This window comes from Clostridium sardiniense, assembly GCF_016907995.1.
In the GTDB taxonomy this organism is placed as follows: Bacteria; Bacillota; Clostridia; order Clostridiales; family Clostridiaceae; genus Clostridium; species Clostridium sardiniense.
On the sequence record NZ_JAFBDA010000019.1, the window covers coordinates 1 to 57,671 of the forward strand.

Below are 57,671 nucleotides of genomic sequence, written 5' to 3' on the forward strand. Positions count from 1 at the left end.
TACTAGAGAAGATATAGTAGATAAGAAACTTGTATTTATGAATTGTAGGTATTTATATAACATAAATAAAAGTTATGATCTTATTATAATAGATGATATATCATCATATTCAAAATTATCAAAAGAGACTTTTCAAAGTGTATATGATAAATTAAAAAGATATTCTAAAAAGATAATATTATATTCTTCAATAAATTATAATGAACATGCAAATACAATAAATATGTTGAATTTAGAAGATATAAATATGCTTACAGAGCCTAGAGTTATGACAACTAGGATAGACTTAAGATACGATATTCCATATTTCTTATATGAGTATATATTATGGTTTAAAAATAACAATAAAAATGTAATAACCTATGTACCTTACCTTAAGGATATAGATACAATATATGACTATTATAGAGAAAGAATTGATTTAAAAGGCGTTAAATTATTAAAGTCAACTGATGAAAAGTTAAATAATAATGTATTTAAGTTTAAAGATAAGTCAATATTTCTAATAACAAATAAAATAGGAGAGGTATTAGAGACTCCAAATGTAGATGGAATTATAGTATTATCAGCAGACGACGAAAGTATAGATTATAAGAAAATATTGTTTATGTGTAGTAAGGTTTGCAAAAGAGATAATGAATTCTCAGAAGTTATTTTAGTTTGTCATGAAGAAACGGAAAATATAGAAAAGGCAAGGGAAGTAACTAGGAGTTTTAATAAAAGGCTATGGGAAGAAGGATATTTAAGTTATTAGATTATTTAAAAGAAAGTGTACTACAAATACTTTTTTCATATCCATCCACTTGCATAATATGCCAGGAAGAAGAGGAAGAGGGAATATGTAAAAGTTGTCTAAGAAGTATAAAGCTTTGCACAGAGGATGAATATTATGGTTACTATAAAGGTGCGCTTAAAGAATTGATTCATCTATTTAAATTTAAGAAGGATTTCTTAGCTGGTGAAATACTAGTAGATATGCTTGAGACAAAGATATCTAATATCAGTAAAGAGTATATTTTAACATATATACCTATAGGCAAAAAATCAAAAAAGACAAGAGGTTTTAATCAATGCGAATACATTGCAAAGCTTCTTTCTAAGCGACTAGATCTAAATTATATGGAGACATTAATTAAATCAAAAGAAACAAAAACTCAAAAGGAATTAAGCAAAAATGAAAGAAGAGATAACATAAAAGATTCATTTTCTATAAAAGAGAAATGTGATATAAAAGGAAAAAAATTCATATTAATTGATGATGTTGTTACAACAGGGGCAACGATAGAGGAAGGAATTAAAATTTTAAAAGAAAATGGTGCAAAAAAAATAAAAATATTGACTATTGCTAAAAGTCGTATATAATATTAATGTAAAGTTAGGTCTGTGGTTGAAAGTCGATGCCAGTCGCAGGCGAAACGATCCACATAAGCTAGGCAAAGATTCTAGTGAGCATGGTGCGGTATAGAGGTAAGTCCTACCAGGTAATAAAACTTGAGAGGGTTAGTAGTGAGAGGTTAATTCTGGGTAGCGAAATCTCCAGTAGGCGAGTGTGGGGGCAAAAACCAGGTCAGCTAACTTTTCAAAAAAAGACACTAAAAATTTAGTGTCTTTTTTTGCATTTAGTTAAAATTATATACAAAAACTAAATTTTCAGTAAATTCAGAAAATAGACTTGCCTTTTATTATGAAGAGGAGTACAATATATTTAACAAATAGATAAACTAATCATTTGAAATCGTCTAAGTTAAACTTAGAATGTAGTGAGAGGAGCTGGACTTATGAAGGTAACAGTTGTAACAAAAAACATTGAATTAACTCCTGCGTTAAAAGACATGGTAGAGAAAAAGGTTTCAAAACTTGACAAGTATTTTGAGAGTAATGTGAATGCGAAAGCAACATTATCTGTACAAAAGAATAGGCATAGAGTAGAAGTGTCAATACCATTTAATGGAATTCTACTTAGAGCTGAAGAGATAACAGATGATATGTATAAATCTATAGATAAAGTAGAAGACAAATTAGAAAGACAAATTAGAAAGCAAAGAACAAAACTTTCTAGAAGAATGAATGATTCATTAAGATTTGGAGAAATCGCAACTGATAAATATGAAAATGAGCATGAAGGTGAAGTAGTAAAAACAAAAAGATTTGCTGTTAAGCCTATGAATGTTGATGAAGCAATTCTTCAAATGGAACTTATAGGACATAATTTCTTCGTCTATAAAGATGCAGATACAAATAATGTCAGCGTATTGTATAAGAGGAAAGACGGAGATTATGGGTTATTAGAACCAGATTACGTATAAAATTTAAAACTTAATAAATAGAATTTTATACTCCATAAAGTTAATGATTAATCATAAACTTTATGGAGTTTTTAAGTTATAGTACATATAAAATTAATAAAATTGTGATAAAGTTGAAATATATTAATTAAAAATGGTATAATTTATAAATGTATACTAAGTAAAGAAAGAGAAAATGCTTATCAAATTTTTTAGCGTTTGGAAGGATGAAAATATGGGAATGTTTAAAGCTTTATTTGGAACGTATAGCGAAAGAGAAGTTAAGAGAATAAAGCCATTAGTTGACAAAATCGAAAGCTTAGAATCAACTATGGAAAAACTAAGTGATGAAGAATTAAGGGGTAAAACAGAAGAATTTAAAGAAAGATATAAAAATGGTGAAACATTAGATGACTTATTAGTTGAGGCGTTTGCTGTTGTAAGAGAGGCTTCAGGAAGAGTATTGAAAATGAAGCATTATAGAGAGCAATTAATAGGTGGTATTGTTCTTCATCAAGGAAGAATAGCGGAAATGAAAACTGGTGAAGGTAAAACATTAGTTGCTACATTACCAGCATATTTAAATGCTTTATCAGGAGAAGGGGTTCACGTAATAACAGTTAATGATTACCTAGCTTCAAGAGATAGAGATTGGATGAATAATATTTATGAGTTCTTAGGACTTAAAACAGATGTTATCGTTCATGATTTAAATAATGATCAAAGAAGAGCAGCATATAACGCTGATATAACATATGGAACAAATAATGAATTTGGATTTGACTACTTAAGAGACAACATGGTTGTATATAAAGAAGAAAGAGTTCAAAGAGGACTAAACTTTGTTATAGTGGATGAGGTTGACTCAATTCTTATTGATGAAGCTAGAACACCACTTATAATTTCAGGTGCAGGAGAAAAATCAACAGAATTCTATAAAGTTGCAGACTATTTTGTAAAGACATTAGTTGCCGAAAAAGATTATACAATTGATGAAAAAGCAAATGCTGCAATGCTTACAGAAGAAGGTGTTGAAAAGGCAGAAAAGGCATTTAAAGTAGAAAACTATGCAGATGCTGAAAATATGCAATTACAACATTATGTAACTCAAGCATTAAAGGCTAACTATGTAATGAAACTTGATAAAGATTATATGGTTAAAGATGGAGAAGTTATAATAGTTGATGAATTTACAGGAAGACTTATGGAAGGTAGAAGATACTCAGATGGTCTTCACCAAGCTATTGAAGCTAAAGAAGGAGTTAAGATTGCAAGAGAATCAAAAACTTTAGCAACAATAACATTCCAAAACTATTTTAGAATGTACAACAAATTATCAGGTATGACAGGTACAGCATTAACAGAAGAAAATGAATTTAGAGAAATCTATGGATTAGATGTTATAGTTGTTCCAACACATAGACCAATCCAAAGAATAGATAATCACGATATAGTATATAAAACTGCTATGGGTAAGTATAATGCTATAGTTGATGAAATAAAAGCATCTCATGAAAAAGGTCAACCAGTTCTTGTTGGTACTGCAAGTATTGAAAAGTCAGAAATAATTTCTGCACTATTAAAGAAAAAAGGTATTAAGCACAAAGTCTTAAATGCTAAATATCATGAGCAAGAAGCAGAAATTATAGCAGATGCTGGTGAAGTTGGATCAGTAACAATTGCAACAAATATGGCTGGTAGAGGTACTGATATAAAACTTGGAGAAGGAGCACTAGAAACTGGTGGTCTTAAGATAATTGGTACAGAAAGACATGAATCAAGAAGAATAGATAATCAGCTTAGAGGACGTTCAGGTAGACAAGGTGATATTGGAGAATCAACGTTCTTCATTTCATTAGAAGATGATCTAATGAGAATCTTTATGTCAGAAAAAACTCATGCTATGGTTGATAAACTTGGACTTGAAGAAGACGATGCTATTGAAAGTAAGATAATTACAAAATCAATAGAAAGTGCTCAAAAGAAAGTTGAAGGTCATAACTTTGACATCAGAAAGAATCTTTTAGGATATGATGATGTTATGAATATGCAAAGAGAAATTATCTATAAGCAAAGAAGTCAAGTTCTTGAAGGTGAAAATTTAGAAGAACAAATAGAGGTCATGATTAAAGAAGTAATAAGTGAGGCCGTAGATGCTCATATTACTGGAATGGAAGATGATTATCAAAATGAATTTAAGAACTTAATTCTTTATTTAGATGATATTTGTCTACCAGCAAATAGAATAACTATTGAAGATCTAATGGATCTTTCAAATGATCAAATTAAAGAAAAGCTTACAGCAATAGCTTTAGAAATATATAAAGGTAAAGAAGCAGAATTTGGAGAAGAAAAGCTTAGAGAAATAGAAAGAGTAGTTCTTCTTAAGAATGTTGATATTAAGTGGATGGATCATATAGATAATATGGATCACTTAAAACAAGGTATTGGACTTAGAGCATTTAAGCAACAAGATCCAGTTCAAGCATACCAAATGGAAGGTAGTGCTATGTTCGATGAAATGATAGAGTCAATTAAGATAGATACTGTAAAATATTTATTCCACGTTCAAATGGAAAAAGCACCAGAAGAGAGAGAAAGAGTAGTTAAAGAGACAACGGCAACTCATGTAAATCATGGAGGAGATGAATCTTCTTCAAAGAAGCAACCAGCTAAGAAAGAAGTAACTACTGGTAGAAATGAACCTTGTCCATGCGGTAGCGGAAAGAAGTATAAAAACTGCTGTGGAAGAGAAGTATAGAAATTAAAATGGGCATCGTTATCTTTAAGATAACGATGCTTTATTTAAAATTAAAATAGAGGTGATTATATGAGAATAGAACTTGAAAAAGCATTAGCTAAAATGCCAAGTTTAAAATTAAATTTAGAGGAAATGAGGGCTTCACTTTGACAAAGAAGCTTTAGAGAAACAAATAATAGAACTTGACTTAAGAATGCAAGAACAAGGATTTTGGGATGATATAAAGAAAGCTGAAGAAGTAACTAAAGAAAGTAAGTTCTTAAAATCTAAATTAGAAAGATTTGAAACTTTAGAGACAAAGATTGAGGACATAGAAGTTTTAAATGAAATTATGGAAGAAAATGATGATGAATCAATAGATGAGATAATTTCAGGAGTTAAGTTCCTAGAAAAAGAAGTTGAAGATTATAAGATAGAGATGCTTTTATCAGGTGAGTATGATAAAAATAATGTAATATTCACATTACATGTTGGTGTTGGTGGAACTGACGCAAATGATTGGACAGAAATGCTTTTAAGGATGTACACAAGATGGTGCGAAAGAAAAGGGTTTTCTGTGGAAACTTTGGACCTAATTCAAGGTGAAGAAGCTGGAGTTAAGAGTGTAACTTTGAGTATAAAGGGTGAATTTGCATATGGATATCTAAAAGCAGAAAAAGGTATTCACCGATTAGTTAGAATATCACCATATAATGCAAATGGAAAAAGACAAACATCATTTGCATCTGTTGAAGTTCTGCCAGAACTTACAAAAGATCAAGATATAGATATTAAATCTGATGATTTAAAGGTTGATACTTATAGAGCAAGTGGGGCTGGTGGTCAGCACGTTAATAAGACAGAATCAGCAGTTAGAATAACACATATTCCAACTGGAATAGTTGTACAGTGTCAAAATGAGAGAAGTCAAATATCAAATAGAGAAACTGCAATGAATATGTTAAAATCTAAGCTTATAGAACTTAAGGATAGAGCTCATAAAGAAAAGATAGAAGATTTAACTGGCGAACTAAAAGATATGGGGTGGGGAAGTCAAATAAGATCTTATGTATTCCATCCATATAATATGGTAAAAGATCATAGAACAGGTGAAGAAACTTCAAATGTTCAAGCAGTTATGGATGGAGATGTTGATGCGTTTATAAATGCATATCTTTCTAGTAAATTAAATTATTAATTTTTAATATTGTAGAGAAGAGCATAAATATATTTATGCTCTTTTTTTTGAATTTATTAATGTGTTATAGTGAGTGTTATAAATTTATAATAAATGTTTGAAATCTGATTAGTAATTGTATAATTTTAAAAGTAAATTTATAGTTAGTAATTTATAGTGACTAATTTTATTGGGATAAATTTGGTTAAATTTAATAAAATAGAAAAATAAATATGAAAAATGAAGAAAAAGGGAGTAAATAGTATTAAAAAGTATGGTTTATATGGAAAAATTAAGTATAATACATAATATAGGCATAAATTAAAGGATTTTTCTGAATATTCAAATTGATTATGTAAACGTATTTATATATAATTTAATTAACAAAAACAAACAAAAACAAACAATGGGAGGGAGTTAAATATGAGTAATGAGTTTTTTAAGTTATTTGAACCAGATTTAATATTCATTGAATGTTTTAATGATGTTAATGAAGCTTTTGAAAAAATTTCAGACAAGCTATTTAGAAAAGGTTTAGTTAAATCAGATTATATTAAAGCATTAAAAAAAAGAGAAAAAGAATTTCCGACTGGTATTGATTTAAGTGTTGTAGCACCAAATCTACCTAATGTAGCAATTCCACATACGGAAAGTGAATATTGTAATGAGACTAAAGTTATAGTAGTAAAATTAAAAAATGAATTAAATTTTAAAAATATGATGAATTCATCAGAAAATCTTAATGTTAAGTATCTCTTTATGATTTTAAATGAAGCTGGCGGAGAACAGGCTAATATTCTAGCAAATATAATGAAATTTATTACCAATAAGGAGAATATAGACAAGCTTGAAGAAGCTAATTCAATAGAAGAAATATATAGCATATTAAATCAATAAAATTTAAATAATATAAAAATATATTTAGGGAGGAATTATTATGATAAAAATTTTAGCAGCTTGTGGAGCGGGAGTAAATTCAAGCCACCAAATAAAAAATGCAATTGAGGAGGAAATGAGAAATAGAGGATATGAAGTTCATGCAGATGCAGTAATGATAAAGGATATTACTGAAGATATGGTAGCTAAGTATGATATCTTTGCACCGATTTCTGCACCAAATTGTGGATTTGAAATAAGTATACCTATAGTTGAAGCTGGACCAATACTATATAGAATGCCAGTAATGAGCCAACCAGTATTTGATGAAGTTGAGAGAATAATTAAAACTTTAAATAAATAATAAGGATTTAAATAATTAATAAAACTTTACAAGAAGAAAAATGGGGAGGAAAAATAATGTCAGGAATAATAGACTTTGCTAACAGTATCTTTAAACCATTAATAGATTTAGGGGCACCGCCACTTATGCTTATTGTTTTAACATTACTTGCTATATGTATGAGGGTTAAGTTCTCAAAGGCATTAGAGGGTGGTATAAAACTTGCAATAGCACTTACTGCAATGGGATCAATAATCGGAATATTAACAGGTAACTTTGCACCAGCACTTCAGGCTTTTGTTAAGTCAACAGGCATTGAGTTATCAATAACTGATGTTGGATGGGCACCACTTGCTACAATTACATGGGGATCAGTTTATACACTTTATTTTTTAATGATTATAGTAATCGTTAACATAATAATGCTAGTAATTAATCAAACAGATACATTGGATGTTGATATATTTAACGTATGGCATTTGTCAATAATTGGTTTGATAGTAATGTATTATTCAGATAACAACTTATTATTAGCAACATTACTGGTAATTTTAATAGGTGTGTTAAAGATTAAGAATGCAGATTTAATGAAACCAACATTTAATGATTTGTTAAATATGCCTGATACAAATCCAACAACTACAACTCATTTAAATTTTATGTTAAATCCAGTAATTATGATATTTGATAAAATATTTGATAAAGTTTTTCCTTTCTTAGATAAATATGATTTTGATGCAGCACAATTGAACAGAAGGATAGGTTTCTGGGGAAGTAAATTTGCAATTGGAGTTTATTTAGGAGTATTTATTGGAATACTTGGACGCCAAACTCCACAAATTATATTCACATTAGCATTTATAGGTGGTATGTGTCTTGAATTATTTTCATTTATTGGAAGCTGGTTCATTGAAGCAGTTGAACCATTATCACAAGGTATCACAAACTTTTTAAGTAAGAAGTTTGCAGGAAGAAAATTTAATATAGGTATTGACTGGCCTTTCTTAGCATCAAGAGCGGAAATGTGGGCTGCAGCTAATGTTTTAGCACCAATAATGTTAGTTATGGCTCTATTTTTACCAGGAAATAAGATTTTGCCTCTAGGTGGAATAATTGCAATTGGTTTAACACCAGCATTACTAGTAGTTACTAGAGGAAAGATGATAAGAATGATTATTACAGGATGCTTTATGTTACCAATATTCTTGTGGTCAGGCACTGCAATTTCAGGGTTTGTAACAACTACAGCTAAGGCAGTTGGAGCATTTCCAGCAGGATTACCAGCAGGAACATTAATTACTCATGCCACACTTGAAGGACCGATTGAAAAATTTATAGCAATACTTGTTGGACAATTTGGTGGTAATATGACAGCTGGAAATACAATTGCAGTAGTAGCTGCGTTACTTGTATATGTTTTACTTTTCGTTTGGTATGCGAAACAAATGAAGAAGAGAAACAAAGCATATGCGATTGAAGCAAATGAAAAATAGACTGTAAAATTCAAAAGATACCTCTATATATGAAGATACTATAAAGTTGTTATAAAAATGAATATTAGATATGGGAATTGTTTAGTGTTATAGTATTGTGTAGATAAATTATATACAACATGGAGGTATAGAAAATGTTGAAAGCTGAAAGACACAAAAAGATAATAGAAAAATTAGAAGAAGAAAATATAATAAAAAATTCTGAATTAATAAAAGAATTTAATGTAACTGAGATGACTTTAAGGAGAGATCTTAAGGATTTAGAAAATAAAGGATATCTTATTAGAATTCATGGTGGAGCAAGAAATAAAAATATGTATCTAAATGGTGAACTTTTGCTTCATGAGAAAAGAGAAATAAATATAGAAAATAAAAGATATATAGCAAAATTAGCAGCAAGTTTTATAAAAGAGAACGATACAGTATATATAGGACCTGGTACTACAAATGAACTTTTATATGAATATATAAATGTATCATATATAAAAGTAATAACAAATTGTCTATCGGTGTTTCAAAAATTTAAAAATGATAAAAGATTTGACTTATTATTAGTAGGTGGAAAGTTTAGAGAAACAACTGATACTTTTGTTGGTAACTTTGCAAATGAAACTCTAAGTAAAATGCGAGTAAATGTGGCCATTGTAGGAGCAAATGGAATATATGAAGATGGACTTATGACATATAACGAAGAAGAAGGATTTTCTCAAAAAATTATATTAGATAATGCATATGAAAAGTATGCATTATGTGATTCCAGTAAACTAGATAAAAAAGATTTTTATAAATTTTATAAACTAGAAAACTTAACAGCTATAATCACCGATAAAGACATTAGTGAATTTGAGGAAGAACAATATAAAAAATATACTAAAATTATCTATTGATATAAGGAGGATAAAATGAAAATTTTAATTGGATCAGACAAAAATGGATTTGAATTAAAAGAATGTCTAAAGGAGTATTTGAAAGAAAAAGATTATGAGGTTATTGACAAAACGCCAGAGGATAATTTGGATTTTGTAGATTCAGCAGAGAGAGTATGTAGAGGTATATTAGGTGGTGAAGGAGATAGAGGAATACTTATAGATGAGTATGGAGCTGGATCATTTATGTCGGCTAATAAATTTAAAAATATAATTTGTGCTGAAGTTTCAGATGAGCATTCTGCCAAAATGACAAGAAATCATAACAATACATCTATAATTGCAATTGGATCTGGAATTGTAGGAAAAACATTAGCAAAAAACATTGTTAATGCATATTTAGAGTCTGAATATGCGGGGGGAAGACATCAAATAAGAATAGATATGTTAAATAAAATGCTTTAATTGGAGGAGAAAAAATGAAGATATCAATTGGATGTGACCATATAGTAACAGATATTAAAATGAAAGTATCAGATTATTTAAAATCAAAAGGCCATGAAGTAATAGATAATGGAACATATGATCATGTAAGAACTCACTATCCTATATATGGAAAGAAGACTGCGGAGAAGGTAATTAGTGGAGAAGCAGATTTAGCTATAGTTATTTGTGGAAGCGGGGTTGGTATAACGACATCAGCAGATAAAGTATTTGGAGTTAGAGCAGCTCTTGTAAGAGATGTAAGTACTGCAACTTATGCAAGAAAGTGCTTAAATGCAAATGTTATAGGAATGGGTGGAAGAATATCAGGACTAGGATTAATAGAAAACATAATAGATACATTCTTAGAGACTAAATTTGAAGATACTGAGGAAAATAGAAGATTAATAGAAAAAATAGATAGAATTGCAGAAGTTAAAGAAGGACAACAAGGGAATGAAGATTTCTTTGTTGAGTTTATAGAAAAATGGAATGATGGAGGATATCCAGCAGAATAAAAGTATAGAGGTGAGAATATGAATGAAGTATTATCAACAAGAGATATGCTCAAAAGAGCTCAAAAATGTGGATATGCAGTCCCAGCATTCAATATACATAACTTAGAAACATTACAAGTTGTTGTAGAGACTGCAAATGAAATGAGATCTCCTGTAATTTTAGCTGGTACTCCATCAACAATTGAGTATGCAGAGGGAGAAAATATAGTTTCAATGGCTAAAGTTGCAGCAAGTAAATACAATATTCCAATTGCAGTACATTTAGACCACTTTGAAAGTATTAAAGATATTAAACACTATATAGATATTGGATTTAAATCAGCTATGATAGATGCATCACATGAAAATTTTGAAGATAATATAAAAAAGGTTAAAGAGGTAGTAGACTATGCGCATAGATATGATGCAACAGTTGAAGCGGAACTTGGAAGATTAGGTGGGAAAGAAGATGACTTAGTAGTTGATGAGAAAGATGCTATGTATACTAATCCTGATTCAGCAAAAGAGTTTGTAGAAATAACAGGTGTTGATTCATTAGCAGTTGCTATTGGGACAGCTCATGGATTATACAAAGGAGAACCTAAACTTGATTTTGAAAGATTAAAAGAGATAAGCGCTAAAGTAGATGTACCTCTAGTATTACATGGAGCATCAGATGTCCCAGATGATCTTGTTAAGAAAGCTATATCACTTGGGATATGTAAGGTAAATGTAGCTACAGATTTAAAAATTCCATTTTCAGATGCTGTTAAGAAATATTTTAAAGAAAATCCAGAAGCAAATGATCCAAGAAAATATATGACACCTGGAAAAGAAGCTATGAAAAAGATAGTTCAGCATAAAATAAAAGTTTGTGGAAGTGAAAATAGATATTAAATCTAATTAGGAGGATAAGGATGATATTAGTTTTAAATCTTAATGCATCTGTAGATAAGAAGTATAAGATTAACAATATAGAAAAAGGAACTGTAATGAGAGCTTCTAATGTAGATAATACAGCTGGAGGAAAAGGATTACATGTTGCTAATGTAGCAACTATATTAGGTGAAGATGCTTTAGTAACTGGATTTCTGGGAGGGTACACAGGTAGTTTTATAAGAGACAAGCTATGTGAAATGAACATAAAAAATGATTTTGTGAGCATTAAAAACACAACAAGAGAATGTTTGGCTTTTATAACTGAGGATTTAGAACAAACAGAAATTCTAGAGCCTGGTCCAGAACTTATAGAAGGTGAATTAGAGCAATTCTTAGATAAGTATAGAAGATTAGTAAAAGATAGCTCCATAGTTGTTGCTTCAGGAAGTATCCCTAAAAATTTATCTACAGATATATATAAGAATCTTATAGAAATTGCAAGGGAAAGTAACAAGAAATTTCTATTAGATACTAGCGGAGATCTTTTAATAAATGGAATTGAAGCTAAACCTTTCTTTATAAAGCCTAATAAAGATGAAATAGAATATATAATTGGTAGAAAAATTGAAACTACTGAAGATGTATTAAAGGAAATAGATGAATTTCATAAAAAGGGAATTGAGTTTGTTGTTGTATCTTTAGGGAAAGATGGATCAATAGCAGGCTATAGAGGAGAAAAATATAGAATAAAAGTTCCGGAGGTTAAAGCTGTGAATCCAGTTGGATCAGGAGATGCCTTTGTAGGTGGTATATCAGTTGGAATTGAAAGAGGATATGATATAGAAAAAATATTGTCATTTGCTACTGCCTGTGGAACATCAAATGCACTAGAGGAGGAAACAGGTATAGTAAACATAGAAACTGTAAATCAAATTATGAAAGAAGTTGAAGTATTAAAGCTTTAGCTAAATTACGTATATGTTAATTAGATAATAGTAATAAGTAGTTTAGATATAATAATAAAGATAATAGCAAAAGAAATAATTGACCTCATTAAGTAAATTTTTATAAAAATATTAGATAGACTTAATGAGGTTAATTTTATATATAAAATAATTAGGATGGTGAATAATATAATGAAAAAAATAGTTGCTTTTATAATGTCTCTTCTAGTTATTATTTGTAGCATAAATGTACCTGTATTCGCAGCTAACAATGAAAGTAAAATGGATAAAGATGGGGAAGTGAAAATAGAACATAATATTGAAAAAGATCGAAAAATCAATTTCACGGATAATTGGAAATTTAAACTTGGAGATGAAAGTGGAGCGGAAGCTAAAGATTTTAATGATTCAAAATGGAGAAGTCTAAATCTTCCTCATGATTGGAGTATAGAGCTTGATTTTAATAAAAACTCTCCAGCAACTCATGAAGCAGCATTTCTTGATGGTGGAGTAGGATGGTATAGGAAAACGTTTAAATTACCGGAATCAATGAAAGGTAAAAAAATAAATATTGATTTTGATGGAGTTTATATGGAATCTACTGTTTACGTAAATGACCAAAAGGTTGGGGAATATCAAAATGGATATACGCCTTTTGGTTTTGATATTACAGATAATCTAAAATTTGATGGTAGTGATAATGTAATAGCTGTCAAAGTAAAGAATACTCAGCCAAGTAGTAGATGGTACTCTGGTAGTGGAATTTACAGAAATGTATATATTACAGCTACAAATAAAGTTCATGTAGCTAAGTATGGTACATTTGTTACAACTCCAAACATTAAAGAAGATTTAGCTAATGGAGGAAATGTAGGAGTAAATATTAAGACAAAGATAAGTAATGAGTCAGGAGAAAATTCAGAGGTTACAGTAAGAAATAAGATAATTTCTCCAAATGGACACGAAGTTTCAAAAGTTGAGTCGAATGAGGTATTAGATTCAAAATTAAAGGAATTTAATCAAAATTTAAAGGTTAAAAATCCTAAGCTATGGGGTATTTATAGTGGAAATATATATAAGGCAGTTACAGAAGTTATTAAAGATGGGAAAGTAATTGATACATATGAAACTTCTTTTGGTTTCAGATATTTTAAATTTGATGCTAATAAAGGATTTTCAATAAACGGAAAAAATGTAAAACTTAAAGGTGTATGTATGCATCATGATTTAGGTGCATTAGGAGCAGCTGTAAATTATAGTGCAGTTGAAAGACAAATTTTAATGTTAAAAGAAATGGGAGTAAATGCTATAAGATCTACGCATAATCCAGCATCACCAGAGTTTAGAGACATATGCGAAAAAAATGGGATATTGCTTATAGATGAAGCTTTTGATTGCTGGGAACAAGGAAAGAAAACATACGATTATCATAGGTTCTTTAAACAATATGCAGAACGTGATATAAAAACAATGGTAGATAGTGCTAAGAATAGCCCATCTATAATAATGTGGTCTATAGGAAATGAAATCTATGATACAAATACATCAAATGGAGTGAAAATAGCAAAAAATCTTGTAAAGTGGATTAAAGAAATAGATACAACTAGACCTACAACTATAGGAGAGGATAAGTATAGAGGTAGTAAAGCTGATGGTGTTGCAAACTTTCAATCATCAAGAGATGAAATATTTAATACAGTTGATGTAGTAGGATATAACTATAGTGAAAATGTTTATGATGTACATCATAAATCAAAGCCTGAATGGAAAATGTATGGTTCAGAAACCTCTTCAGCAGTAAGATCAAGAGGGGTATATTTAGATCCTAATAATCCTAATATAGTTGATAATTCAAATCTTCAATGTTCATCTTATGATAACACTGTTGTTGGATGGGGACGTAGCGCTGAAGATTCATGGATACGTGATCGTGATAGACAATTTATTGCAGGACAATTTATTTGGACAGGATTCGATTACTTAGGAGAACCAACTCCGTTTTATGGCAAATATCCAGCTAAGAGTTCATATTTTGGAGCAATTGATACAGCTGGATTTAAGAAAGATATTTTCTATTTCTATCAAAGTCAATGGTCTGATAAACCAATGGTTCATTTATTGCCACACTGGAATTGGAAAGATGGGGAGAATGTCCAAGTATGGGCTTACTCAAATGCAGATACAGTTGAATTATTCTTAAATGGAAAATCATTAGGAGAACGTAAATTTGAAAAGAAAACTACAAATTATGGAGAATCATACCTTGAAACAAAAGATGGAAAGCTTCATTTAAGATGGGATGTACCATTTAAAGCAGGTACCCTTAAGGCAGTAGCTAAGAAGAATGGTGTAGTAGTTGCAGAAGAAGAGATAAAAACAGCGGGACAAGCAGCCGGAGTAAAACTTACACCAGATAAACGTGTTATATCATCAAATGGTAAGAAGTTATCATTTATTACTGTTGATATAGTTGATAAAAATGGAGTAGTTGTACCAACGGCCGATAATCTTGTCAATTTTGAAGTAACAGGAGGCAAGTTAGTTGGTGTAGATAATGGTAATGGTGCAAGTGTTGAAAGATATAAAGCTAATAACAGAAAGGCATTTAATGGTAAGGTGCTTGCAATAATTGAACCACATAAAAATGAAGGAAGTGTTACAGTTAAAGCAACAGCTCAAGGATTAGATAGTAGTGAATCTTCTATCTATACAATAAATTCAGAAGACATGAATAAAGATAAAATTGTTGGATTTGAAAAAGTCGTAATAAATATTGATAAAGGAAATTTACCACAATTACCTAAGACAATTAAAGCAATTTATGCAAATAATACTGAAAAAGATGTTAATGTTATTTGGGATAAAATAAATCCAGAGCAGTATAACAAAGTTGGATCATTTAATGTAAATGGAACAGTTAAAGGATCTGATATAAAGGCAAAGGCTGTAATTAATATTCGTGATATTGTTTTAGTAAAGCCACACTCTACAGTTACAAAAGTAGGAGTATTACCTAAACTACCTGATGAAGCTACAGTTATTTATAGTGATGGAAAAGAAGTTCAATCAAAAGTTACATGGGAAAGTATTGATTCAGAAAAGTATAGCAAAGAAGGGAGCTTCATTGTATATGGCAAGGTAGACATTACAGATAAATTTAAAGCAGAGGCAAGGGTTAGAGTTACTAATAAGACTGAAAAAGTGAATATAGCCCTTTATAATTCAAAAGCTCAAGGAAAGGCTTTTGCATCTTTTACAAATCCAGCGGATGACGTTAATAATATAAATGATGGAGTTATATCATATGATAATAATCCACCTAACAGATGGACAAATTGGCAACGTACTCCACGTACTAATAATGAGTATATAGGTGTAGAATGGAAAGAAAATCAGAATGTAGATAATATTAATTTATATGTTTATGCTGATAATGGTTGCCAAGCACCGAAGAGTTTAATAGTTGAGTACCTTGATGGACATGAGTGGAAAAAAGTCTCTAATATGACAATAAAGCCTGAAACTATAACAAACAATATGAAGCATGAAATTAAATTTGATAAGGTAAATACTAATAAAATAAGAGTTAATATGATTCCTAAGGATAGAAAGTCTCTTGCTATAACTGAAATAGAAATAATGGATGATGTTATAGTGCCAAATAACACAGCTAAACTTTCATCTATATCAATTAATGGAAAAGAAATAGAAGGTTTTTCAAGTGATAAGACTAAGTATGATGTAGAACTTCCATATGGATCAGAGATTCCTAAAATAAAAGCTACAGCTATTGATAATGCAACTGAAGCAATTATTTTACCAACAAATATTCATGGAGAAGCAAAAATTCTTGTTACCTCAGAAGATGGAAAAGTAATAAATGTATATAAAATCAACTTTAATGTTAAAAATCCATTACTAAATAAAGTTGAATTATCTTCAGATAAAACAAATTATACTGAAGATGATATTGGGGATTTAAATGTAAATGCTACATTACAAAATGGAGAAAAAATAGATTTAAATAATGCTAAAGTTGAGTACATCACATCTAATAAAGATGTAGCAGTTATAAAAAATGGAAAGATTAATATTGTTGGAGAAGGAACAGCCGAGGTAAGTGTTAAAGTTACTTATAAAAATGTTACAAAAGAATCAAATAAGCTTGTAATAAATGCGAAGAAATCAAATAAAGAAAAATTTATTGTAGGTTTTGAACCAATTAAAGTAGTGGTGGATAAAGGTGAAGAACCAAAACTTCCAAAGGAAGTAGAAGCAAAATATAATATTGGATTATCAAGAAATAAACAGGTCACTTGGGAAAAAATTAAAGCGGAGCAATACGGAAAGCTTGGAACATTTAAGGTTTATGGTAAAGTTTATGGAACATCATTGAAAGCTGTTGCGGAAGTTGAAGTTAAAGGAGAAGTTGCGGTAGAATCAGTGTCGGCAGTTACTTTAATTAATGAAGAGCCAATACTACCAAAAACATTAATGGTATATTATAGTGATAATACGGAAAGACAACATTCAGTTAAATGGAATAAAATATCACAGGATAAATACGGAAATGTTGGAGAGTTTATTGTAGAAGGTGAAGTTAAAGATTCAAATTTAAAAGCTGTTGCAAAAGTAAGGGTATCGGATAAATTTGAAAAAGGACTTAATATTTCAAGGTTCCAAAATGGATATGATTATCCAAGAGTTCAATCATCATATTCGAATGAGCCGCCAGTAAGCCCTACTTCAAAGGATAAAGTTGAGCATATACACAACGATATAATCTCATTTAATGATGATCCACATGATCGTTGGACTAATTGGAAACTGAATCCAGATAAAACAGGGTGGGTGTCTATAGAATTTGGAAGAACAGGTCCTCAAGAATATTATGTAAATGAAATGATAGTACATTACTTTAAAGATTCAGGTATAGCACTCCCAGAATCAGCTATAGTTCAATATGAAAAAGATGATAAGTGGATAGATGTTAAAAATCAAAAAGTTGAAAATGGTAAAAATGAAAATACAAAAATTTATAAGTTTGATAAAATAAAAGCATCTAAGGTAAGAATATTTATGAATGCAAAAGCTAATAAGTCTTTAGGAATTACAGAAGTTCAAATATTTAAAGACGATGTTATTAAGAACTCAAAATCTTTTGCAAAGGAAATTAAGATAGGTACAAATAAATTAAAAGAATTTAATCCTGAAAATATGAAATATACAATAAATGTTGATAATAATATAATTCCTGAAATTTCTGCAATAGCTGAAGATAATGCTGCTGTTACAGTTGTAGAGCCAGTTACTATTCCAGGTAAAGGAAAGGTTATTGTAAAGGGAGAAGATGGATTAAAAACTAATGTGTATGAATTACTCTTTGCTAAGAATATACCTATTGAAAAATCGGATTTAAATAAAAAGATAAACGATATTAAAAATATGGATTTATCAAAATACACTGAAGGTAGCAAAGATCTTCTAAATAATGCTCTTTTATTAGCGGAAAAGGTATTAAAATCTAAAGACTCAACTCAAGATGATGTTAATAATGCAGCTTTAATGCTTGATGATGCAGTTAAAAGATTGTCAAATACAGAAGGAAACAGGCCAAATGTTTCAACATATAAAATAGAAGTAGTTCAAGGGCAAAATGGAAAAGTTTCACCAAATGGATCCTTTGAAGTTAAAAAGGGAGAAAATCAGAAATTTATCTTTACCCCTGATAAGGGTTATAAAGTTGATGAAGTTCTTTTAAATGGGAAAAAAGTTAATGTTTTGGACAATTCATACGTACTAAAAGATATAAATTCAAATAACAAACTAGAGGTAACATTTAAAGACGCAAGAGATAACAACGATGATAAGAATAATAATACAGGTTCTAGTCCTAGCAATGGTGCAGTTATAGATAATGGTGTTTCTAATAAAAATATTGATAAAAATAAAGAAAAGAATACTAAAAAGTATGAATCAAATAACAAAGGTTCAGACCAAAAAATAAATAAAGAGAATAAAGGTATTTCTAAAGAGATACTACCAAGTACAGGAAAATCTAATGGATTATTATTTGTAAATGCTGGAGGAATATTTTTTATATTAGGAATAGCTATAAAGAGATTAAGATAAATTTATGAAATAGGGTGTCAATTAAAGGCACTCTATTTTTATTTGAATATTCTAAAAATATTAAAGTTTTTTAATTCTAACCTTAGTTAATAAAAATATATCGAATAGCAATAAAAATATATTGAATATTATTGGGAAAAGATGTAATATATATAATATAAAGGCAATTTGAGGAGGGGAATATGAGATATTTAAAGGTGACCACTATTGTACTTAATTTAGCACTATTGGCTTTAGGGATTATGATAATTGGAGGAGCCATTAATTTGTTTGGTAATTTTAATAATATGAATAATGAGGGCATTTTATCTATTTTTACTAGATTTGTAATTTTAACAGGAGTGTTTATAATATTAATTAAAATAAAAATGTTAGTTAAAAATATTAATAATAAGATTATATTTGCAGATAAGAATATAAAAATTTTAATTACTATATCTAATATTTTATTTATAATGGCTATAGCAACATATTTTATAAAAAATGATAATACATCACTTCAAATATTAGAGTTTGGTGGATTTGCTATTAAGTTTGAAACTTTATTATTAGCATCAATTGGATTAATTGCTAGAATAATTGGAGATGTATTTAATGAATCTATAAAGATAAAATATAAATCTGAGGAACTAGAAGAAGAGAGCAAATATACAGTATAGGTGAATGGATGATAATAACAAATTTAGATGTAATGATGGCAAAGCGGAAAATAAGCTTAACAGAACTTGCAGAGCATGTTGGTGTTACCAAAGCAAACCTATCTATTCTTAAGAATGGAAAGGCAAAAGCTATAAGATTCTCTACTTTAGAGGCGATATGCAAAGTATTAGAATGTCAACCTGAAGATATTTTAGAATTTAGAAACGATGAATAAAGAATAATTAACAAAAGCCCTAAAATTATAAATTTATAATTTTAGGGCTTTTGTTAATTAGGTTTTTAGATAAAACTTTCATATATGCCTAATATAATAAGAAGTAGACTAGATGCAAGTGAAGCATACTTTCCAAGAAGTTTTCCGAGGAAACTATTGCCAAGCAATGATCCTAAAATGATACTTAGTGAAGTTACAATAAACGTAAAAAGTGTTGAATAAAATATGTTTATTCCTGTAATACTTGCAGAAATTCCTACACCTAAATTATTTATTGTAAGTGCAAAAGCAAGAGGAATAGTCTCTTTTAATTCAATAACCCTAGAATTATTAGAATCAGCATTTATAAAATTAGGTGTCTCCTTATTTCTAATGCTACTTATTAAAAACCAAGTCCCTATTAAGACTAATGATATTCCACCAATAAAGTTAGAAATACTATTAGGTAAAATATTTTCTAGGAAACTACCAAATAACATAGATAGGAAAGTTCCAATTGATGTTATTATAGCAATTAGTAAATTGCTTGATAAAGGTAGTTTTATTTTATGCATACCATAAGATACAGATACAGTAAAGGTATCTAAATTAGATGATATTGATAAAATAAAGGCTGATAAAAATTGTTGCATATAAACTCTCTCCATTTTATTGGTATAATATTATTATATTATATTGTACTAATATGGACATAATTGTGATAATAAAATGAATATTAAGTTAAAGTATTGCAATGTGTAATAAAATATAAAAATTATAATAAAAAAAGGAGCTTAAATGCCCCTTTTACTTTCCCAAATTATTTAAATTTAAATAGTTCAATATATCTAGATGAAATACGTTATTAGCTATCAAATATATATTATATAGTATATAAAGCGAAATTATAAATTTTAAAAATCTATTGAAGTACTTTTCTCCATTAGAGTTGGTTTTAATAAAAAATACATTAAGATTAGCCTTAAAAGGGTATAGTAATTCAATTCCTTCTTTTGTGAGCAAATCTAAAATTAAATGTGAAGCATAACCTATAAAAAATCCATAACACATACTTATAATTATAATATTATCATTACTTATAATTATAAAAAGTTTAAAAATTACATATAAAATAAGCATAGCTAATAAACTATGTGTAAAACCTCTATGTCTACAACGTTTTCCAAAAATCTTAGAGATAAAAGGATGCCTTTTACTAATAAAAGAACTTTTCATATCTATATCAGGAAATAATGATCCAATATGAGAAGCATAGAAAAAAATTACTATTGATAGTAATCTATAACTAATACTATAGTGAATCAAATATTTTGTTATAAATACATTTAATATAATTAGAGCAATTAAAAATCCTCCAGATGAGTGTGTTTGTTTTGTCATTTATTTTGCACCTTTTTTTAGATTATATTATTAAATATTAAATACATTATATATTAATATTTGCATTAATTAAATCTTATTTTGTTAACTCTTTTAAAATTTAATTATGATATAAATTTTTAGTTGTAAAAATATACTATTAAAATTTTAGCAAAAATATATTGACTGTTATTAATAGATATAATAAAATCAGATTGCAAAAGAAATTGAAAATTATTATCAGTTAAAGATATGAAATAATAAATCAAAGGAGATCAATATGAGAAAATTAAAGTCTTTATTATTAATTACAACGATGATGTTAACTTTTGGAATCTTTGCTGGATGTTCTAGTAATGATTCAGAGTCTAAAGATAAGAATGAAACTAGAACTGTAAGCTCAGTAAAAGGTGATGTTGAAATTCCGAAAAATCCTAAACGTATAGTAGATATATCAGGAAGTAGTGAGGAATTAATCATATTAGGACATACTCCTGTAGGTACAGCTAACGTAGATTCATATGATACTAAAAACGTACCATCATACATAAAAGATAAGCTTGGAAATGCAAAGGTAGTAGGTCATTCAATGATGGATACTATGGATATGGAAGCAATATTAAGTACTAATCCAGATTTAATAATAATGAGTAAAAGACAAGAAAAGATATATGATCAATTAAAAGATATTGCACCAGTTGTTATGATGAAGGATTATGCAAATGACTGGAGAGATAAATTAATAGATGTGTCAAAGATATTTGATGAAGAAGATGTAGCTAACAAGTGGCTTGCAAGCTATGATGAAAAAGCTAAAAAGGTTGGAGAAGAAATTAAGGCTAAAAATAAGAACCAAACTTACCTACCATTACTATCAACTTCAGGACAATTTATGGTATTTAGTAATGCAGGAATAGGATCAATAATGTTTGATGATATGGGACTTGCAAAACCAGCTAATATGCCAAAGCAAGATAGCATAACATTACCTACTTTAACGATGGAAGGTCTAACTAAGATAGACGCTGATCACATTGTAGTTATTGCAACAGAAGCTGATAAGAAGGATTTAGCTAAAAGTAAGGTATGGAATAGTACAAGAGCAGTAAAAGAAGGAAATGTAACTATGCTTAACTCTAGTCCTTTCTTTAGTCAAGCATACAATCCAATAGGAAGAGAAATGTTATTAGAATCAATTAAAAGTGAACTAACAAAATAGTTTGTAATTAGTAGGTGTGATATAAACATATTTTCACACCTATTATTTTATTTGTATTAGGAGGCGAAAAAGTTTTGGGCAATTCAAAGAGAAAAACTAGAATTTACTTATTTATGATTTTAGCAATAATAATATTAATACTTGGGATAGGATTGTCTATATCAATGGGAGCAAAAGAAATAAGTATACAGACTATAATAAAAAGCTTATTTACAAGTTCAAATGATGTAAATATAACTATAGTTAAAGATGTAAGGATACCTAGAGCTATTGCAGCTGCATTAGTTGGAGGTTTTTTAGGCGTTTCTGGAGCTATAATGCAAGGGGTAACTAGGAATCCAATAGCAGATCCATCAATAATGGGGATTACTCAAGGAGCTACATTTGCTATAGCAATTTCACTGGTATTACAGAAGGTTATGCCTAATATAGTCATAGGTAGTTTGGGACTTATAATATTTGCATTTTTAGGAGCTAGTATAAGTGGAGTTTTAGTATATTTTATAAGTTCTAGAGTAAATAGGAAGATAGATCCAGTAAAGCTTGCACTTGCAGGAACAGCTCTTGGAACATTACTAATATCTTTAGCAACAGGAATAGCTATGTACTTTAATCTATCTAAAGAATTAAGCTTTTGGATATCAGGAGGTTTAGTTAGTGCTAAATGGGAAGGCGTTCAATTGCTATTTATAGTTGGAATGATTGGAGTGATTGCAGCTATTATAATGGCACCTAAGATTACAATTTTAAGTTTAGGAGAAGAAGTTGCTATAGGTCTTGGTCAAAAGACTAATGTTGTTAGAGGAATAGCTATAGTTATAGTTATAGTTTTAGCTGGAGCTTCAGTATCAGTTGCAGGAAATATTGTATTTGTAGGTCTAATAGTTCCTCAAATAGTAAAAGGAATAGTAGGGGCTGATTATAAATATATAATACCTGGTTCTTTATTTTTAGGTGGTATTTTATTAGTTTACAGCGATATATTAGCAAGAATGATAAATCCACCATATGAAACTCCAATTGGATCTCTTACAGCACTTATAGGAGTTCCTATATTTATATATCTTGTTAGAAAGGGGAGTAAATAATTTATGAAGTCTTACAAAAAAAATAAAACCTTCTTTATAGCAATGATATTATTAGCATTAATAATTACAACTATTTTAGTTAGTCTAAATATTGGATCATTTAAAGTAGGTCCATTAGATGTAATTAAAACATTAATAGGACAAGGAACTAAAAGTAATGAGATTGTAATAATGAACTTGAGACTTCCAAGAATAGTTATAGCAATATTAGTTGGAACAGCACTAGCAGTAGCAGGTACAATTCTTCAATGTGTAACAAAAAATGATTTAGCAGATTCAGGTATACTTGGTATAAACTCGGGCGCAGCATTATTTGTTGTAATATACATATATTTCATGAATGGTAATGTATATGATGGAATCAGCAATCTAACTATTTTTACTATGCCCATTGTTGCACTACTCGGAGCTATATTTGGAGCAGCTTTAATTTATATTCTTTCATGGAAAAAAGGAATAGAATCATCAAGATTACTTTTAATAGGTATAGGAATAAATATTGCATTTACATCTATGCTTACTATATTCCAATTAAAGTTTACAACACAAGAGTTTAATAGAGTAATGGCATGGACGTCAGGAAGTATATGGGGAACTAGCTGGAAGTATGTAATAGCTGTATTACCGTTTATAGTGGTGTTTACAGCAATAGTAATATATAAATCAAGATATTTAGATATATTAAACTTAGGTGATGAAATATCTACAGGTCTTGGTATAACAGTTGAAAAAGAAAGAAGAAAACTTCTTATATATTCAGTAATACTAGCTGGAGTTGCAACTTCGGTAGCTGGAAGTATTTCTTTTTTAGGATTAATTGCGCCTCATATAGCAAGGAAATTAGTTGGACCTAGACATAAAAATTTAATTCCTATATCAGCATTGTTTGGTGCTTTAATTATACTTATAGCAGATACAATATCTAGAAATTTACTAGCACCTATAGAAATACCAGTGGGAATAGTAATTTCCATAATAGGAGTACCATATTTCATTTATTTAATGCTAGTTGATTAGAGTTAGGATACTGAAAGGAGAATTCACACATATGAGTTTAATAACTACAAAAGATTTAAATATTTCATATGGAAATATAGATATAGTAAAAGATTTAAACTTAGTTATACCAAAAGAAAAGATAACTACAATTATAGGAGCAAATGGATGTGGAAAATCCACTATATTAAAAACATTAGCAAGAATACTAAAACCTAAAAGTGGTGAAATATATATAGATGGTACTGAAATAAATAAGCAAAGTTCAAAAGAACTTGCTAAAAAGATGGCAGTATTACCTCAAAGTCCTAAAGCGCCAGATGGATTAACTGTAGAAGAACTTATAGCTTATGGAAGATTTCCACATCAAAAAGGATTTGGAAATTTGAATAAAGAAGATAATGATATAGTAAAATGGGCATTAGAGGCTACTGGTATAGCAGAATTTAAAGATAGAACTATGGATGCACTATCAGGAGGTCAAAGACAGAGAGCTTGGATAGCTATGGCTTTAGCCCAAGAAACAGATATATTATTGCTAGATGAACCAACAACCTATTTAGATTTAGCTCATCAATTAGAAGTACTAAAATTATTAGAAAAATTAAACAAAGAACAAGGTAGCACAATTGTTATGGTAATACATGAACTTAATAATGCTGCAAGGTTTGCAGATCATATGATAGGTGTGAAAAAGGGAAGAGTTGTATGTGAAGGATCACCTAAAGAAGTTATGACAAAGGAAAATCTTAGAGAAATATTTAATATAGATGCACAAATAATAGAGGAACCAAAGAGTGGAAAGCCTGTTTGTGTAACTTATGATACTATTAAAAGTTAAATTTTATTTGTGTAGAAATAGAAGAGACATAGTTATTAATCAATTTAAATTAGTTGATTAATAACTATGTCTCTATTTTATATATTTATATTTTACTATAAAAACTATAAGGTTAATTAATAACTATAACTATAACTATATCTTATTTAAATAAATTAAAAAAACATATTAATTATTGACACATTTTCACTATGAAGTTATTATTATAATAACAAAACCTAGTAAACATATATGAATAATATAAAAAGGGGGATTAATTATGAATAGTACATTTTTTTCAGATTTTCTTATGATTACAGATTTTAAAACAATTTTATTTATTTTATTTTTAGTAGGGGTATTTTTTATTATTAAAAAGTTTGAAAAGAATAAGTCTAGTTTTTCAAAACGTATGATACTAGCAACAATACTAGGTCTCGTTCTTGGGGGTATTATACAAGCTGCTTCTGGTTTCTCGGATACTCCAGATAAGATATCTTGGGTAAATGAAACCGTTAAGTGGTATGGATTAATTGGTTATGGATTTATGGACTTATTAAAAATGTTAGTTATTCCATTGGTTTTCATATCAATAATAAAAGTTATTACTGATATGAAAAATGGAGAAAATTTAAGTAAGCTTACTGTTAGAACAATACTTGTATTACTTTTAACAACAGCAATTGCAGCAATAATTGGAATTATTGTAGGAAACTTATTTAAACTAGGGGTGGGGCTTGAAGTTACAAATTCAACTTCAGAGATGAAGGAGGTAACTTCAATAATTGATACAATAAGAGGTTTATTACCATCAAATCCAATTAAGGCTATGGCAGAAGGAAATGTAGTTGCAGTAGTAATTTTCGCAGCATTTATTGGTATTGCCATGAAGAGATTATCGAAGAAGCATCATGATAAGATAAAGCCAATTGAGGATTTAGTTGAAGGATCATATAAGATAATTGTTAGTATTGCTATGACAGTAATAAAATTTATGCCATATGCAGTTATTCCACTATTAGCTAATACAATTGCAAGTAAAGGTCTTGCAGCAATACTTGGAGTTATTAATTTTATTGGAGCACTTTATGTAAGTATAATATTAATGTTTATAGTACATCTTATAATAGTTGCATTAAATGGACTTAATCCAATTAGATATGTAAAAAATGTTATGGAGCCATTAATACTTGCATTCACTTCACGTTCAAGTCTTGGAACATTACCAGTTACAATAGAGACATTAACAGAAAAAGTTGGTCTTGAAAATGGAATATCAAGTTTTGTTGGTAGTATTGGATCAAATGCAGGTATGAATGGATGTGCTGCTATATATCCAGCTTTAATGGCAGTTACTATAGCAAATATGTCAGGAACACCAATGAATTTTTCATTTTATATAATGCTTCTTATAATAATTGTTATAAGTTCTGTTGGGATAGCAGGAATACCAGGAACAGCAACAGTTTCAGTATCAGTTGTTATTTCAGGTATGGGAATGGGAAGCTATTTCTCTTTAGCAGGTGGAATACTTGCTATAGATCCAATCCTTGATATGGGACGTACAATGCTTAATGTAAATGGTACTATGGTTACAGCAATAACTGTAGGAAATAGTTTCAAAGCTATTGACAAAAATATTTTTTATGGAGAGAATAGTAACCATGGAAATAATTAAAGCAAATGGCTTTTAAGGAATGGTGATTATATGAAAATTTCAACAAAAGGAAGATATGGATTAAAAGCATTGATAGATATATATATGTACTCTTCTTGTGAAACAGTAACTTTAAAGTCTGTATCAAAAAGACAGGATATATCAGAAAAATATCTAGAACAAATATTTTCTTCTTTAAGAAAAGACGGAATAATAGAAGGAAAGAAAGGTCCACAAGGAGGATATTTTTTAACAAGAGATGCTAAAACTATTACTGTTGGTGAAATTTTAAGAAGTCTTGAAGGAAAGTTAGTTTTAATTGATAATGAAAAAGATAATAATCAACTTTCAGAATACCTTTATGAAAATCTTTGGGATGTTATAAATAAAAAAATTAATGAGTACTTTGACTCAATTACATTAGAAGAATTAGCTAATAATTATAAATATAGTATAGAGGATATAGCGTATTATATTTAATTTTAGCAAATTATAAAATATTAAATAATAATTTATATAAAAAGGCTGTATTATAACTAGCTTAGTAAGCTAGTTTATAACACAGCCTTTTAAAATTATATCATTATCTATTTAGCTCTTTTATGTTTATCTATCCTTTTTAGAATTGGATATCCAATAAACATTAAAAAGATAATAAATGAAGCAGCATGAACTATATCATTAAATAATATTTTTAAAATTGGATTATAATTATTATCAATAATATATTTATTGCATAAATCATAAGCTGATTTTATTGCATCTTCAGAGATAAACTCTATCTTATCATCTGGAGTATGAATTCTACTTACATCACTATGAGAGATAGTAAGAGAATCGAATCCATTATTGATAAAGCTAGCATGATCACTGGCATCTTCATATTTAATATTAGATTCTAGACCTAATTCTTTGCATATACTTTCAAGGTTATCAAGAAGATCAGATTTAACATCAAGAGATTTTTCGCCTCTCATAAATGTTATAGGATAGTCTGGGGCACCAATCATATCAAAATTTATAACCTTAGCACCTTTTAAAGTATCCTTATATTTTGATGCAAATTTATTAGAGCCTATAAGTCCAAATTCTTCTCCATTTAATCCAACAAAAATAATATCTCTATTAGGTTTTGGTAGAGTGGATATATAACGAGCAAGTTCTAATAAAAATGATGCACCAGATGCATTATCTAGAGCACCTGCATATATATTATCTAAGCAATCAGCACCCATATGATCAAAATGAGCTGTAAGTATAAGTGGAGGACTCGTACTATCTTTTCCTTCAATTTTACCAGCTACATTATAAACTTCTGTTGTCTTTAAAGTATAAGGTAGGGATATAGATATTTCAGAATTGTTTTTTACAGCAGTTACTATTTCATTATATGTATCCTTTGTAATAGCTATGGCAAAAGATACTGGTGATTCATGTACAAAAGAGCTTCTAAAATTAAAATTATCTTCTTTACTGACATAAAGCAAGAATAAGTCCCCACCCTTTTTAAAAGATATAGAAGATGGAAATATGTTTAAATTATCTTCAGAGGATAAGGTCACATCTGAAACTTTAAAATTAAGCATGTCCTCTTTAAAATCAGTACCATAATTAAATTTTTTTACAGTATTATCATCTTTCTTTATTTCAAGTATTGGAACTTCATCATTTTTAAATGGAGCTACAACTTGAAAGCCTTGAGTATAGTCTTTATCTATAGTTTTAAGGTCCAATTCCTTAAATTCTTCAGCTATATAATTTGCAACTTGTTCATTTTCATTAGTTCCACATAATCTACCGTTAAATTGTTCAGAGGATAAAAAGGCTATATCATTTTTAATATCAGTGGAACTAAAGTGATGAACAGTACATCTAAGAACTAAGAAAAAAATAAATATTATTGCAGAAATAACAGTGCAAACTTTATATATTTTAGATTTCATTAACTTCTCCCATCAATAATTGTTATACTTAAGTTTATTATATGTTTATAATTATTATGATTAAAAGAAGTTGTGTTTAAGCTAAGCTTTTTTATAAAGCATATCTACAATAGCATATGATAGAGTAAATAAAAGACATATATACACGCTTAAATTAAGCTTTGAATTAATTATTACATAAATTCCACCCAATATAGCACTAATTAGTATTATATAATTTATAAACTTATAGATACCTGATTTTTTCCCATTTATTACTGTAACTGATGAAATTATAATTAAAATTAATGTTAAGAATGAAAATGAATCTTTTAGTACTTTAGAAAATTGTATTATTTTAAAATGGTTAAATGTTAGTAATAAGATAAGTACTACTAGCAATAGAGAAATTAATTTTTCTATATATTTATTCATAACAAGACCACCTTTACTGGAAAATACTTACAATTTAAATTATACTAGAACTTAACATAATTACAATATGTAATAAAGAATTAATAAGCAAAATAACCCAAAAAAGTTTATCACGGTAGTGAAGAAGGGTATAATAAAGATATAACTAATTTTGGAGGTTTTAGGATGAATATCAATGAGAGATTAGCTAAAGAACTTGGACTTAAATTAAGTGTAATTAATAATGTTGTTGAGTTATTGGATGGAGGAAATACAGTTCCTTTCATTGCAAGATATAGAAAAGAAATGACAGGTGGACTTTCTGATGAAGTTTTAAGAAACTTAGAAGAAAGGTTAACATATTTAAGAAATTTAGAAGATAGAAAAGAAGCAGTAACTAAGATTATAGATGAGCAAGGAAATCTTACAGAAGAGATAAGTATTGCTCTTCAAAAAGCTGAGACATTAACAGAAGTGGAAGATATATATAGACCTTTCAAACCTAAAAAGAGAACAAGGGCTACTATTGCATTAGGAAAAGGATTAAAGCCACTTGGAGAACTTATATTAAGTGGAACTTTTAAAGGTAATATAAATGAAGAAGCTAAGAAGTTTATAGATAATGAAAAGGGAGTAGAAAGCGAAGCTGATGCAATTAAGGGTGCATTAGATATAATTGCAGAAACTGTTTCAGATGAAGCTAAATATAGAAAGTGGATAAGAAACTTTGTGTTTAATGAAGGATTAATTGAAACTAAAGGTGATAGCAAAGAACCAACTCCTTTTGAAATGTACTATGCTTACAGTGAAGAAGTTAAAAAGATACCTCCACATAGAATACTTGCTATAAATAGAGGAGAAAAAGAAAAGATTCTATCAGTTAAAGTGGTCTCCAATGAAGATAAAATAATAAGTTATTTAGAAAATAATTTATTAAAGGGAAATAAAGAAACTGATAAATTATTAAGAGAAGCTATAAAAGATTCTTTAAAAAGACTTATATATCCTTCAATTGAGAGAGAAATTAGAAGTGAACTTACTGATAAGGGGGAAGAAGGGGCTATAAATATATTTAAGGAAAATCTTAAAGCACTATTACTTCAAGCACCTATTAAGGGTAAAGTTGTTATGGGATTTGACCCTGGATTTAGAACAGGATGTAAGATTGCTATATTAGATAGTACAGGAAAGTTTTTAGAAAATACTGCTGTATACCCAACAGCACCTAAAAATGATATAGAAGGAACTAAAAAGACATTAAAAGGCCTTATAAATAAATATGATGTTGATGTTATATCTTTAGGAAATGGAACAGCTTCAAGAGAGTCAGAAGAAGTTATTGGTGAAATGATTAAAGAAATAAAAGAAGAGACAGGAAAAGAAATCGCATATGTAATTGTATCAGAAGCTGGAGCTTCAGTATATTCAGCATCAAAACTTGCTACAAAGGAATATCCAGATTTAGATGTTACTGTAAGAGGTGCTATATCAATAGGTAGAAGATTACAAGATCCATTAGCGGAACTTGTTAAGATAGATCCAAAAGCTATTGGTGTTGGTCAATATCAGCATGATGTAACTCAAAAGAGATTAGAGGAATCATTAAATGGAGTTGTAGAAGACTCTGTTAATAAAGTTGGAGTTGATTTAAATACAGCTACACCTAGCCTTTTAACACATATATCTGGCATAAATGCAGGTATTGCAGATAACATAGTAGCCTATAGAGAAGAAAATGGTGAGTTTAAAACAAGAAAAGAGCTTTTAAAAGTTAAAAGATTAGGTCAAAAAGCTTTTGAACAATGTGCAGGTTTCTTAAGAGTTATGGAAAGTAAGAATCCATTAGATAATACTTCAGTCCATCCAGAATCATATGATGCAGCTAAGAAGCTTATAGAAATTCTAGGATATACTATGGATGACTTGAAAAATAAAAACTTGATAGATATAGAAGATAGAGTCAAGTTAAAGGGAGTAAGCAATCTTTCTAAAGAATTAGAAGTTGGAGAGCTTACTTTAAAGGATATAATAAAAGAATTACAAAAGCCAGGTAGAGACCCAAGAGAAGATATGCCAAAACCTATACTTAAAACAGGTGTTATAGACTTAAAGGATTTAAAATCAGGTATGACACTTATGGGAACTGTTAGAAATGTTTCAGATTTTGGTGCATTTGTTGATATTGGGGTACACCAAGATGGATTAGTTCATAAGAGTCAAATGGCAAATAGATTTGTAAAGCACCCTCTTGATATAGTTAAAGTTGGTGATGTTATAAAGGTTAGAATATTAGAAGTAGATGAAAAGAGAAAAAGAATCTCTCTTTCTATGAAAGAGGTAGATTAATTAAACATATTAATAAATTAATAAACTGATATTTTTAGAAGGTATCTATAAAACTATATAGATACCTTCTATTTTTCTTATAAAAACCATATATTGTAAAGTGGTAAAAATTGGTGATATAATATTTATTAATTATACTACTATAGAAGGAGATGATTTAAATGAAGTATTTAGCAATTATTATTCTATTATTAATTATTATATTTGTATCTATATTGGTCTTTAGCTTTGGATGTAATAAAGAAAATGGGTTAAAATCCAATTTAAAGTTTACTGGAATGATGATGATGGTTACTTTACCTATAGTTTCTTTAGTTGGAGGAACTCTATTTTTAGCATTTAAGTTAGTTGAGGCATTATTACCAGTAGAGATTTCAACATTTGATATATTCACTATTTCAATTATCGGTGTATTTATTATATTCATTTGTGATTTAATAAGTAAAAAAGTAATAGGTGGAATAATACCAATTATTCTTGCAAAAAAATATGAGGGGGAAGACCTTAAAGAAAAAGAAATGATGGACATAATAAACGGATTACAAAAAAAAGTCAACTTACTTACGCTCGGAATTATGTTTTTCTCTAGTTTAATTTTATATATTGGACTTATGGTGCTTATATCAGTTGAGTTTACTGTATTATTTTTGATTATAATATCATTATTAACTTTAGTAAGTTATAAGATTTTTTTTAGAAGCAATGGCAGTGTGGAAAATCAATAAAAAGATTATAAAAAAGATGTGCTATTTTTAGCACATCTTTTTTTACTTTTAGTAATAATTAATCTGTATTAAAAATAAGTATAGTAATGTAATAGGAAAAGTAATATGAATTCTAGTGAACACTTGAATAAAGTTACAAATGAAGATTGGTAATGAAATAGAAAACATTTACAGTGAGAATAAAGTGGTAATTACCACTATTATCTAAAAATTCAATAAATTTAAAATACAAGGAGGGGTATTATGCCAAATATATTATTGACAAGAGTAGATAATCGTTTAATTCATGGACAAGTTGGAGTAACTTGGGTAAATCATTTAGGTGCTAATTTAATATTAGTTGCAAATGATGAGGTATCAAAGGATCCAGTACAACAAAATTTAATGCAGATGGTATTACCAGATGTTATTGAGACAAGATTCTTTAGTATTGATAAAACAATAAAGATAATTCATAAAGCAGCCAATAGACAAAAAATATTTTTAGTTTGTAGAACACCACAAGATGCTTTAAGACTAATTGAAGGTGGAGTTCCAATAGATAAATTAAATATTGGTAATATGCATTTTAGTGAAGGAAAAGAACAAATATCATCAACAGTATCACTAGATGAAGATGATAAGAAGACTATAAGAAAAATAATAGACAAAGGAATAAAGGTTGAAGTCAGAAGAGTTCCTGACGAGAGAATAGATATTAACATAGAAAAATTTGTTTAATTTGTTTTCATTTTATATTAATTTATATATTTAATAAAAATTATTAAAGGGGAGGACGAACTAAATGGTAGTAGAAGCGTTATTAATCGCTATCTGGGCTGGTATAGCTGGTGTTGATATGTACAATGGATTAACACATATACACAGACCGATAGTAACAGGACCCATTGTAGGACTTATACTTGGTGATATGACAACTGGACTTATTGTAGGAGCTGCTTTAGAGCTAGTATTTATGGGGATGGTACCACTTGCTGGTGCACAACCACCAAATGTTGTTATTGGAGGTATAATTGGTACAAGTGTAGCTATTTTAGCTAAACTTGATCCACAAGCTGCAATTGGTATGGCAGTACCATTTGCAGTGGCAGCACAAGCAGGAATAACTTTATTATTCACGGCATTTTCGCCCGTCATGCATAAGGCAGATAAATACGCCGAAGATACCAATACGAAAGGAATTGATAGGATCAATTACTTAGGTATGGCAATATTATTTGTATCATATTTCATATGTGCATTCTTACCAATATACTTTGGTGCAGACAAAGCAGCTGATATAGTTGCTTTGATACCAGAAACTATTATAGGTGGATTATCTGTAGCTGGTGGAATTATGCCTGCTATTGGATTTGCAATGCTACTTAAGATAATGCTTAAGAAGGAATATGTTGCTTTCTTAATAGTTGGATTTTTAGCAGTAACTTATTTCAATATCCCAATATTAGGACTTGCTTTAATTGGACTATGTATAGCACTCTATGATTATTATGCAAAGAATAATCAACAAGTAGTAACTGAAGCAAAGGAGGAATATGAAGATGGCATCTAATGTAGAGTATAAAAAAGCAAATGCAGCTATTGAATCAGATTTAGGGTATAAAAATTCTAGTACTGATAAGGTAATAACTAAAAAAGACTTAAATAAAATGGCTTGGAAGTCATTATTCCTTCAAGCATCATTTAACTATGAAAGAATGCAAGCTTGTGGATGGTTATATTCTTTATTACCAGGACTTAAAAAGATACACACAAACAAAAAAGACCTTTCAGATTCTATGAAAGATCACTTGGAATTCTTTAATAGTCATCCATTCGTAATTACATTTATTATGGGATTAGTAATAGCAATGGAAGAAAATAAAGAAGATAGAAATACAATAAGAGCTATAAAGATTGCCACAATGGGACCTTTAGGTGGAATAGGTGATGCGTTATTCTGGTTAACAGCCCTTCCTATATGTGCAGGTATAGGTGCATCTCTTGCAAGTGAAGGTAATATTGCTGGACCAATAGTGTTCTTATTATCATTTAATGTAATACATTTCTTCTTACTATTCTTCTTAATGAATTATGGTTATAATACAGGTGTTAAAGCTATAGTTAATTTAAGAGAACAAACTAAGAAGATATCACATGCTGCTTCAATAGTTGGATTAACAGTTGTCGGGGGACTTATAGCTTCAATGGTTAATTTAAAGACTACTTGGGTTATAACAGCAGGTCAAGCTGAGGTAAAAGTTCAAGAAGGTGTTTTAGATGCATTAATGCCAAATCTTTTACCTTTATTATATACTTTCTTGATGTATAAATTGCTTAAGAAAGGACATTCTCCAATAATATTAATAGTTATAACAGTTATAATTGGTATAGCTGGAAGATGGATTGGAATATTATAAAATAAAATATTTAAATGTTTAGTTAAGATAAAAGCTTAAGCAATAATTTGCTTAAGCTTTTTTAAATAAATATGTTAAAAAATGCAACTGGTAATAACAAGTTTTTAGTGTATATAAAATTTTTGTTGCATAATATGGCATGAAATGATTATAATGAAATAGAAGAAGTATTTAAATAGTATTTTTTCAATATATTTTATACTTAATTTAATAAAATAATAGGATGGTAATGACAAGTGAAGGTTATAGATAAAAATTCTAGAATCCCGTTGTACTTACAACTTATGGATATATTGATAGAAAAGATCAATAAAAGCTTAGGAGAAAATGAACAATTACTTTCAGAAAGAGAAATTTGTGAAATTTATGATGTAAGTAGAACAACAGTAAGACAAGCCTTAGATGAACTTGAGAGAGATGGATATATATATAAGGTACATGGTAAAGGAACATTTGTTGCACCAAAGAGGGTAAATCAAGATTTAGTTTCATTTTATTCTTTTACAGAAGAAATGAAGAAGATCGGCAAGGAACCTTCATCACAAATAGTTGGTTTTGAGATTATACAATCAGGTGATAAACTAGCAAGCAAATTTAAGATGAAGGAAGCGGATTTAGTCTACAAGATTATAAGAATTAGAAAAGCAGATAATGTGCCAATGATGTATGAAATAACATATTTACCATTTGAAAGATTTGAAGGACTATCAAAGGATCAATTAGAAGGAAGAGCTATGTATGATGTCTTAACTAAAGAATATAATACAAAGCTAACTTTCGCTGAGGAATACTTTGAACCAATTCTTACAAATAAACTTGAAAGTATATATTTAGAAATCCATGAAGGAGCGCCAAGCTTAAAGATAGAACGATATACGTATGAAAATAGTAAGCTTATAGAGTATACTGTTGGAATAGCTAGAGGTGACAAATTTAAATATAGAGTTCAGCTTAAAAATAATTAAGTAAAGATAATAAAATTTAAAATAAAAAATTTTTAAAACAACTGGTAATGACAACATTAACAGTTATAGGAGGGTAAAAAAATGATTTTTGGATTTACAGAAGAAAGATTAAAGGAATTAGGAGCAGAATTTACTGGAACTGAAATTAGACAACAACCAAAGTTATGGAGAGAGACATATAAAATAATAACTGATAATAAAAATAAAATAGAAGAATTTCTAAATAAGAATATAACTAGTAATACTAGAATAATATTAACTGGTGCTGGTACTTCAGATTATGTTGGAGATTCAGTTTATCTTCATCTTGCAAAGACATTAAAGTTAAGGGTTGAAGCTATAGCCACAACAGATTTAGTATCAAATCCACAAGAGTTTTTAGAAGAGGATACTAAAACAATATTAGTATCATATGCAAGATCAGGTAATAGTCCAGAAAGTGTTGGAGCTTATGATATATTCCAAGAAAACGTAAAAGATATAGCACAACTGGTAATTACGTGTAATGAAAATGGAGAACTTGCAAAGAAATCAATGAAGGATGACAATGCTCTTTGTCTGCTTATGCCAAAGGAATCTAATGATAAGAGTTTTGCTATGACAAGTTCCTTTAGTTGTATGTTACTTGCAACACTTTTAGCATTTGATATCAAGAATTTAGAAGAGAATAAAAAGTATGTAGATAGAGTATCAGATCAAGCAGATTTAATCTTAGATAATAAATGGAATGAAGTGAAAGATTTAGTAGATTTAAATTGTGAGAGAGTTGTTTATTTAGGCTCAGGTGCGTTAAAAGGGTTATGCCAAGAGATGGCTCTTAAGAATCTAGAATTAACTAGTGGAAAAACAGTAACTGTTTGTGAGTCAGTTCTTGGTTTTAGACATGGTCCAAAATCAATAATAAATGATAATACATTAGTTATATTTATGAATTCAAATAATGAGTATACAAGCCTATATGATATGGATTTAATTAGAGAGATACATGGTGACATAGGTAACCATAAATTAGCTGTTATTAGCTATAAGAAGAATGATGAATTAAGTTCACTTTGTGATAAATATTTAGAAATAGATGGACAAGAAGTTCCAGAAGTTTATACAGTATTTAATTATATGTTGTTTGGACAAATGTTTGGGTTATTTAGCTCATTACATCTTGGAATTTCACCAGATAATCCAAGACCAGATGGAACTGTTAATAGAGTAGTTAAAGGGGTAATAATACACCCATATAATAAATAGTTAGTTATGAGAGGAGACTGCTTATGGTTGGAATAATAGTAACAGGACATGGCAATTTCGCATCAGGAATATTAAGTTCACTTAAGCTTATAGCAGGAGAACAAGAAAAATTAGTAGGGGTAGACTTTACAGCTGATGATAGTACTGAAAGTTTAGAGATTAAGCTTCAAGAAGCTATACAAGGTCTTGAGTGTGATGAAGTTCTTGTACTTTCAGATTTAGCTGGAGGGTCACCGTTTAAAGTATCAGTTATGCTTAGTCAAAAGTTATTTAATAAGAATATAAGAGTTATTTCAGGAACTAATTTAGGGATGACACTTGAAACGTCCCTTTGTAGAGATGGAATTGGCGTAGATGATTTATTAGATTTTGCAATAAACTCAGGCATAAGTTCAATAAAAGCTTTTGAGCTTAAGGCTATAGAAGAAGACGAAGATGTAGAAGAATTAGATGGAATTTAAAAAATACAGGAAGAGGGTAACTAAAATGGGAAAGATTTTATCAACTAGAGAGATGTTAAAGAAAGCACAAAGAGAAGGATATGCAGTACCTGCATTTAATATTCATAATTTAGAAACGCTACAAGTTGTTATTGAAACAGCAGTAGAACTTAGATCACCAGTTATATTAGCTGGTACACCATCAACTATTTCATATGCTGGTGGAGAATATATTGTAAGCATGGCTGAAGTTGCTGCAAAGAAATATGATATACCAATTGCTATACATTTAGATCATTTTGAAGATGTGGATGCAATAAAACATTATGTTGATATTGGATTTAATTCAACAATGATTGATGCATCTCATGAGACATATGAAGATAATATAAAGATAGTAAAAGAAGTAGTGGATTATGCACATAAGTTTGATGCTACAGTTGAAGCAGAGCTTGGTAGATTAGGTGGACAAGAAGATGATCTTGTTGTAGATGAAAAGGATGCTATGTATACAAATCCAGATCAAGCAAAGGATTTTGTAGAGAAAACAGGTATAGATTCATTAGCAGTTGCTATTGGAACAGCTCATGGATTATACAAAGGTACAGCTAAGCTTGATTTCGATAGATTAAAGGAAATCAGAGAAAAGGTAGATGTACCTTTAGTCCTACACGGTGCATCAGATGTTCCAGATGAATTAGTAAAGAAAGCTATATCACTTGGTATATGCAAGGTTAATGTAGCAACTGACTTAAAGATACCTTTCTCAAATGCTGTAAAGAAATACTTTATAGATAATCCAGAAGCTAATGACCCAAGAAAATATATGACACCTGGTAAAGAGGCTATGAAAGCTATAGTTGCACACAAAATAATGGTATGTGGAAGTAATAATAGAGCTTAATTAGATTATTAAATTAATCAAGGACTAAAGCACTAGATGAATATGTCAAAGTAATAATACAGATTAATTAAAAGAGGTGAAAGAATGGGACATCCTATTTATGAAATAGTAAAAAGATATAAAAGTGGAGAAAAGGTGGGAATATTTTCAGTATGTTGCTCAAATCAGTACGTTATTGAAGCAGCAATGAGTAGATTAAAGGATACTAATATGCATCTTTTAATTGAATCAACTGCAAATCAAGTAGACCAGTTTGGTGGATATACTGGTATGAAGCCTAAAGATTATGTTGATTATATTTATAAGCTGGCAGAAGTTAATAATTTTCCAAAAGATAGAATTATTTTAGGGGGAGATCATTTAGGACCCCTTACGTGGACTAATTTAGATCCTAAAGAAGCTATGGAAAATTCAAAGAAATTAGTTAGAGAGTATGTACTTGCAGGGTTTACTAAGATTCATTTAGATACAAGTATGCCTATAAAGGGTGACTTAGAATCTGGAAACTTTGGAGATGAGATAATATCAAAAAGGGCTGCAATACTTTGTAAAGTTTGTGAAGATGCTTATAAAGAATTACTTGAAATAAATAAAGATGCTATACACCCCGTGTATGTAATTGGAAGTGAAGTTCCAATACCAGGAGGGGCACAAGCTGAGGAAGAGGAAGAAGAGGGAATAGCAGTAACTAAGGTTTCAAACTTTAAGACTACAGTAGAAACTTTTAAAGAATCATTCAAGAATGAAGGTCTAGAGGAAGCGTGGAATTATGTAGTTGGAGTTGTTGTACAACCTGGCGTTGAATTTAGTAGCGATCATGTATGGGGTTATAATAGGGATAATGCAAAAGAGCTTACAGAGGCTTTAAATGATTATGAAAATTTAGCATTTGAAGCTCATTCTACTGATTATCAAACTCCAAAGGCTTTAAAGGAAATGGTGGAAGATGGATATATAATTTTAAAAGTAGGACCAGCTTTAACTTTTGGATTTAGAGAGGGAGCATTTGCATTAAATGCTATGGAAAATGAACTGTTAAAGTATAATTCAGACCTAGAATTATCAAGATTTATGGATGTATTAGACTTTAATATGATAAAGGATCCAAAGGATTGGGAAAAGCACTATTCAGGAAGTAGTGAGAAGATTAAGTTTGATAGGAGATATAGTTTATCAGATAGATGTAGATACTATATGCCAAGAGAAGATGTTAATTTTGCATTAGACAAAATGCTTGATAATTTAAGTAAAGTAGATATTCCAATAACGTTAGTAAGCCAATTTATGCATACTCAATACAAAAAGGTAAGAGATGGAGTTTTAGAGCTTTCAGCTAAGGAATTATTAAAAGATAGAATAGGTGAATATATAGATGACTATATATTCGCTACAAAATAAATCATAGTATAAATAAAAGAACGGAAATGAAACTAAAAGGATTCATTTTCGTTCTTTTATTTTTAATTAATGATGACCGCAGTTATGGCCAGTACATGAGTTTGAAGGGCTAAATTCAAGTAACTTATTATCATTAAAAAGACTTACATTTTCTTTTAATGAAGTAGGATTTGCTTTAAATACCTTAACCCCCATAGAATTTAATTTGTTAATAGCACCAGCACCAATACCAAGTACAAGCACTACATCTATATCAGCGCCACCTATAGCTTTTATTGGTTGACATTTACCATGCTCATGGTTTAAATCTCCGTTATTTATGGCAGTAACATCATTTGTTTTAGTATCTACTACTAAGAAAAATGGAGCAGATCCAAAGTGGTTATAAGGAACACTTTCTAAGCCATTATTTTCTTTTACAGGAATACAAATTTTCATTTTAATTTCCCCTTTCACAGTTTGATTTATTGCATCTTTTATGGCAATTTTCTTTTCTTTCACATTTAAAGTCTAAAAAATTAAGATTATTTAATATAACAACCTCAGGATTTTTAAGGCTATCTGTAAAATGAATTAAATCATCTAAGATATCACTATTAACTGAGTAGTGAATAAAATAACCTTTTTTATGACCTAATATGATACCAGAATCCTTTAAAACTTTAATATGTTGAGAAACAGCGGCTTCTGATATACCAAGATGCCTAGATATACCTTTAGCACATACATTTTTTCTAGCTAGTAAAAATAAAATTTTTAATCTAGTTTCATCTCCTAGCGCTTTAAAAAGTTTAACTATATTATTCATAGGTACCTCTATATTTTTAGTTAAGTAATTACTTAATTAAATTTTACTACTTAAAGAATATAATATCAAGATGAAAAGTAAAATTATAGTATAAATTTTATTGACAATTTTATAACTACAGTGATATTATTTACTTATAAATTAATATATCTTCAGGGCGGGGCGAGATTCCCCACCGGCGGTAAAGCCCGCGAGCTAAATTTTAGCATGATTCGGTTAGATTCCGAAGCCGACAGTATAGTCTGGATGAAAGAAGGTAAAATATTAGTATTTTAATTGTAGAAGTTATACGCCCTGATATACTTATAGTATATTGGGGATTTTTTATTTCTAAATTATAATTACTAATACTTACCCACCAAAAGGAGATAATTTGGGGGAGGAATTATAAAATGACATCAAATTTAAACAAAATGGTTAAAATTTCATTATTAACGGGTATTGCATTCATACTTATGTTTATCGAGTTTCCTATAATACCAATATTTCCATGGCTTAAAATGGATATAAGTGATGTACCAGCACTTATGGGTGCATTTGCATTTGGACCACTTGCAGGAGTTTTAATAGAATTCTTAAAGGTTACTATGAATTTCTTATTAAGTGGTAGTTCAACAGGTGGAGTTGGAGAGGTTGCAAACTTTATAATTGGAGCATCATTCGTAGCGCCAGCAGCATTTATCTATTGGAAAAATAAATCAAAGAAAAGTGCTTTATTAGGAATGATATTTGGGATAATAATAATGGAAGTTGTAGCGATTATAGCAAATGTATACTTCTTATTACCAGTATATGGTATGAATATGGCTCCAGCAGAACTTATGCAATATGTAACAGTAGGATTATTACCTTTTAATGGAATAAAGGGGATTGTAATATCTGTGTTAACATATGCTATATACAAAAAGGTTTCAGTTAGTATATTTAAAGTTGAGCCAAATTTCGGAAGTAATAGTATCGGAAGTAATAGTAAAGGTAAAATAGCATAATAAAGAATAATTTAGTTATTAAAAATAGTTAATATAAAAAAATTAGAGGTATAGTTTTAAACTATACCTCTAATTTTTTATATCTAAATATTACGTAGCCACATTATATTTGCATCTTCTTTATTGTCTTCATAAAAATTCTTTCGTATACCTTCACTTATAAAGCCAAAACTTTTATAAAGATTTTTAGCAACGGTATTAGACTCTCTAACTTCTAATGTTATTGAATTACAATCTTCTTGTTTTAAAGAAGAAATTAATGATTTCATTAGTTTTTTGCCAATCCCTTTTCCTCTATATTCAGGATGAACAGCCACGTTTGTAATTTGTCCTTCAGAAGCTATAAGCCATGCCCCTGCAAATCCAACAACCTTATTTTCCTCTTTGCATACAATATATCTTGCAAATTTATTAGAGATTTCTTTTGTTATGGAATCTAAGCTCCAGCTTTCTTTAAGACTTAAAGAACTTACTTCATAAACGCCATTTAAGTCTTCTGAGTCTAAATTTTTAAGAATTAGATTCGCCATTATTCATTTGTAATCTTTTCTCTAATTCTCTAACTGCTTGAGGCTGCTTTAGATATAAAGGAGAGGAGTTATCATCATCTTTTATTCCCTTTTTTAGAAGATTCAATCCTATTTCTCCAATTTGTGAAGCTCTAACTGTATTAAGATGAATTGGAGCAAAATATGAATTATTAATGTTTTCTACTAAGTAATTCTTATGTTTAGATACACCATCACCAGTAAACATAACTTTTTCACCAAGTTCATTAAGTTTTTCTTTAAGCTCGGAAAGATCCATTGAAGTACAATCAACTATTGTCTCAAGTTTTCCATTATTGCTCTTATAAATTGCTGTATAAACATTTTCTCTAAGTGCATCCATTATAGGACATATAATTCCATCAAAGGATGATATAGAAGCAGCTAGTCCTTCTAGTGTAGATACACTAACATATGGCTTGCCACTACCAAAACTTAATCCTTTTATAGTAGCCATTCCAATACGAAGACCAGTGAATGATCCAGGTCCCTTTGAAACAACAAAACCGTCCACGTCATCTATTGAGATTCCTGAATCATCTAATAATTTTTCTATGATTCCCATAAGAAGAACAGAGTGTTCTCTTTTATTATTTAATGTATATTCTGCTAAAAGTAAATCATCTTGAAGAAGTGCAGCTGTAGCACATTTTGAAGATGAATCAACACTTAAAATTAGCATAAAGTCAGCTCCTTTACATAACTATATTTTTCACCATAAGGAGTTACTATTATCTTTCTATAGTTTTCTCCTTTAGTTAAATCTTTTTGTATGTATATATGTAGATAATCACTAGGTAGAATTTCTTCTATATAATTTGCCCATTCAATTATTGAAACGCCATCTCCAAATATATAATCATCAAAACCTATTGCATAAATTTCATCAGGGTCACTAACTCTATAAACATCAAAATGATATAATTTAAGTCTTCCTGAATCATATTCATTAACAATGGTAAATGTTGGACTTGTAATATTGTCAGTTATACCAAGACCTCTTGATATACCTTTTGTGATATGAGTTTTTCCAGTACCTAAATCACCAGTTAAACAAATAATATCACCAGAATTTAAAAGCTTGCCTAAGGCTACTCCAAGGTTTGTAGTTTCTTCAATACTATTAACTTCAAATTCCATTATATTAATTCCTCCTTTCGCTATATCTAGCTTATCTATATATTCTATCCAAAAATTAAAAAAAAGAAAAGTAAAAGTAAAGTAATTGTAATATAAAAGTAATTGCAATATAAAAATAAAAAGTGTAAAATGGAATAACACAAATATTTACAGAATATAAGTTAAATATCAGATATATATTAAAAAGAGAAGGTATATAAAGAGGTGAAACCATGAAGAAATTAACAGCTGCAATGCTAATTATAACAGCAGCGTTTTTTTTAGGGCTTGGAGGAGTTTCAAAGACGCTTATGGCGGATACATCAGAGAGTGATAAGGACAATAGAGATGTTTATTTAAATATAATGACAGTAAATAAACCACAATATGAAACAGTTAAGAAGTTAGCTGGAGATAAACACAATGTAGAATATATGTTTAATAATTTTAATGATATGAAAAATTATAAATATGATGAGAATACTTTAAATAATATATCAAATATGGATTTATTCTTTTATTCAGGAGCAGGAAATGAAAGTACATCACTTAATAATATGATAAGTGAGTTGGATAAGAGTAGTTTAGGTGTAGTAAACTTATCAAGAGGTATAAGGGAATTAAGGTATAAGGTTGATGGAAAAGATATGCAAAATCCTTATTATTATTTAGGAATACCTGAATATAAAATAATGCTTTATAATACAAAGTCAGCTCTTCAAGAGAAAGATCCTGCAAATAGAGAATACTATGAAGCAAATTATAATAAATTAGTTAAGAGTATAGATGATTTAAAAAGCACATTTGATAAAGAAACCAAGGAGTTAAAGAAAAATATGTTTATATTACAAGATGATAAGCTAGCGTATTTCTTTAAAGGACTTGGAATTGACTTTAAAGTTTTACCTGAAAAAGAAAATATAGAAGAGTATGCTAAGAAGAATAACTTAAATCTTAAAGATATAGTATTTGTGCAAGATACTGAATCAAAAGAAGATGTTAAAGATATTAAAGTGATTAAATTAGATACTTATAATGATAATAAGGACTTTCAAGAAATTATAGAGTATAACATAAAACAATTAGAAGGATTAATTGATAAAAAATAAATAAAATTATTGATTTTTTACAGTATATATATTATAATTGATAGTGTCCTAAAGGGGTATGGCTCAATTGGTAGAGTAGTGGTCTCCAAAACCATTGGTTCTGGGTTCAAGTCCTAGTGCCCCTGCCAAATATATTAAAAGCTAGAAACATTATTGTTTCTAGCTTTTTTGTTTTAGCAATTAAATTAGGGAGTAGATTTATACAAAATATTATATCTATATATTATATTTATTTTGAAGTTTTTAACATTATATTAAATAAACATATAAATTCAAATCAAAGAAGGATATAAGATGTATAATATAGAAAATAATATTATACAGTGAGAAGAGAGGGTGTTTTAAATGACAAAGAAGAAGATACTAATACCAATTGATGGAAGCGATAGAAGTTTAATATCTCTAAATTATTTAAAAAATAACTTTAAGTCTGAAGATGTTGAAGTAACACTTATGAATGTAAGAGAGATAGTTTTTATTAATGGAATGGCTGTTACAGAAGAAGTAAAAGATGCAGAAGTTATAGGAAAGAGAATATTAAGAGAAGCTAGTGAAGAAATAGAAGAATTTGATTGCAAGAGAGAATTCTCATTTGGTTATGCTGGAGATGAAATATTAAGATATGCAGAAGAAAATGATATAGATATTATTCTTATGGCAAAGAACACTAAGAAAAAATTTACAACATTAGTTGGCTCAGTAACTGCACATGTAGTTAAGAGAGCAAAATGTATAATGATAATAATTCCTGAGTTATACTAACAGTAAATCTTAAAAGGTGGTATTATAGAATGAATAAAATAAAATTTGGGATTATAGGAACAGGAAAGATAGTTGATAATTTCTTAGAGGCAGCTCTTACTCATGATAAATTTGAACTTGTAGCAGTTTACTCAAGAGATATTAAAAAGGCAGAAGAGTTTGGAAGTAAGTATGGTGCAACAAAATTTTTTGATAATTTAGATGTATTTGCAAGATGTGAAGATATTGATGCAGTATATATAGCATCTCCTAATTCTTTTCATGCATCCCAAGCAATTCTATGCTTAGAGAATAAGAAACATGTATTGTGCGAAAAACCAATGGCTTCAAATAAAATAGAAGCTAAACAAATGATAGAAAAGGCACAGGATAATGGAGTTCTCTTAATGGAAGCTATGAGAATAACTGTATTACCTAATTTCTTAAAGGTAAAGGAAAATTTACATAAAATAGGTAAGGTAAGAAGATACTTTGCATCATATTGTCAATACTCATCAAGATATGATAAGTACAAAGAAGGAATCGTTCTTAATGCATTTAAAAGAGAATTATCAAATGGAGCTCTTATGGATATAGGAGTATATTGTATTCATCCTATGATATCATTATTTGGAAAACCAAATGGAGTTGTAAGTCAGGCTGTATTTTTAGAAAGTGGTGTAGATGGGCAGGGTTCTGCAATGTTTAGTTATGAAGGCGCAAGTGGAATGATAATGTATTCTAAAATAAGTGATTCAAAACTACCACTAGAGATACAAGGTGAAGAAGGAACTATTATTATTGATAATATACTATTTAATAGTGTAAAGATTGTTTATAGAGATGGAAGAGAAGAAGTTATTTCTATAACGCAAAGAGATAATGATATGTATTATGAACTTGATGAATTCATAAATGTAATAAATAGTAATGAAAGAGAATCTATGAAGAATTCTTATAAAAATTCATTAATGGCAATTGAACTAATGGATAAAATAAGAAACCAAATAGGCTTAGAATATCCAGCGGATTTTAAATAGTATATGTCTGTTATAAGACTACATTTTATAAAAGGAGTTTAATCTAAATATTTAGATTAAACTCCTTTTAAATTTATTATGATAAAAATTTAAAGTAGATAAGCGTATATGACTTATTACTATATATTCGTTATTTATAAATTCTTCTATTGAAGGATCATTTAAAGTTTTAGAAATAGATAAGAGGCTAGATTCTATTGTATTACAATCTAAAGCAAGTTTTATTAAATTTTCTTCATTGCCTTTTCCATCTAATAAATCACAAAACTCTGATAACATATTTGATGAAAGTTCTAAATATTTATCTTTTAAATGATTAACATGAATTGAATGTGTAAATGGCAAAAAGTATTTACTAAATAAGAGTGATATTAATGATCCTAAAATTATAAAAGAAAACCTTAAAGTAGAAAGGGTTTCTAAGCTATCACCAGTTAAGTTCATACTTAAAGCGAGCATACAAGTAAATATTACTTTTACATAATAGTCTGTTGCATAAAAATAAACAAAAAATATAAAAAATAAAAACAAGGAACTTGGTATGTTAGTATGTAAAACTCCAAAAATTAAAACAAATAAACATATTCCAATGATTGTTCCTTTAATTCTTTTCTTAGTTTTAACTATTGTTTCTGAAATGAAAGGTTGCATTAAAACATATATAGTAATTAACATCCATTTACCGTTAATTAAATTAAACTTATCTATAAAAAACATAGATAATGAAATAGCTACTGAAATTTTAAAAGAAAAATTAAATTTTAAAGAGTTAATATGAATATGATGATTATTACAAAATAATTCTTTTAAATCTAATTTAATTGTATTGATAGGATGATTTAATGTATTTACATTTAAACAAAGCAGTTCAATTAAATTAGTACACTCTTCAATAACTTTAGATTCTTTATGTGAATCACTACACTTATATGAAAAATCAACATATTTATAATTAAAGTTTTTATTCTCTATAGATCCTATAATATTACAAATTATATAATTTAAATATTTTAAGTACTCTTTTCTAAATGATACATCTTCTAACATATTAATCTTATTAATAAGAGTATTTAACCTCTCTAAGATTATTGCAATATTAAAGTATGGCTTATTCAATGCATTAGAGAATATACCATTTAAGTTTTTATCATTTATAAGAAGCAGTAGATTTCTTAAGCTATTATGAATTAATAAATTGTCCTTTTTATCATAGTTATTCTCTAAAATATTTTTAATTTCTTCATTCATACAATGTAAGGCATCTAATATCATAGTTGTACAAGAATTCTTAAATTTGTTTTTATTAAATAAAAATTGACTAATTATTATTATAAAAATTCCAAATAAAAGTGATAAAAATCTTTCAGGTAAAAGATTTAAAGGTACAGGAATACCTATCATATAAATATATATAAATACAAACAGATAAGAGACCATGTTTTTAGAAGTATTTGTATATATATATGACACTATGAAGATTGTAAACATATTTATAATTAATCCTACTAGTGGATTAAAACCGGATAAAAAAGACATTACCAATAAGAAGGAACTTAATCCTGTAAGCTCTATAACTTTATATAATGGATATAAAGTAAAATCAAATTTTAAAAATGATATACAGCTTAGAGCTATCATAAGTCCAATAGAAGCATTGTAATTTCCGAAGAGAGTTTTATAGGCAATTAATATTATAACTGTAAAAATAGCTTTAAATGCACTTGTTTTCAATTGGTTAGTAGTCATATATTTTCCTCCTATTATAGTTATTCTAACTTTCAAGCTTTGAAAATAAATTATAAACTATAGTATAATACTAGAGTAAATAGATATTTTAAAGTTAGGTGGTTTAATTTGAAAAAATATTATTCAATTGGAGAAGTATCAAAAATAACAGATGTATCAATAGATCGGTTAAGAAACTATGATAAAATAGATTTATTGAAGCCCAAATATGTTGATTCTAAAACAGGATATAGATATTACATTGGTGAGCAATTTAGGCAATTACGATTTATAAAATATCTAAGAAAAATAAATGTTCCTTTAGCTGATATAAAAATGATATTAAATAAAGAAACGAGCTCTGAAAAATTTATATTATTTCTTCATGAAAAGATACATGAAATAGAAAATGAAATAGAAAACTTAAATCTAATAAAAGAAGATATAAGTGAATTAAAATCAAATATGGAATATAGTATGAAGCGTAGTAATGTAGAGCACATATATATTAAAGATATAGAAGAGAGATATGCAGTTTCTAGAAATATAAATAAAGATACTGAGTCTATATTAGAACATAGGGAAGATATATTTGGAATATTTAGAAGTGAGGAACCATCATTAATAAATAAAAGAGTAATAGAAAAAGGAATATATATTGAGGATTACAAAAATTTATATAGTAAAAGTACAAATATTTTTATTATAACTAAAAATTGCAAAGAAAAGAGTAATCTTATAATTCCTAAAGGCACATATATCTGCTTATCTTATAAAGAAGGCAGAAGAGAGGAAGCAATAAAAAGGTTAAGGGAATATATAACGGAAAATAATATAATTACAAAGGGAATATGCTTAAATGTTATTTTATATACAATGCCAAAGGAAGAGTTTCAATTTCAAGTATTAATATAAATTTAGGTTTATAATATATAATAAATTAAAAGAGAAGGAGAGATGAGGTTATGGAATTTTCTATAAATAAAGAATATGTATTAAACACTGCAAAAGAATTATTAGAATTTAATAGTCCAAGTGGATTTTGTTTTGAAATCATGGATATGATTGAGGATAAAGTTAAAAATATTGGGTATAAGTTTGAGAAAACTAATAAAGGTTGTGGAGTAATTACAATCGATGGTAGAAGTGATGAAAAAGTTATAGGTTTATCAGCTCATGTAGATACATTAGGGGCTATGGTTAGATCAATAACAAGCAAAGGTACCCTTAAGTTTACATTAATCGGAGGACCTATAGTACCAACTCTTGATAGTGAATATTGCACAATAAGAACTAGAGAGGGAAGAGAATATACTGGAACATTCTTAAGTGAAAGTGCAGCAGTGCATGTATATGAAGATGCAACTTCTAAAAAAAGAGATCCCGAAAATATGGAGATTAGAATAGACGAAGTTGTAAAGAACAAGGATGATGTGAAGAATCTTGGAATTTCAGTAGGAGACTTTATATTTATAGATCCTAAAACTACTATAACTGAAAGCGGATTTGTTAAATCAAGATTTATTGATGATAAAGGAAGTGTAGCATGTCTTTTATCTCTTTTAGAATTATTTAAAAGAGAAAGTATAGTGCCAAGTTATAAGACAAAGATCTTTATATCAACTTATGAGGAAGTAGGACATGGTTCATCTTATATACCTTCTGATATAACAGAAATGATAGCGGTAGATATGGGGTGCATAGGATTAGATTTAGAGTGTACTGAATATGATGTTTCAATATGTGCTAAGGATTCAGGTGGACCATATGATTACAATATGGTAACAGATTTAGTTAACCTTTCAGAAGATAATAACATAAGCTATGCAATAGATATATATCCAAGATACGGTTCAGATGTTGGAGCTGCTTTGAAGGGCGGGAATAACATAAGGGGGGCACTTATAGGACCTGGAGTTCATGCATCTCACGGGATGGAAAGAACTCACTATAATGCCTTAGAAAATACAATAAAATTATTATGTTTATATTTAACAAAGTAGAAAATAAAGCTAAATTTATTTAATTATTACAAAATTTTAACTTGAATATTTTTATTAGGAGTTTAAAATATAGACAAAGAATAAATTACAAATATTATACGAGGTGATGTAATGACTAACTATAAAAAAATAGTAGTATCAATAATATTACCAATAATGATAATAGTGGGTGCGCTTATTCATTATAAATATAGTGAAAATTACAACATTCCAAATTTAGAAGCAACATATGATAATAATATTCATAGATATATATCTAGTGGAAATGCAAAAGAAAGTAAAGATTTATTAAAGCTTGAGCTTAAAGTTTTAGAATCTAAAGATTTAAGTAAGGTTGATGAGCTTGAAGGGTTTGACTTTGAAAGCGCGTTAAAGGTGTTAGAATATACTATGGAAGATAGAGCTTCTAGAGATTTAGATAGCAAATTATAAATTAACTCTACAATAAATAAAATGAGGGAGACGTATGTCTCCCTCATTTTAATTTGCTTCTATTTCAGATTGAAGTTTATTCATTAAATCTTTAACTGTAGTTATTTCTTTAATTCTACTTACATTTTCGCCACAGAATATAAGTCCATTATCTAAATCACCTTTTACAGAATTAATAAGGGCTTGAGTAATACAATATGGAGTATTAGCCGGATTGCAAGGAATTAAACAATTATAACATTTCTCAACCTTAACATTACCTTCTAATGTCTTTTCTACGAAAGGGTTAAGAATTGCTCTTCCAGGCATGCCAACAGGACTTTTTACTATTCCTACGGTATTAGGAGTAGCTTTAACATAAGCTTCTTTAAAAGCCTGTGAAGCATCACATTCCTCTGTAGCAACAAATCTTGTTGCCATTTGTACTCCTGATGCACCAAGTTTTAAATATTTAGCTATATTCTCACCTGTAAATACACCACCAGCTGCGATAATTGGGATTTGCTTACTATATTTTTCTTCATATTCTTTTACGTGATCTACGATATCTTTAACAGTATCATCAAAACTTTCATTAGCTTCCTCAATTGCATCTTTTTTAAATCCAAGATGGCCTCCAGCTTTAGGTCCTTCAACTACTATCATATCAGGGGCTATATTATCATGTTTATCCCATAATTTAAGTATAACCTTAGCAGCTTTTAAAGATGATACTATAGGAGCTAATTTTACATCATATCCCTTAGCTATTTTTGGAAGCATAGTAGGCATACCAGCACCAGAAATTATAAGATCAATACCTGATTCTATAGCAGTTTTTATATATTCAGCATATCCATTTGTAGCTACCATTACATTAACTCCAATTATGCCATTATTACATTTTTCTTTTGCGATTTTTATATGTTTTTTTAGAGCTCTAAGATTTGCTTCTAATGAATTAGTTTCAAAGTCATCTTCTTTAAATCCAACTTGAGCACTAGAAATTATACCTATGCCCCCAGCATTTGTAACAGCTGAAGCAAGATTTGAAAGGGATACACCAACGCCCATTCCTCCTTGAATTATAGGTAATCTTGAAACTAAGTTTCCTATTCTTAAAGGTTTTATATCCATTCAATACACCTCATTTAATTTGATTTTTAAATATTTTGATAATCAAAATATATTTTAGTCTATTATAATCTAAAAGTTATTAATTAACAATATATATATGATAAAAAAATATAGTTGACATAATATTATATATTATGATAAAATGATATACGTCTTAGGGGTATGGCTCAATTGGTAGAGTAGTGGTCTCCAAAACCATTGGTTCTGGGTTCAAGTCCTAGTGCCCCTGCCAGAAACACTCAGTTATTATAGCTGAGTGTTTTTTTTTATTTTAAATATAAAAAATATGTCTAGTAAAATTTTATTATCTGACTAGGAGAATCTTCCTTTATGTATCATATTAATTAATAAAATATATACAATTATGAAAATAGAAGAAAATAATATATAAAATTATACATTTTATCTAATAATTTCTATAGAAATTTTTTGTATAAAACTATATTTTAATAAATAAACATATAGAATTTATTTAAAAAGACAAAATAAAATGAAGAATTTTTAGAAATAAAGACAATATAATACAAAAAATTGATAATAATCCCTTAAAAACAAAGAAAAAAATAAAAATTTTAATAAAAACATAAATTTGTTAATATTTATTTCAAAAATATGATATAATTTAACAAAAGGGATTCGATAGGAGGATAAAATGAAGAAAAAAAGTAAAGTCATTATAATTTTTATTTCGATTCTTATAGGTATTAGTTCAATTGCATTTGCAATAACTTTAAATTCAAAAGAAAAAAGAAAAGTGATAGATTCACAAATGAGGATGAAAAGTAACCAAAGTGGAGTTAGTGATGTAGTAAATACTATAATAGATGTTAATTATCAGTCAATTACATCATTAGAAAAAAATGATGATTCACATGGTTACATTATAATAGATGCAGAAGATGGTTATATAAAGAGTAATATTGATAATTTATTAAATTTAGCTGAAAAGAATAAGGTTAAACTTACATTTATAGAAAATAATGAAATTTCAAATAAGGACAATCCCTACTATGAGAAAATTGAAGAAAGTGGACATACAATCCTACCTAAACATTTAGATTTAAAACAAATTTTTAATAGCAATAATATTAAAGTAGTAGAGAATAAACAAGAGATATATAATAAAGAACATATAGATAATAAACAAGATACTGTATTTTATATTGAATTAAATGATAATGTTAAAGATATAAAAGAAATAAACTCTAATATTACAAATGGAATAGATAAATTAAAAGAAAATGGATACAGATTTAAGGCTTTCATATAGAATATAATTCCTGTGAAACCTATAATTACATTGAATTAAAATTCACTCTGAGGATAAACTATGAGTGTAAGATAAATCAAAAAGATTTAATCTTACAAATATACCGTAAGCCTTAGGAGGGATTGATTATGTCAAATAGAGTAATAGTTCCAGAAGCAAAGCAAGGTCTAAGCAACTTCAAAAATGAAGTAGCAAAAGAGTTAGGAGTTCCATTTACTGATTACAATGGAAACTTAAGCTCAAGACAATGTGGATCTGTAGGTGGCGAAATGGTTAAAAGAATGGTAGAAGAATACGAAAGTACTTTAAAGTAAGCACCTACTAAAGGGATCTACTAGATCTTCGGAAGTTACACCAACAAACAAAAGGTGTATTCTTGTACCGAGAGGATGATTTTTATAAATCATCCTCTTTCTTTTTGCGTAAAATATGTGATAAAATGAGAACAAAAGTTCGTTTAAAAGAAAGGTTGTTGTATGAGAAAAATAAAAATATTACATTGTGCAGATATACATTTTGATACTCCCTTTAAAGAGTTTAAAAATACATTAGCTAATAAGAGTAAAGAAGAACTAAAAGAAGTTTTTAATAAAATAATAGATATATGTAACGATGAAAAAGTAGAAATAATGCTTTTAGCAGGAGATATTTTTGATAATTATACATTGAGCAGAAATACATTAGTCTTTATAAGAGAATCCTTAGATAGATTAGATAAAACTAGAGTCTTTATAAGTCCAGGAAATCATGATCCATATAACTTTAAATCATTTTATAAATTAGTAGATTGGCCTAAAAATGTACATGTTTTTAAAGGTGATTTAGAAAAGGTTTTAATACCAGAGCTTGGAACATGCGTATATGGTGCAGCTTTTAATGATAATTATGTTAATAAATCAATGCTAAAAGGTATTGATGTGGATAATAACTTAATAAATTTAGTTGTAATTCATGGAGAACTTTCAAATGGATCTATAAATGAATATAATCCAATAACAGTTAAGGATATTGAAGACAGTAGAGTTGACTATGTAGCTTTAGGACATAGACATAAATTTAATGGAGTAGAAAAAGCTGGATTAACTAGTTATGCTTATAGTGGATGTCCTCAAGGAAGAGGATTCGATGAAATTGGAGAAAAGGGTGTGCTGATTGGTGAAATTAGTAAAGGTTATGTAAACTTAGCATTTAAAAAAACATGTAAAAGACAGTATATAGAAAAAGATATAAGCATAGATGGATTATTTGGATATAGAGAAGTAAAAAAGAAAATTTTAAGTGAGCTTAAAGAGTTTAACTTAAAAACTGATATATTCAAATTGAATTTAATAGGTGAAGTAGATGCTAATTTTAAAATAGACGAAAATATTTTATCAGAGAAACTTTCAGATAAATTTTATTTTGTAAAGGTAAGAGATAAGACTGATATAGCTGTAGATATAGATAATATAGAAAATGAACATTCAATAAAGGGATTATTTATAAGAAATTTAAAAGAATCTATAGATAATTCATCGGAAGAAGAAAAGGAAATTTTAGAGCTTGCATTAAAGCTTGGTCTTCAAAGTTTAAGTGAAGAGGAGGTGAACTTAGATGATTATTAAAAAGGTTAGAATTAAATCATTCGGTGGTATTAAGGATAAAGAATTTAGTTTTGAGAGAGGATTTAATTTAGTATATGGAGAAAATGAAAAGGGAAAAAGTACAATACAGAACTTTATAAGAGCCTGGCTTTATGGATTTGGTAATTCAAGAGGTGCTAAGAATAATTTAAGAAAAAGATATCTGCCATTTTCCGGAGAGAAAATGCAAGGTGAACTTGTATTAGAATACAATAAAAGAGAATATATAATTCAAAGAACTTTTGGTGCAACAAAGAAGGATGATACTTCAAATATTTATGATGGGTTAACTGGTGATGAAATAAAAGAAATTAATAAAGATGAACCAGGAACATACTTTTTAGGGGTTAATGGAAACACTTTTATAAAAACTTTATTTATACCTCAGCTTGGAGTTTTAGTTTCTAAAGATAAAGAAGAACAAATAATGCAAAGAATTATAGACGTATTTGGATGTGGAGAAGGAGAAGTATCAGTTGATAAAGCTGTTAATAAATTAAAAGATAGTAGAAAAGAGCTTACTACATCAAGGAAAAATGGAGAACTTGATATATTAAAAAGTAGATATTCAAAAGTTATAGAAGAAAGATATGAAGCTTATAAGGTAGCTGAGGATAATTTAATTAATGAGAATGAGCTTATTAATAAAAAAGAAGAAAGAAATAAAATAAGAGAAGAAATAACAAAATTAGAGTTATTTAAAAAATATTTAAAGAAGAGTAAACTTCAAAAAGAATATGGAGAAATAACAACATATTTAAAGAAGAGTGAGTCATTAAAAAAACAAGAGAAAGAAATAGATACTGAGCTAAAGAGAGAGAATGGGATAATTAGTGAGGAATATATAAATGACTTAAGTGAAGAAAATAAAAGATATCTAACACTTTTAGATATAAAAAAGGAAAATGAGTACGATTTAAAAGAAATTGAGAAAAGAATAGTCTATGAAAACGGAAAATTAGATAGCTATGAAGTATTTATGTCTATGGAAGATGACTTAAAAGAGAAGTTAATTAGATTAAATACTGAACAAGAGGGACTAAGGGAAAGAGTTCTATTAAATAAAAAAATTAAATTATCAATAGAAGAAGAAGAGAAAAAATTAGAACAAAAGAGAAAGTTTTTAGGTGATGTATTTAAGTTAACTTCACATAAGGAAGAAATAAAATTACTGTTTAAAAACTATGAGGATAAACTTCGTGAATTAAAAGAGAATATAGAAGTTTATGATTATGATGATAATGTTGGAGATTCAAGAAAAGGTTTAGAGCTTAAAAGAAATATTTCTATATTTTCAGCTATAATAGGTGGATTAATACTTGGTATAAACTTAGCTAGTGTTAGTTCCATAGTGCTATATACTATAGGCTCTATTTTGATAGTAGGTGGAGTGGCTTTTGCAGTATCTTTAAATGGTGCATTAAAAGATACTCAAAATAAATTTAGTAATAAAGAAAATATTGATAGGTTAAATAAAGAGATAAAAAATATTGAAGAACAACTTACAAGATATATGCATTTAATAAAATGTAATAACTATGAGAATTTATTAAGAGCTGTAAATACTCTAGAGAACTTTTATGTATTAGAAGCAAGAGTTAAGTTAAGAATTGAGGAGAGAAGTCTTCAACTAGAAGGAATATCTTTTGATAATGATGAGGAAAGATATAATCAAAATAATAAAATATTATCTTCAATAATGAAGCTTTGTGGATGTGATACATTAGATGAGATATATATTCAATTAGATGAATTCAAAAAGGTTAAAAATAATTTAACTCTTTTTGAGCTGGAGTATAATTCAAAAAAAGAAAGCTTAAATAGAATTACTTTTGAGTTAGAAGAAAAAGAAAAAGATATAAAAAGTAAATTAGAGCTTATGAATTTAGAAAATGTTCAATTAATAGATTTAGAGATGTATCTAAAAGGTTTTAGAGAAAAAATATTAGAAAAGAAAGATTTAGAAAAGGCGCTTCAAAATGTAGAAGAAACATATAAGGTTCTTCTTAAAGATAGAGATATAGAGAGTATAAAAGAGGAATTACAAGATATTATAAATCAAGATATGGATTATAGTTATGAGTCGGAAGAGGAAATTGAAAATGAGATTAGAAAAAAATCTAATTTATTAATAGAGTTAGAGAAAAAGATAAAAGATCTAGAAAATGTAATAAAAACAAGCTTCTTAGGAAAGAGAACTATAACTGCAATTGAAGAAGATTTAGAGAATCTAGTTGAGAGTATAAATATTTTAGATAAAAGGCTGATTGCATTAAATATTGCTATAGAGAATTTAGAAAAAGCAGGTAGAGATATAAGGGGGAGTTTTGGACCAGCATTAAATAATAATATTTTAAATATATTTAAAGAATTAACTGGAGATAAATATTCAGAAGTAAAACTTGGTGAAAATTATGATATGGTAGTTAGAGATAATTCAAGTATGTTCTCAGGGGAATATTTAAGTAATGGTGCAAATGATCAGATATATTTAGCTCTTAGATTAGCTTTTATAGAACTTATATTTAAAGGAAGAGAAGTACCTATAATATTTGATGATTCATTTATACAATATGATGATATTAGAAGAGAAAAGGGTCTTAAAATTATAGAAAGTAGAAATTTTGCTCAAACTATAATATTCTCATGCCAATCAATTGAAGAAGAATTATTAAGAAAAAATAGTATAAAAGCAAGTTATATTTATATTTAGAATTGACAATAATGGGAAGAGATATTAAAATTGTATATATGCGAATGCAAATCATATGCAAATGAGGTGTAATTTTTGAAAAAAATAATAGGAATATTAAGCGTAGTACTTATATCTTTTGGTCTTATTGGATGTTCAGGAGCTAAGGATAAGACGGAGCAAAAAACTGATGGAGATAAATTAAATGTTGCAGTTTCAATTTATCCATTAGAACAATTCACTAAAATGATTGGTGGAGATAAAGTAAACATACTAACTTTAGTTGGGCCAGGACAAGAGCCACATGATTTTGAAATAAAGCCTGCAGATTTCAAAGAACTTACAAATAGTGATATATTTGTTTATAACGGTCTTGGAATGGAAACTTGGCTTGATGAAGTAAAAGGGCAATTAAAAGATAGTAAAACTATAATGGTTGATTCAAGTAAAGATGTTAATGTAATTAAAGTGGGGGATAAAGTAGATCCACATATTTGGCTTAGTTTAAAAGATGCAACAATTCAAGCTAATAATATAAAGAATGCTTTAATTGAAAAAGATCCTAGTAATAAAGAATATTACGAGAAAAATTATAATAAGCTAAAGGAAGAGTTTGATGGATTATATAATGAATATAAGCCAAAATTCGAAAAGCTTAAGAATAAAGATTTCGTTACAGGTCATGCTGCTTTTGGATATCTTTGCAGAGATTTTGGATTAACTCAAAAATCAATTAGTGATTTATATTCAGAAGGAGAAGCTACTCCAAAGAAACTAGAAGAACTAGCTGCTTATTGTAAAAAGAATAATATAAAAACAATATTCTCTGAAAGTTTGGCAGAGCCTAAAACTTCAGAAACTCTAGCAAGGGAAGCCGGAGCTAAAGTTGAAAAAATATATAGTTTAGAATCAAGCGAAGATGATAAAACATATTTAGAAGGTATGAAGTACGATTTACAAGTAATATATAA

At 28.4% G+C, this 57,671-nt stretch carries 55 protein-coding genes, 2 tRNA genes and 1 riboswitch (1 of these 58 running past the window's edge); of the genes, 46 read left to right on the forward strand and 11 right to left on the reverse strand.

From position 1 onward, the window contains the following. From JOC62_RS13815 to JOC62_RS13890, 16 genes are all read left to right on the forward strand, one after another. Nucleotides 1–754, forward strand: a 754-nt coding sequence (locus tag JOC62_RS13815; RefSeq protein ID WP_204595870.1) for a hypothetical protein, incomplete at its 5' end; no start/stop codon positions are given. After that, nucleotides 727–1,362, forward strand: a complete 636-nt coding sequence (locus JOC62_RS13820; RefSeq protein ID WP_204595871.1) for a ComF family protein — start codon at nucleotides 727–729, stop codon at nucleotides 1,360–1,362. The genes JOC62_RS13815 and JOC62_RS13820, both read left to right, overlap by 28 nt. Nucleotides 1,363–1,778: 416 nt before the next feature. Continuing rightward, entirely contained in the window at nucleotides 1,779–2,306 is a 528-nt protein-coding gene (hpf, locus tag JOC62_RS13825; RefSeq protein WP_204595872.1) for a ribosome hibernation-promoting factor, HPF/YfiA family, read from the forward strand. A gap of 214 nt (nucleotides 2,307–2,520) precedes the next feature. Next, the gene (gene secA / locus JOC62_RS13830; protein WP_204595873.1) at nucleotides 2,521–5,046 is read left to right on the forward strand and encodes a preprotein translocase subunit SecA; all 2,526 of its coding nucleotides are present in this window, start codon (nucleotides 2,521–2,523) and stop codon (nucleotides 5,044–5,046) included. A 69-nt stretch (nucleotides 5,047–5,115) separates the two neighbouring features. Beyond that, nucleotides 5,116–6,223, forward strand: a protein-coding gene (gene prfB, locus JOC62_RS13835; RefSeq protein WP_204595874.1) for a peptide chain release factor 2 whose coding sequence is annotated in 2 segments (ribosomal slippage) — nucleotides 5,116–5,181 and nucleotides 5,183–6,223 — 1,107 coding nt in all. Because the reading frame shifts where the segments join, the coding sequence is not laid out codon by codon here. 402 nt (nucleotides 6,224–6,625) lie between these two features. Further along, a complete protein-coding gene (locus tag JOC62_RS13840; protein ID WP_204595875.1) occupies nucleotides 6,626–7,099 on the forward strand; it encodes a PTS sugar transporter subunit IIA in 474 nt (157 codons plus the stop codon). 40 nt (nucleotides 7,100–7,139) lie between these two features. Continuing rightward, nucleotides 7,140–7,442, forward strand: a complete 303-nt coding sequence (locus tag JOC62_RS13845; RefSeq protein WP_204595876.1) for a PTS sugar transporter subunit IIB — start codon at nucleotides 7,140–7,142, stop codon at nucleotides 7,440–7,442. Between the two features lie 56 nt (nucleotides 7,443–7,498). Next, nucleotides 7,499–8,914 carry a PTS transporter subunit IIC gene (locus JOC62_RS13850; protein ID WP_204595877.1) on the forward strand — a complete coding sequence of 472 codons (1,416 nt, stop codon included), beginning with the start codon at nucleotides 7,499–7,501 and terminating at the stop codon, nucleotides 8,912–8,914. Nucleotides 8,915–9,048: 134 nt separating this feature from the next. Continuing rightward, a complete protein-coding gene (locus tag JOC62_RS13855) occupies nucleotides 9,049–9,801 on the forward strand; it encodes a DeoR/GlpR family DNA-binding transcription regulator (protein WP_204595878.1) in 753 nt (250 codons plus the stop codon). Between the two features lie 15 nt (nucleotides 9,802–9,816). Further along, complete coding sequence (gene lacA, locus JOC62_RS13860; protein ID WP_204595879.1) at nucleotides 9,817–10,245, forward strand: galactose-6-phosphate isomerase subunit LacA; 429 nt, start codon at nucleotides 9,817–9,819, stop codon at nucleotides 10,243–10,245. 14 nt (nucleotides 10,246–10,259) lie between these two features. Further along, nucleotides 10,260–10,781: a galactose-6-phosphate isomerase subunit LacB gene (gene lacB / locus JOC62_RS13865; protein ID WP_204595880.1), complete on the forward strand. Its 522-nt coding sequence runs from the start codon at nucleotides 10,260–10,262 to the stop codon at nucleotides 10,779–10,781. An 18-nt stretch (nucleotides 10,782–10,799) separates the two neighbouring features. Next, nucleotides 10,800–11,657, forward strand: coding sequence for a tagatose bisphosphate family class II aldolase (locus JOC62_RS13870; protein WP_204595881.1), 858 nt, complete (start codon nucleotides 10,800–10,802; stop codon nucleotides 11,655–11,657). A 20-nt stretch (nucleotides 11,658–11,677) separates the two neighbouring features. Then, entirely contained in the window at nucleotides 11,678–12,604 is a 927-nt protein-coding gene (locus tag JOC62_RS13875; protein ID WP_204595882.1) for a 1-phosphofructokinase family hexose kinase, read from the forward strand. A gap of 171 nt (nucleotides 12,605–12,775) precedes the next feature. Continuing rightward, a complete protein-coding gene (locus JOC62_RS13880; protein ID WP_204595883.1) occupies nucleotides 12,776–18,715 on the forward strand; it encodes an Ig-like domain-containing protein in 5,940 nt (1,979 codons plus the stop codon). A gap of 182 nt (nucleotides 18,716–18,897) precedes the next feature. Next, entirely contained in the window at nucleotides 18,898–19,374 is a 477-nt protein-coding gene (locus tag JOC62_RS13885) for a hypothetical protein (protein WP_204595884.1), read from the forward strand. 8 nt (nucleotides 19,375–19,382) lie between these two features. After that, nucleotides 19,383–19,589, forward strand: a complete 207-nt coding sequence (locus JOC62_RS13890) for a helix-turn-helix domain-containing protein (RefSeq protein WP_204595885.1) — start codon at nucleotides 19,383–19,385, stop codon at nucleotides 19,587–19,589. 65 nt (nucleotides 19,590–19,654) lie between these two features. On the opposite strand, the gene JOC62_RS13895 is transcribed toward JOC62_RS13890, so the two are convergent. Together JOC62_RS13895 and JOC62_RS19485 are read right to left on the reverse strand one after the other, a co-directional pair. After that, complete coding sequence (locus tag JOC62_RS13895) at nucleotides 19,655–20,221, reverse strand: manganese efflux pump MntP (RefSeq protein ID WP_204595886.1); 567 nt, start codon at nucleotides 20,219–20,221, stop codon at nucleotides 19,655–19,657. Between the two features lie 154 nt (nucleotides 20,222–20,375). Beyond that, nucleotides 20,376–20,969, reverse strand: coding sequence for a metal-dependent hydrolase (locus tag JOC62_RS19485; protein WP_204595887.1), 594 nt, complete (start codon nucleotides 20,967–20,969; stop codon nucleotides 20,376–20,378). Between the two features lie 259 nt (nucleotides 20,970–21,228). On the opposite strand from JOC62_RS19485, the gene JOC62_RS13905 reads away from it, so the two are divergent. The 6 genes from JOC62_RS13905 to JOC62_RS13930 all read left to right on the forward strand — a co-directional run bounded on the left by JOC62_RS13905 (nucleotide 21,229) and on the right by JOC62_RS13930 (nucleotide 27,208). Next, nucleotides 21,229–22,167: an iron-hydroxamate ABC transporter substrate-binding protein gene (locus JOC62_RS13905; RefSeq protein ID WP_204595888.1), complete on the forward strand. Its 939-nt coding sequence runs from the start codon at nucleotides 21,229–21,231 to the stop codon at nucleotides 22,165–22,167. A gap of 74 nt (nucleotides 22,168–22,241) precedes the next feature. Next, nucleotides 22,242–23,255 carry a FecCD family ABC transporter permease gene (locus tag JOC62_RS13910; protein ID WP_204595889.1) on the forward strand — a complete coding sequence of 338 codons (1,014 nt, stop codon included), beginning with the start codon at nucleotides 22,242–22,244 and terminating at the stop codon, nucleotides 23,253–23,255. 3 nt (nucleotides 23,256–23,258) lie between these two features. Further along, nucleotides 23,259–24,272 (forward strand): FecCD family ABC transporter permease, encoded by a 1,014-nt coding sequence (locus JOC62_RS13915; RefSeq protein WP_204595890.1) that lies wholly within the window; start codon nucleotides 23,259–23,261, stop codon nucleotides 24,270–24,272. Nucleotides 24,273–24,303: 31 nt separating this feature from the next. After that, nucleotides 24,304–25,092, forward strand: coding sequence for an ABC transporter ATP-binding protein (locus JOC62_RS13920; protein ID WP_204595891.1), 789 nt, complete (start codon nucleotides 24,304–24,306; stop codon nucleotides 25,090–25,092). A gap of 259 nt (nucleotides 25,093–25,351) precedes the next feature. Beyond that, nucleotides 25,352–26,749 (forward strand): cation:dicarboxylate symporter family transporter, encoded by a 1,398-nt coding sequence (locus tag JOC62_RS13925; RefSeq protein ID WP_204595892.1) that lies wholly within the window; start codon nucleotides 25,352–25,354, stop codon nucleotides 26,747–26,749. A 30-nt stretch (nucleotides 26,750–26,779) separates the two neighbouring features. Next, the gene (locus tag JOC62_RS13930; RefSeq protein ID WP_204595893.1) at nucleotides 26,780–27,208 is read left to right on the forward strand and encodes an RrF2 family transcriptional regulator; all 429 of its coding nucleotides are present in this window, start codon (nucleotides 26,780–26,782) and stop codon (nucleotides 27,206–27,208) included. Between the two features lie 107 nt (nucleotides 27,209–27,315). Here JOC62_RS13930 and JOC62_RS13935 read toward each other — a convergent pair whose 3' ends face one another. Together JOC62_RS13935 and JOC62_RS13940 are read right to left on the reverse strand one after the other, a co-directional pair. Continuing rightward, nucleotides 27,316–28,671, reverse strand: coding sequence for a M28 family metallopeptidase (locus JOC62_RS13935; protein ID WP_204595894.1), 1,356 nt, complete (start codon nucleotides 28,669–28,671; stop codon nucleotides 27,316–27,318). Nucleotides 28,672–28,752: 81 nt separating this feature from the next. Then, nucleotides 28,753–29,085: a hypothetical protein gene (locus JOC62_RS13940; protein WP_204595895.1), complete on the reverse strand. Its 333-nt coding sequence runs from the start codon at nucleotides 29,083–29,085 to the stop codon at nucleotides 28,753–28,755. A gap of 165 nt (nucleotides 29,086–29,250) precedes the next feature. Between JOC62_RS13940 and JOC62_RS13945 the strand changes: the two genes are divergently transcribed. From JOC62_RS13945 to JOC62_RS13990, 10 genes are all read left to right on the forward strand, one after another. Then, the gene (locus JOC62_RS13945) at nucleotides 29,251–31,410 is read left to right on the forward strand and encodes a Tex family protein (protein WP_204595896.1); all 2,160 of its coding nucleotides are present in this window, start codon (nucleotides 29,251–29,253) and stop codon (nucleotides 31,408–31,410) included. Nucleotides 31,411–31,571: 161 nt separating this feature from the next. Next, on the forward strand, nucleotides 31,572–32,135 hold the full coding sequence (locus tag JOC62_RS13950) for a hypothetical protein (protein ID WP_204595897.1): 564 nt from the start codon (nucleotides 31,572–31,574) through the stop codon (nucleotides 32,133–32,135). A 243-nt stretch (nucleotides 32,136–32,378) separates the two neighbouring features. Then, the gene (agaB, locus tag JOC62_RS13955; RefSeq protein ID WP_204595898.1) at nucleotides 32,379–32,855 is read left to right on the forward strand and encodes a PTS galactosamine transporter subunit IIB; all 477 of its coding nucleotides are present in this window, start codon (nucleotides 32,379–32,381) and stop codon (nucleotides 32,853–32,855) included. Nucleotides 32,856–32,919: 64 nt separating this feature from the next. Further along, entirely contained in the window at nucleotides 32,920–33,687 is a 768-nt protein-coding gene (gene agaW, locus JOC62_RS13960) for a PTS N-acetylgalactosamine transporter subunit IIC (RefSeq protein ID WP_204595899.1), read from the forward strand. A 28-nt stretch (nucleotides 33,688–33,715) separates the two neighbouring features. Beyond that, the gene (locus JOC62_RS13965; RefSeq protein ID WP_204595932.1) at nucleotides 33,716–34,534 is read left to right on the forward strand and encodes a PTS system mannose/fructose/sorbose family transporter subunit IID; all 819 of its coding nucleotides are present in this window, start codon (nucleotides 33,716–33,718) and stop codon (nucleotides 34,532–34,534) included. 236 nt (nucleotides 34,535–34,770) lie between these two features. Continuing rightward, complete coding sequence (locus tag JOC62_RS13970; RefSeq protein ID WP_204595900.1) at nucleotides 34,771–35,499, forward strand: UTRA domain-containing protein; 729 nt, start codon at nucleotides 34,771–34,773, stop codon at nucleotides 35,497–35,499. Nucleotides 35,500–35,580: 81 nt separating this feature from the next. Then, complete coding sequence (locus JOC62_RS13975) at nucleotides 35,581–36,744, forward strand: SIS domain-containing protein (protein WP_204595901.1); 1,164 nt, start codon at nucleotides 35,581–35,583, stop codon at nucleotides 36,742–36,744. A 23-nt stretch (nucleotides 36,745–36,767) separates the two neighbouring features. Further along, a complete protein-coding gene (agaF, locus tag JOC62_RS13980; RefSeq protein ID WP_204595902.1) occupies nucleotides 36,768–37,205 on the forward strand; it encodes a PTS galactosamine/N-acetylgalactosamine transporter subunit IIA in 438 nt (145 codons plus the stop codon). Nucleotides 37,206–37,230: 25 nt separating this feature from the next. Further along, the gene (locus tag JOC62_RS13985) at nucleotides 37,231–38,088 is read left to right on the forward strand and encodes a tagatose bisphosphate family class II aldolase (RefSeq protein ID WP_204595903.1); all 858 of its coding nucleotides are present in this window, start codon (nucleotides 37,231–37,233) and stop codon (nucleotides 38,086–38,088) included. A gap of 84 nt (nucleotides 38,089–38,172) precedes the next feature. Further along, a complete protein-coding gene (locus JOC62_RS13990) occupies nucleotides 38,173–39,486 on the forward strand; it encodes a class II D-tagatose-bisphosphate aldolase, non-catalytic subunit (protein ID WP_204595904.1) in 1,314 nt (437 codons plus the stop codon). A 66-nt stretch (nucleotides 39,487–39,552) separates the two neighbouring features. Here the strand turns inward: JOC62_RS13990 and JOC62_RS13995 are convergent, their stop codons facing one another. Together JOC62_RS13995 and JOC62_RS14000 are read right to left on the reverse strand one after the other, a co-directional pair. Continuing rightward, the gene (locus JOC62_RS13995) at nucleotides 39,553–39,924 is read right to left on the reverse strand and encodes a NifB/NifX family molybdenum-iron cluster-binding protein (RefSeq protein WP_204595905.1); all 372 of its coding nucleotides are present in this window, start codon (nucleotides 39,922–39,924) and stop codon (nucleotides 39,553–39,555) included. 1 nt (nucleotide 39,925) lies between these two features. After that, nucleotides 39,926–40,294, reverse strand: a complete 369-nt coding sequence (locus tag JOC62_RS14000; RefSeq protein WP_204595906.1) for an ArsR/SmtB family transcription factor — start codon at nucleotides 40,292–40,294, stop codon at nucleotides 39,926–39,928. Between the two features lie 144 nt (nucleotides 40,295–40,438). Continuing rightward, nucleotides 40,439–40,556: riboswitch (FMN riboswitch) on the forward strand. Between the two features lie 130 nt (nucleotides 40,557–40,686). Between JOC62_RS14000 and JOC62_RS14005 the strand changes: the two genes are divergently transcribed. Further along, a complete protein-coding gene (locus JOC62_RS14005; protein WP_204595907.1) occupies nucleotides 40,687–41,283 on the forward strand; it encodes an ECF transporter S component in 597 nt (198 codons plus the stop codon). A gap of 83 nt (nucleotides 41,284–41,366) precedes the next feature. Here the strand turns inward: JOC62_RS14005 and rimI are convergent, their stop codons facing one another. From rimI to tsaE, 3 genes are read right to left on the reverse strand one after another with little or no spacing between them, the layout of a single operon-like run. Beyond that, nucleotides 41,367–41,813, reverse strand: coding sequence for a ribosomal protein S18-alanine N-acetyltransferase (rimI, locus tag JOC62_RS14010; RefSeq protein ID WP_204595908.1), 447 nt, complete (start codon nucleotides 41,811–41,813; stop codon nucleotides 41,367–41,369). Further along, nucleotides 41,794–42,513: a tRNA (adenosine(37)-N6)-threonylcarbamoyltransferase complex dimerization subunit type 1 TsaB gene (tsaB, locus tag JOC62_RS14015; RefSeq protein ID WP_204595909.1), complete on the reverse strand. Its 720-nt coding sequence runs from the start codon at nucleotides 42,511–42,513 to the stop codon at nucleotides 41,794–41,796. Before tsaB ends, rimI begins: the two co-directional genes overlap by 20 nt. Beyond that, on the reverse strand, nucleotides 42,507–42,971 hold the full coding sequence (tsaE, locus tag JOC62_RS14020) for a tRNA (adenosine(37)-N6)-threonylcarbamoyltransferase complex ATPase subunit type 1 TsaE (RefSeq protein ID WP_204595910.1): 465 nt from the start codon (nucleotides 42,969–42,971) through the stop codon (nucleotides 42,507–42,509). Before tsaE ends, tsaB begins: the two co-directional genes overlap by 7 nt. A gap of 212 nt (nucleotides 42,972–43,183) precedes the next feature. Here tsaE and JOC62_RS14025 point away from each other — a divergent pair, with 212 nt between their 5' ends. The 4 genes from JOC62_RS14025 to JOC62_RS14040 all read left to right on the forward strand — a co-directional run bounded on the left by JOC62_RS14025 (nucleotide 43,184) and on the right by JOC62_RS14040 (nucleotide 45,840). After that, the gene (locus JOC62_RS14025; RefSeq protein ID WP_204595911.1) at nucleotides 43,184–44,059 is read left to right on the forward strand and encodes a metal ABC transporter substrate-binding protein; all 876 of its coding nucleotides are present in this window, start codon (nucleotides 43,184–43,186) and stop codon (nucleotides 44,057–44,059) included. A gap of 52 nt (nucleotides 44,060–44,111) precedes the next feature. Continuing rightward, nucleotides 44,112–44,187: transfer RNA gene (locus JOC62_RS14030), tRNA-Trp, on the forward strand. Nucleotides 44,188–44,404: 217 nt separating this feature from the next. Continuing rightward, nucleotides 44,405–44,821 carry a universal stress protein gene (locus tag JOC62_RS14035; RefSeq protein ID WP_204595912.1) on the forward strand — a complete coding sequence of 139 codons (417 nt, stop codon included), beginning with the start codon at nucleotides 44,405–44,407 and terminating at the stop codon, nucleotides 44,819–44,821. A 29-nt stretch (nucleotides 44,822–44,850) separates the two neighbouring features. After that, nucleotides 44,851–45,840, forward strand: a complete 990-nt coding sequence (locus JOC62_RS14040; RefSeq protein ID WP_204595913.1) for a Gfo/Idh/MocA family protein — start codon at nucleotides 44,851–44,853, stop codon at nucleotides 45,838–45,840. 51 nt (nucleotides 45,841–45,891) lie between these two features. Here the strand turns inward: JOC62_RS14040 and JOC62_RS14045 are convergent, their stop codons facing one another. Next, nucleotides 45,892–47,586: an FUSC family protein gene (locus tag JOC62_RS14045; protein WP_204595914.1), complete on the reverse strand. Its 1,695-nt coding sequence runs from the start codon at nucleotides 47,584–47,586 to the stop codon at nucleotides 45,892–45,894. 108 nt (nucleotides 47,587–47,694) lie between these two features. Here JOC62_RS14045 and JOC62_RS14050 point away from each other — a divergent pair, with 108 nt between their 5' ends. From JOC62_RS14050 to JOC62_RS14060, 3 genes are all read left to right on the forward strand, one after another. Beyond that, nucleotides 47,695–48,480: a MerR family transcriptional regulator gene (locus JOC62_RS14050; RefSeq protein WP_204595915.1), complete on the forward strand. Its 786-nt coding sequence runs from the start codon at nucleotides 47,695–47,697 to the stop codon at nucleotides 48,478–48,480. Nucleotides 48,481–48,530: 50 nt separating this feature from the next. Beyond that, a complete protein-coding gene (locus JOC62_RS14055; protein ID WP_204595916.1) occupies nucleotides 48,531–49,568 on the forward strand; it encodes a M42 family metallopeptidase in 1,038 nt (345 codons plus the stop codon). A 111-nt stretch (nucleotides 49,569–49,679) separates the two neighbouring features. Beyond that, nucleotides 49,680–50,000, forward strand: coding sequence for a hypothetical protein (locus tag JOC62_RS14060; protein WP_204595917.1), 321 nt, complete (start codon nucleotides 49,680–49,682; stop codon nucleotides 49,998–50,000). Nucleotides 50,001–50,048: 48 nt separating this feature from the next. On the opposite strand, the gene JOC62_RS14065 is transcribed toward JOC62_RS14060, so the two are convergent. Continuing rightward, on the reverse strand, nucleotides 50,049–51,116 hold the full coding sequence (locus JOC62_RS14065; RefSeq protein ID WP_204595918.1) for an NAD(P)H-dependent flavin oxidoreductase: 1,068 nt from the start codon (nucleotides 51,114–51,116) through the stop codon (nucleotides 50,049–50,051). 156 nt (nucleotides 51,117–51,272) lie between these two features. On the opposite strand from JOC62_RS14065, the gene JOC62_RS14070 reads away from it, so the two are divergent. The 6 genes from JOC62_RS14070 to JOC62_RS14095 all read left to right on the forward strand — a co-directional run. Further along, nucleotides 51,273–51,348, forward strand: a tRNA-Trp gene (locus JOC62_RS14070). Between the two features lie 420 nt (nucleotides 51,349–51,768). Beyond that, nucleotides 51,769–52,386 (forward strand): hypothetical protein, encoded by a 618-nt coding sequence (locus JOC62_RS14075; RefSeq protein WP_204595919.1) that lies wholly within the window; start codon nucleotides 51,769–51,771, stop codon nucleotides 52,384–52,386. A 128-nt stretch (nucleotides 52,387–52,514) separates the two neighbouring features. Then, entirely contained in the window at nucleotides 52,515–52,700 is a 186-nt protein-coding gene (locus JOC62_RS14080) for an alpha/beta-type small acid-soluble spore protein (protein WP_204595920.1), read from the forward strand. A 162-nt stretch (nucleotides 52,701–52,862) separates the two neighbouring features. Further along, a complete protein-coding gene (locus JOC62_RS14085; protein ID WP_204595921.1) occupies nucleotides 52,863–53,990 on the forward strand; it encodes a metallophosphoesterase family protein in 1,128 nt (375 codons plus the stop codon). Continuing rightward, nucleotides 53,980–56,721 carry an ATP-binding protein gene (locus tag JOC62_RS14090; RefSeq protein ID WP_204595922.1) on the forward strand — a complete coding sequence of 914 codons (2,742 nt, stop codon included), beginning with the start codon at nucleotides 53,980–53,982 and terminating at the stop codon, nucleotides 56,719–56,721. Before JOC62_RS14085 ends, JOC62_RS14090 begins: the two co-directional genes overlap by 11 nt. Nucleotides 56,722–56,796: 75 nt before the next feature. Next, nucleotides 56,797–57,671 carry the 5' portion of a metal ABC transporter solute-binding protein, Zn/Mn family gene (locus tag JOC62_RS14095; protein ID WP_204595923.1) on the forward strand. It continues 25 nt past the right edge of the window, so 875 of the gene's 900 nt are visible here — the first part of the coding sequence; it begins with the start codon at nucleotides 56,797–56,799; the stop codon falls past the right edge of the window.

Excerpts from the sequence above, each read along its gene's own strand:
- JOC62_RS13820 (WP_204595871.1), top strand. The coding sequence starts at position 727 with ATGGGAAGAAGGATATTTAAGTTATTAGATTATTTAAAAGAAAGTGTA.
- JOC62_RS13985 (WP_204595903.1), top strand. The coding sequence starts at position 37,231 with ATGGGAAAGATTTTATCAACTAGAGAGATGTTAAAGAAAGCACAAAGA.
- JOC62_RS14000 (WP_204595906.1), bottom strand. The coding sequence starts at position 40,294 with ATGAATAATATAGTTAAACTTTTTAAAGCGCTAGGAGATGAAACTAGA.
- JOC62_RS13870 (WP_204595881.1), top strand. The coding sequence starts at position 10,800 with ATGAATGAAGTATTATCAACAAGAGATATGCTCAAAAGAGCTCAAAAA.
- rimI (WP_204595908.1), bottom strand. The coding sequence starts at position 41,813 with ATGGCGAATCTAATTCTTAAAAATTTAGACTCAGAAGACTTAAATGGC.
- JOC62_RS13915 (WP_204595890.1), top strand. The coding sequence starts at position 23,259 with ATGAAGTCTTACAAAAAAAATAAAACCTTCTTTATAGCAATGATATTA.
- JOC62_RS13990 (WP_204595904.1), top strand. The coding sequence starts at position 38,173 with ATGGGACATCCTATTTATGAAATAGTAAAAAGATATAAAAGTGGAGAA.
- tsaE (WP_204595910.1), bottom strand. The coding sequence starts at position 42,971 with ATGGAATTTGAAGTTAATAGTATTGAAGAAACTACAAACCTTGGAGTA.
- JOC62_RS14080 (WP_204595920.1), top strand. The coding sequence starts at position 52,515 with ATGTCAAATAGAGTAATAGTTCCAGAAGCAAAGCAAGGTCTAAGCAAC.
- hpf (WP_204595872.1), top strand. The coding sequence starts at position 1,779 with ATGAAGGTAACAGTTGTAACAAAAAACATTGAATTAACTCCTGCGTTA.
- JOC62_RS13995 (WP_204595905.1), bottom strand. The coding sequence starts at position 39,924 with ATGAAAATTTGTATTCCTGTAAAAGAAAATAATGGCTTAGAAAGTGTT.
- JOC62_RS13920 (WP_204595891.1), top strand. The coding sequence starts at position 24,304 with ATGAGTTTAATAACTACAAAAGATTTAAATATTTCATATGGAAATATA.
- JOC62_RS14065 (WP_204595918.1), bottom strand. The coding sequence starts at position 51,116 with ATGGATATAAAACCTTTAAGAATAGGAAACTTAGTTTCAAGATTACCT.
- JOC62_RS14075 (WP_204595919.1), top strand. The coding sequence starts at position 51,769 with ATGAAGAAAAAAAGTAAAGTCATTATAATTTTTATTTCGATTCTTATA.
- JOC62_RS13890 (WP_204595885.1), top strand. The coding sequence starts at position 19,383 with ATGATAATAACAAATTTAGATGTAATGATGGCAAAGCGGAAAATAAGC.
- JOC62_RS13885 (WP_204595884.1), top strand. The coding sequence starts at position 18,898 with ATGAGATATTTAAAGGTGACCACTATTGTACTTAATTTAGCACTATTG.
- JOC62_RS14055 (WP_204595916.1), top strand. The coding sequence starts at position 48,531 with ATGGAATTTTCTATAAATAAAGAATATGTATTAAACACTGCAAAAGAA.
- JOC62_RS14085 (WP_204595921.1), top strand. The coding sequence starts at position 52,863 with ATGAGAAAAATAAAAATATTACATTGTGCAGATATACATTTTGATACT.
- JOC62_RS13935 (WP_204595894.1), bottom strand. The coding sequence starts at position 28,671 with ATGAAATCTAAAATATATAAAGTTTGCACTGTTATTTCTGCAATAATA.
- JOC62_RS19485 (WP_204595887.1), bottom strand. The coding sequence starts at position 20,969 with ATGACAAAACAAACACACTCATCTGGAGGATTTTTAATTGCTCTAATT.
- tsaB (WP_204595909.1), bottom strand. The coding sequence starts at position 42,513 with ATGCTAATTTTAAGTGTTGATTCATCTTCAAAATGTGCTACAGCTGCA.
- JOC62_RS14045 (WP_204595914.1), bottom strand. The coding sequence starts at position 47,586 with ATGACTACTAACCAATTGAAAACAAGTGCATTTAAAGCTATTTTTACA.
- JOC62_RS14025 (WP_204595911.1), top strand. The coding sequence starts at position 43,184 with ATGAAGAAATTAACAGCTGCAATGCTAATTATAACAGCAGCGTTTTTT.
- lacA (WP_204595879.1), top strand. The coding sequence starts at position 9,817 with ATGAAAATTTTAATTGGATCAGACAAAAATGGATTTGAATTAAAAGAA.
- agaB (WP_204595898.1), top strand. The coding sequence starts at position 32,379 with ATGCCAAATATATTATTGACAAGAGTAGATAATCGTTTAATTCATGGA.
- JOC62_RS13925 (WP_204595892.1), top strand. The coding sequence starts at position 25,352 with ATGAATAGTACATTTTTTTCAGATTTTCTTATGATTACAGATTTTAAA.
- JOC62_RS13950 (WP_204595897.1), top strand. The coding sequence starts at position 31,572 with ATGAAGTATTTAGCAATTATTATTCTATTATTAATTATTATATTTGTA.
- JOC62_RS14035 (WP_204595912.1), top strand. The coding sequence starts at position 44,405 with ATGACAAAGAAGAAGATACTAATACCAATTGATGGAAGCGATAGAAGT.
- JOC62_RS13840 (WP_204595875.1), top strand. The coding sequence starts at position 6,626 with ATGAGTAATGAGTTTTTTAAGTTATTTGAACCAGATTTAATATTCATT.
- JOC62_RS13930 (WP_204595893.1), top strand. The coding sequence starts at position 26,780 with ATGAAAATTTCAACAAAAGGAAGATATGGATTAAAAGCATTGATAGAT.
- agaF (WP_204595902.1), top strand. The coding sequence starts at position 36,768 with ATGGTTGGAATAATAGTAACAGGACATGGCAATTTCGCATCAGGAATA.
- JOC62_RS13850 (WP_204595877.1), top strand. The coding sequence starts at position 7,499 with ATGTCAGGAATAATAGACTTTGCTAACAGTATCTTTAAACCATTAATA.
- JOC62_RS13975 (WP_204595901.1), top strand. The coding sequence starts at position 35,581 with ATGATTTTTGGATTTACAGAAGAAAGATTAAAGGAATTAGGAGCAGAA.
- secA (WP_204595873.1), top strand. The coding sequence starts at position 2,521 with ATGGGAATGTTTAAAGCTTTATTTGGAACGTATAGCGAAAGAGAAGTT.
- JOC62_RS13895 (WP_204595886.1), bottom strand. The coding sequence starts at position 20,221 with ATGCAACAATTTTTATCAGCCTTTATTTTATCAATATCATCTAATTTA.
- JOC62_RS14060 (WP_204595917.1), top strand. The coding sequence starts at position 49,680 with ATGACTAACTATAAAAAAATAGTAGTATCAATAATATTACCAATAATG.
- agaW (WP_204595899.1), top strand. The coding sequence starts at position 32,920 with ATGGTAGTAGAAGCGTTATTAATCGCTATCTGGGCTGGTATAGCTGGT.
- JOC62_RS13880 (WP_204595883.1), top strand. The coding sequence starts at position 12,776 with ATGAAAAAAATAGTTGCTTTTATAATGTCTCTTCTAGTTATTATTTGT.
- JOC62_RS14090 (WP_204595922.1), top strand. The coding sequence starts at position 53,980 with ATGATTATTAAAAAGGTTAGAATTAAATCATTCGGTGGTATTAAGGAT.
- JOC62_RS13940 (WP_204595895.1), bottom strand. The coding sequence starts at position 29,085 with ATGAATAAATATATAGAAAAATTAATTTCTCTATTGCTAGTAGTACTT.
- JOC62_RS14005 (WP_204595907.1), top strand. The coding sequence starts at position 40,687 with ATGACATCAAATTTAAACAAAATGGTTAAAATTTCATTATTAACGGGT.
- JOC62_RS13875 (WP_204595882.1), top strand. The coding sequence starts at position 11,678 with ATGATATTAGTTTTAAATCTTAATGCATCTGTAGATAAGAAGTATAAG.
- JOC62_RS13855 (WP_204595878.1), top strand. The coding sequence starts at position 9,049 with ATGTTGAAAGCTGAAAGACACAAAAAGATAATAGAAAAATTAGAAGAA.
- lacB (WP_204595880.1), top strand. The coding sequence starts at position 10,260 with ATGAAGATATCAATTGGATGTGACCATATAGTAACAGATATTAAAATG.
- JOC62_RS13945 (WP_204595896.1), top strand. The coding sequence starts at position 29,251 with ATGAATATCAATGAGAGATTAGCTAAAGAACTTGGACTTAAATTAAGT.
- JOC62_RS14040 (WP_204595913.1), top strand. The coding sequence starts at position 44,851 with ATGAATAAAATAAAATTTGGGATTATAGGAACAGGAAAGATAGTTGAT.
- JOC62_RS13905 (WP_204595888.1), top strand. The coding sequence starts at position 21,229 with ATGAGAAAATTAAAGTCTTTATTATTAATTACAACGATGATGTTAACT.
- JOC62_RS13845 (WP_204595876.1), top strand. The coding sequence starts at position 7,140 with ATGATAAAAATTTTAGCAGCTTGTGGAGCGGGAGTAAATTCAAGCCAC.